This is a genomic window from Micromonospora sp. CPCC 205539 (assembly GCF_036906815.1).
In the GTDB taxonomy this organism is placed as follows: Bacteria; Actinomycetota; Actinomycetes; order Mycobacteriales; family Micromonosporaceae; genus Micromonospora.
In genome coordinates this window covers 1-42,514 of record NZ_JBAKHW010000048.1, presented here as the reverse complement: position 1 = coordinate 42,514, position 42,514 = coordinate 1, and the positions used below count along the sequence as shown (strand labels likewise).

Below are 42,514 nucleotides of genomic sequence, written 5' to 3'. Positions count from 1 at the left end.
CAGCAAATAAGACTAACGACTAAAGATCAACCAACCGAGGTGGTCCAGTTTCAGCCGGACCACGGTGGTCAGGGTTGGGGCGGCGTTGACAGCCGCCAGCTCCGAGGTCATGGCCGCAACCGCCCGATGCGGGTCAACGCCATGCGGCAGTTGCCGCACGGCGTCCCGGCAAGCCGCCATGGCCCACCATCCACCCGCCGCGCTCCCGTAGCGCCGACCACTCACATCCGTGGCGCCGTCAATGACAGCCGCATGCTCGGCGGTCACGACGATCGAGTCCTCGCAGACGTGCGGATCTCCGGACTTGCCCAGCACGAACTGCTCCACGATCTCCACGAATCTGATACTCGCCTACGGCGCTGGACCGCCTCGAGCCGGACGGTGCCTGGATGATCCATGGCGTCGGGTGCGCCGAAATGCTACGAAGAGTATGTGCATGACCTGACAAGCTCCCTTGATGCCACGTCCCTGGAGACTCGGCGGCTGCTCTTACGCCGCTGGCAACGCGATGATCTGGACGGCTTCGCCGCAGTCAACGCGCAGCCCGAGGTGATGCGCTACATCCATGATGGCCGCACTCTGGACCGGGCCGGGACCGCGGAGCGGCTGGCCAACTATCAGCGGCACTGGGACGAGCACGGCTTCGGCCTCTACGCGGTGGAGGTCAAAGAGACCGGCGAGCTGGCTGGTTTCACTGGGCTGGCGGTGCCGACCTTCCTGCCCGAGATCATGCCGGCTGTGGAGATTGGTTGGCGGCTCGGCCGCGCGTACTGGGGTCGGGGCCTAGCCACCGAGGCGGCCCAAGCGGTTGTCGCCCACGCTCGTGACGAGCTCGGCCTGCGGCGGCTGGTCAGCATCCACGTCGTCGGCAACGAGGCGTCCGCGCGGGTAATGGTCAAGCTGGGCATGTCGCTGGAGCGGGAAACCGTGCAGCCAGACACTGGCCGCCAGGTCCGGGTCTACGCGATGGAGCTGTAAGACAGATATTCGCAGCAGGACCGGGGCCGCCGACAAGCAGTGATCCATGCCAGCCGGTGCCGCACGCGCGGCGCGCTCACCTGACCCCGGACAGCGGATCAGCGACGACGGCGGGCCATCCACTGCCAGATGTGGGTGCCGTTGAGGCTCGGGTCGTTGCGGGCCACGTAGATCCAGGACCAGTGACCGGGGAACTGGTAGCCGTTCCAGACGACATGGTCGTACAGGGTGATCAGTGATCCCGGGATGAGGTCGTGGGCGTGGACCGTGTTGGTCTCGGGTGGCACGGTGTCGTCGTCGCGTGAGGTGACCAGCCAGGTCGGGGTGTGGATCCCCGCCAGCTCTGCGTCGGTGATCAGTGGCGGGCCCTCCCCGCCGAGCGGCTCGACGACGCCGCAGATCGGCACCGACGCCGCGAACAGGTCGGGATAGACGACGGTCATCTCCAGGGACATGTAGCCGCCGTTGCTGCAACCTGCCAGGTAGATCCGGTCAGGGTCGACACGCTTGCGGCGTACGAGGTCCAGGACGATCTCGCGGATCAGCGGCGCGAACCGGGGGCCGTCCTCCATCCAGTAGGAGGTGCTCTGCGGAGCGACGACGTACGCGCCGGAGAAGATCCGTTGAGCCTCCGGGGTGGCGAAGCCCAGTGCGCCGCGGTTGGCGCGCAGCGTGGTCTCGTTGTCGTAGTAGCCGTCGGTCAGTGAGGCACCCTCGCCGCCGCCGTGCAGCCAGAGGATCAGCGGCCGCCGACCGTGGCGGGGCGAACGCTCCGGGGAGTACAACCGGTACTTCATGCCCGAGCCCGAGACGTGGTGGCTGAAGGCGTCCACCTCGGGGTTCGACAGCCGCCCCTGCACGAATTGCGTGATGGTGACCGGCGGGCCGTGGCGCCGGGCGAGCGGGGTGTTCTGCCTGATGGTGTAGACGAGGTCCAGCCGGACGTTACGGCCCCTGCTCACGATGTAGCCCAGGGTGCCACCGCCAAGTTGACCTTCGGCGTGGCTCAGCTCCAGCACGATGTTTCCGTGCCGGTCCAGCCGGGCCGCCGTCACCGTGCGGTCCAGGTCGTACTCGCTGAAGATCAGATCGCCCGGAGCGATCGGGATCGGGCTGCTGGCCTTGGCATGCACGCCGAACGTGCCGGGGGAGAGCCCGGCGGGGTCGATCGGCCCGAGCCGGCTGGTGTCGAGGGTGACCGAGGTGACCTGCTCACCGCCGTCGAGCGTTTTCGCGTCGAGGGTGAAGCTCACGCTGGTGGGGTGGAGGCCACCGGCGTGGGCGGGGCCGGGCAGCGCCAAGCCGAGGGCGGCACCGGCGCTGCCGGCCAGGACGCTGCGGCGAGTGACAGACGTGGCCATGCGAGCCCCCGTACCTTGCGATGCAGATGTTCATCGACAAGTTTCAACCTAACGCCGCACAGATCCGCGGGCAACCGGTGCCGCCAGGGGTGACTACGTCCGACGTCGTCCTCCCAACCGGCGCGGCGTTACGGGTGGGGACAGGTCGGAGGGGTGACATCCGGATCTGTGGGGAGCGGCCGGCCGCCGGTACGCGGACAATGGGGAGATGAAGCGAGAGGGACGCCTGATGCGGTCGACCGGGACGCGCGTCAACGGCGCGGTGGCGACGGGCGCGGTGGCGACAGGTGCGCGGGCTGCGGGAGCGGCCTCGCTCGGCGCCCTTGCCGTAGGGGCGCTGGCCGTGGGGGCCGTGGCCGTCGGGGTGCTGGTCATCGGGCGTCTAGCTATCCGCCGGGCGGTCGTGCGGGAGCTGCGCGTCGGCAGGTTGGAGATCGATGAGCTCGTGGTGCACAACCGACCCACTGCCGAGGGATAAGCCGCGCCCGCGGCGGGCGAGGCTGCCGTTGGAGCTGCGCGGGTAACCGCAACGATCGCCTTGGTCGCGGCGGCACGGGCCAGTGCGCCGACGAAGTCAGCGGGTCGCCCGGCTACACGGCGTCCGGCAGCAGCGGAGTTCGACAGAACGGCTTCACTTCGTGGGGACCAGGCGACCTGTCTCCCCGCCTCGGGCGTCGAGGAGCACCAGGACCTGACCGTCGAGACCTGCTCGTCTGGCCGTTAGGAGCCATCCGCCGACCGGCACGCTGTCGGCGCAGAACATCGCCGTGACTCCTCTCGCGGTGGTGAGCAGCGTGCCACGGGCAGCGGTGATCCACCGACCGCTCTCGTCATTGCAGCCGTCGGATCCGCGCCACTCACCGTCGGGCGTGAACTCCACGTACGCGGCCTTGTGCCCGGTCAGGGGCACCCAGCGACCGGCCAGCCGATGTCGGTCCACCGGAACGAGCGTCGCCGGTAGGGCGACCGCTGGTGTCAGGGCCCGGCGGGCCTCGTCGGTGACCACCGGCGGTTCCAGTAGGTCGTCGGCCTTGTCGGGCTCGGGAGTCGGTGTCGCCCCGGGGATCAGCCGGGCGACCGGTTGCGCTCGCGCGTCCAGGAGTACTGGTAGCCCTGCGCTGTCGAACTGGTAGGCGGTGACGCGGCGCAGCCATTCGGGGGTTTCCTGACTGGCCTTCGCGCAGCCGGGGATGCCTTCGACCGCGGCACCGGAAGCCGTGAAGATATCCGCGAGGAACGTGCCGTCGCTGCTGGCCCGCCAGGATCCGCCCAGAGTGCCGCAACGGCTGCCGATCAGGTCCAGATCACGGTCTGCGAGGCGCAGGATCGTGCCCGCGCCGGGGTCGGCGACGTCGACGATCGTCCAGGAGCCGATCAATAACTCCGGTGCCAACGGCGCCACAGACCCTGTGGTCCCCGAGATCGGTCCCGGGTTCTTGGGCGCCGGGTAGCTCTGCCGGTTGCATCCGGCGAGGAGCACACCCATCACGACCAGCGTCGCGACGTAACCCTGTCGTACCACCTCGACTCCTCCGGCCAACCTCTGAGTCCTGCGTAGCGAGTTGCAGATCCACCTGTTCCTACCAACGGCTGGTAAGGACTCTGGGTGCGCAGAGAGTTCCCTTCGACGCGAGGACGCTGGCCCGCCGGTGCGGTGTACCTGGTCGGCCCCACGGCTGCTGCGAGGTAGGTCGACGCGGACGGGCCGTGTCCGTTGTGCAGGTCGTGGCAGGCGATCGGGGCTCTGCCGCGTTGAGGCGTTCGTAGCTGTCCCGGTGCGGTGTTGCCGAGGTGACCGGGGCGGCGACGCTGGATGCCCCAGTTGAAGTAACACGCTGTTTCCGTATTCGGGTTCTGACGGATGTATTGGCTTAACACTCTGGTTGTCGACGCGACGGCCGGTCCAAATCTAGGATTGCGCGGCGAGCCGACGGCTGGGCGGCTGGCTGAACGACTGTCGACTTCGGCAACGGCTCGCGATAATCAATTCACCGATCAATCGGCGCCGAGCGTTTTTGTGTTCGCGCATGATGTGCCAGCGTAGGAGCTACTGAATGCACCGAGTCCGTTCTCTCCGCCCCTTCGCGCTCGCTGGTATCAGCGCCCTGGCCGCCCTGTGTACGCAGATGGCGGCCGTCCCCGCCGCCCAGGCCGCCCTCAACGAGCCCGCTCGCAGCGCCTGCCATAACGCCGGCAAGGTGCCGGTCACGACCAGCGCCGTCTTCAACGACCCGGTCGCGGGCACTCCGACCGCCGTCGTGGAACGCATCTGCTCACTGATCAAGCAAGCCGCGGTCGGGTCCTCGATCGAGATCGCCGAGTTCGTCGTCTCGGGCGACGCCGGCGCCGACTACGCAGCGGTGCTGCTCGACGCTCACCACCGAGGCGTCGAGGTACGCATGGTCATGGACGGCTACCAGATCGACAACCCCGCCGCCGCAGAGCTGATCCGCACCCTCGGCACCGACGAATCGGCCACCTCGTGGGTGCACGTCTGCAGCCACCTGAGCCCGGAAGGCAACACCACGTCCTGCCAGGGCACCAAGGGGATGCACAACAAGTTCGCGCTCTTCGCCAGGACCGGCGGCAAGCGCGACGTTGTCGTGCAGGCCTCGAACAACATTACCGACGTCAACTCCACCAGCTACTGGAACAACCTCGTCGTGCTGCCCGGTAACAGCAAGCTCTTCGCCGGATACGGCAAGTACTTCGACGACCTTGCCGCCGAGGTCCAGAACCCCGACTACGACACCACCATCTCCACCGGAATGCGGGGCGGCCAGGTGACCGCCCAGTTCTATCCGGTTGCCGACCGGGACCCGATCGCCCAGCGGCTCCACCAGGTCAAGTGCAAGACCAAGGGCCGCACCAGGGTGGAAATTGGTCAGTCCGAATGGGATGGCACCCGGCTCGCCATCGTCGAAGAGCTCGCCAAGCTGAAGGCTGCGGGTTGCCAGGTGCGCGTCGTGCACGGTCTGGCCGAAGATACGGTCACCACCGCGCTCGACGCCGCCGGCATCGAACGCCGGGTGCTCGATGGGTCGACTCCCGCCGGCCGCATCCACTCCAAGTACATGGTCGTCAGCGACCCGACCGGCCCCGGCTCCGGCCGGGGCTGGGTGATGACCGGCAGCCACAACTTCAACGCCACCTCGCTGCGGCGCAACGACGAGGCGATGGTCGAGCTCTCCCAACGCAGCATCGTCGAGGCGTACGCCGCCAACTTCGCGCGGCTGTGGAAGGTCGGCGCGGTCGCCGGCGGCTGAGCCGGGGAGTACGGGACGAGGATGCAGGGCGGTGCCGACGCGATGCCGGCACCGCTCTGCACCGCGCGGCCCAGCACCGGCGTGCGGTCATGACAAGACAGCCAGCCGTACGTCCGCAGGCACGAGCACCCATACTCGGGTGCATGATTGAGGACCCCTCACCAGTCGGCGCGGTCCGACGTTTCGCTGCGGCACTGTGTGAGGTGCGCACACGGCTGCTCGCCGACCTCTCCCCGATCGAAGACATCGCCGACCTGCAAGCTGCGGTCCGCTCGCGGCGGGAGCTTCCCCGCCAAGATGTCACAAGCAGCGGAATTGAGTACACGGTCCACGGGGCGGGATGTTCGATGGTTGCATCTGATGGCCGAGAGGTCGACGTCGACGTGATACCCGATCCTGCGCTCGGCGATGGAGTGGAAGCATTCGACGCTTGGCGGATCCGCAGGTTTCTCGACAAGGCGGATCAGGCCGCGTGCAGCGATGAGGAAATCAATTCAGCGTGCGTTTCTCTCGCCAGGGACGGCTACCTGCGTGAGGTTGTCGACGGCCGCTGGTACGCGCTTGCTGACCACAGCCACCCGTCGGTCAGCTGAACCAGGTTTCGGCGGCACCAGCAGAGGTAGCCGTTGACCGCGTGGTCGTGCCGAGATGAGTAGGCGCCGGCCCCCTATGGTGGCGTCATGATCACCTGCGTCGTGCATTACACCATCAACCCCGCGCAGATCGAGGCGTTTGAACGCTTCGCTCGTGCGTGGATGCGACTAGTGGCCAAGCACGGTGGTGTGCACCACGGCTACTTCCTGCCCGCCGAGGGTGCCAGCGACCAAGCCGAGGCGCTGTTCAGTTTCGAGAGCCTGGCAGCGTACGAGCGTTACCGGGCGCGGTTCGGCAATGACCCGGAGTTCGTCGCGGCTGACAGCATCCGCGACGACTCGGGTTGTGTGGTGCGGTACGAGCGAACGTTCATGCGCCCGCTCCTGCCAACTGATTGAGCGCGTTCTCCCACCTGCCGCGACGATCGGCCACGCCCATCGCCTGCCTGAAAGCGGGTAGGCGACCTAGGTCACCCAGGCGTCCTGCCCAGCCCTCCGCGCCGCAAGGTCGCATCGGTTGCGAGGCGTCCCTTAGCCTCGGCGCGTGAATGACGCACTTCTTCGCCGGCTCCGGGTCGAACAGGCCCGCGCGCTGCTCGACGACGCCGACCCGCACCACGCGGTGATGCTGGCCTGCGACCTGCTGGTGGCCGGCGTCGACGGCGACGCCGTGGTGGCGCTCGCGGCCGAATCAGCTCGGACCCTGCAGGCGTATGACGCGAATCGGCGCCTGGCGGCGGTCACTGCCGAACTCGGGCTCCCGGAGCCGGACCTGCCGACGGCGGTGGTGCTGATCGCGGCCGACACATGCGAGCGGATCCTCGACCGCAGCATTTCCGTCGAGGTCGGAGCCCACCGCCTCTACGTGGTGGGACACGACGGGAGCCCGCTGGGCGACCTACTCCCGGCGGTCGCCGCCCTGGCCGCACATCTCGAAGACGACCTCGGTGGGCGGGCCGACGACGACCTGCACACCCGGCTCGCGGCGCTGGCCCGGACGATCCTGAGACGCCTGGAAGCTGGGAACCCGACTTGAGGCTGGGTTGCCCGGGGCTTGGGCGGTCGCCGACCCGCTGGCCCGGCTACCTCTTGAGCAGTTTGATCCGCTGGCGTGCCGGCCGACCACCCTCGTTCGGGTATCCGGAATGACATCGTCCTGCGGCGCGGCGCGATCACTGTCGAGGGGTGCGCTACCCGGCGGCTGGGGTCAGCCCGAATCGTCGACTGTGGGCGTATCAGTGGACGGTGGGGATGGTCAGTCGCTCGAGTTGGGTGGCGGCGAGTCGGCGCAGGGTCTCGTCGGGATCGTTGGCATACCGGCGAAGGATGGCCGGGGCAGCGTCGGGCGCGAGGAGCCGGGCCACGACCGCGACCCGCTGACGGACCATCGGGTCCGGGTCGTCCACCAACTCGACCAGGAGATGCTCCCGGTGCGAATGCCTGCCGCTGGCGCTGGCGAGTCCGCTGAGGGTGGCCGCCCGTACCGCGGCCTCACCGTCTCGCGCCAGCAACGTGAGTTGCGGCGCCACGCGGGGATCCGAGTCGGCCGCCTTCGGGAGCGCTTTGGCGGCTTGGACCCTCAGCTGCGGGTCTTGGTCGGCAGCCAGCACCAGCAGCGCGCCGACCGCCGCTGGCCCTCCGACCGAGCCGAGGGCTTCCGCAGCGTCCTCGCGGACGTGCCGGTCGGGGTCGTGAAGGAGTCGTTGCAGGGCCGGGGTCGCCTCGCGACTGCCGAGCCGCCCCAGTGCGTAGGCGACCATGGCCCGCACCCGCGGCGTCGGGTCGGCGGCGAGGGCGACGAGCGGTGCGACCGCGTCAACCCGGCCGGTGTAGCCGAGCCTGTTCGCGGCCGATACCCGGACCTGCTCGTTCAGGTCATGCAACGCCAGAACGAGCGCGTCGAATGCGCCGTCGTCGCCGGCTGGGTCAGGGATCGAGCCGACCGCCATGGACCTGATCTCCGGGTCGGCGTCGGTCGCGGCCGCGACCAGCAGCTCGACATCCTGCGCTTCGACCACGAACCCGAGCGCCCACAGCCCCACGCGACGCAGCTCCGGCGTATCACCCGTGGCGAAATCACGCACCACAGACCTGCTGGTTACCCGGTCTGTCTGCAGCAGCTCGACGATCTCGGCCTGCAAACTGTCCTGGTCGTCCCCGAGATTGCGGGCCGAGGCGCGCAGCAGCACCGGCAGCGCCGCTGGACCCTCGATGCCAGCCAGGACACCGGCAATCAGGTCCCGACCGTAGAAGTTCCCCTCGTCGAGGAACCGGTCCAGGACCTCCTGCAGCCGGGGTGCCAAGGTGGTGTCCCCGGATGCGGCCAGTGCCGTGACGGTCGGCGCGATGTCGTCGTAATCGTCCTCAAGCTCCACCGCATGCCGGACCACAGCCTCCAACGCCCCACGGCTGTCGATCATCCGATCACCATGCCACACCACCACCCGACGGTGGAACAAGACACCAAGCACCCATGATCAACGCGCTCTTGCCGCCGACCAGGAACCTGGCCCGAGCAGCGGGGCGTCGCCAGAGGGTCGCCTGGCGCCTGTGCTGACGATCGCCGCCGAGGTGGCATGGTCGGAGGCGGTGGCTGCCCTGCGGCACCACGTTCTTGATCAGCTATCTTGCCGGCGTGGATATCCAGGTGCTGGAAGGTGCGCTCGTCGAGGTGCCGACGGCCGACGTGACGGGCATGGCCCGGCGTGCGTTTGGCGAGTTCGTGGGGCCGGGTGGTGAGTTGGCCTCGTACGCGTTCGGCTGGAGTACCGGCTCGGATCCGCACGTCGCCCGCCTGTCCGTCGGGATCGGTGCCGGCAATCCTGGCGGTGGCACGTTCCACGCGGTCATCTTCGCGAACGAGGGTGGTCATGCCTTCTCGCTCGTCGACGAGCCGTTCGAGCGGGTTCCGCAGGGCGGTCCCGACCTGACCGCGCATCAGTCGCGCGCCCACGAGGACCTGCCATTTGTCTGGTGGGTCACCGACCGCGTGATGCGCCACGATCGGCGCGCCTGGTGGATGCGGCACTGGCTGCTGGGCACCACCTGCATCCAGACCGCTGAGACCTTCGCACGCCGCGAACCTGTTCTGCTGATCAGCCACGATGCGGACGACGGAATCTGGCAGCTGATCGGGGCCACCGCCGCGGACGGCAGCACGGGCAAAGTCAGACACCTGCACCATGCCGTCGACGAAGACGCCAGCCTGATCGACGTCCTTGACCTACCGCCCGGAAGCAGCGCGCTACGGGAGGACGTCGGAAGGCCCTGGACCAGCGCCGACTAACCCCGATTGAGCCCTCTCTTACCCGTCATCAGCATGGCTGTCGGCTGGCACGACTTGCTTCATCGTGCGGGGCGCGGCGGTGCCTTGTCTGCTGGGACAAGGCGGTATCGGTCGCGTGTGATGGGCGCCTGCTAGCGGTTACCTCGGCGCGCGGGGCCGCCGTAAAGGTGGACACGGTTGTCGACGTCGTGGTCCGGCTCGCCGCGCAGGAACCGGTCGTAGGCATGACCGCCGTTGCTGACGTGGAGCACCCAGTCCTCGTAGTACCAGCTGGGGTCGCATGCGCAGTCGGAGAATCGGAACCGGAAGTTGGCCCTGTATCGGCCGACCTGCTCGTGGGTGAGGGTGAACAGGCGAGCGGAGAGTCTCGCCCGAGGAAACGCCGCTCTGCCGGGCAGGCGCTCGACGGCTACCTCCGAGCCGTCGACGGTGAGCCTCAGATCGAGGTTGCGGGTGATGCCCACGCCGCCGGTCAGTACCTCGCTGCGGCGTGCGTAGCCAGTGGCCTCATCAGCGAGTACGTCATGGATGAAGACTTCACCGGTCGGCAGTGGCGCGGGCAGCATCACTGGGCGGTTGAGACCTCGACGGGCGTCGGCATGTGGAGCGCCGCGCCCCGCAGCGCTCCATCGCACACGGACCCGCTGGACGACAATCACGCCCAACCATGGCTCACAGACGGCAAGCATCGCCAGCCGATAATCGGCCCATGCCGCTACGAGGCGCGGCGCCCGTGAGGGTCGCCTTGGGTGAACTCGCGATGGCGAATCCCTTGGTCGGGTACGAGTGGGCCGCTCTCGCACGATCAGCACGGGGCGCTGAACGTGACCGAGGCTGGACAGATGTGGTTGCCCGTGGTGGTGATGCGGGCCGCGGCCCAATCACGCGGCCCGGTGATCGGGCCAGTGTGGTGCGCGACTGTGGCGGACCCGTCATCGACTGTTGCAGTGAGATCCATAGGGGACCGCTTCGGCTATCCTCGCGGACAATTTCCGCGATTCGATCAACGGGGTAAGTATGTCGCAGCAAGCGCCGCCGCCAGAATCCGTTCAATTGGCACCCGTGTCGACCGGGTCGCCGCCGCGCCGATCGGGCCTCGGCATGACGGCGCGGGTCCTGATTGGGCTCGCGCTGATGCTCCCGGCGGTGCTCGCCTGGCTGTGGTCGTACGTCCTGCCCACGGTGTCCACCGTGCTCGAAAGCTTTCAGCGGGACGATTTGATCCGCCCGGCTGAGTCCGTCGGCACCAAGAACTACGAGCACGTCTTCGACAGCGGCACCAGCAGCATCGTCGGGCAGGTGGGCTTCGCGCTGCTGCTCGGCCTGGTGCCGCTCGCGTTGGCGCTATTGGCTGCGCCGCTGCTCGCGGTCGTCGCCCATCGAGCGGGGCGGGTCGCCCGTCTGGTAACCCGTGGCGTGCTCGCTCTGCCGGTTGCCGGATATGCCCCGGTCGCAATTCTTATTGGCTTGCGCTTCGACTCCACCAGGTCCGACGATTTCGCCAAGAACATGGAAGCCCCTGGGGGATGGCTCACCTCGGTGGTGGCCCAGACGACGTTCGGGCTCGTCATCGCGGTCGCCGCGACGCTGTACCTGAGCGCGCTGCGCCGGCGGGAGCCTGGCCGCCGGTCGACGCCCGCCGTGCTGGCCGTTGGCGGGCTGCTCGTCCTGGGCATTCTCGCGGCGGCCCTCCAGATCTACACCACCCCGGCGATAATGACCGACGGTGGACCGCAGGGTGACACCACGACCCCGGTTCTCGGTGCGGTGCAAGCCGGGCTCCGCACGGCGCAGTTCGGAGTTGGGGCCGCCACCTCCACCCTGCTGCTTGCGCTCCTCGGACTGCTCGGGCTCGGCGCGGTCGGGCTCATCCTGGGCACCGGTCTCCGGATCGAGTTCGACGGCTGGCGGGACCGGCACGCGACAGAGCCCAAGCAGGCTCCCGCGGCCACGGGCACCAACGCCACCCAGCCACTCTTCATCGGACTCGCCGCGGTCGCGCTGGTCGCCTTCCTCGGCATTCTCGGCTGGGCGCTGGCACCCTGGCTGCGGGGCATGTTCTCCGGCGGCACGGACCTGCCCGCAGAGATCAGCACCTCGACTGTGCTCGCCAACACCTGGTTGCCGCCGCTCATCGCGGCGCTGGTCTCGATCGCGCTCGCGGCGCTCGCCGGCTTCGGGATCGGCGCGCTGCGCCCGCTCGGGCGGTGGAGCGAGCTGCTCCTGGTGCCGTTCGCGCCGTGGCTGTTCGTCGGCATCGGCCCGTTGGCCATCGCCGGCTTCAAACGAACCGTCGACGCCGGGCAGCTCAACACGTTCCTCGGCCTGATCCCGCCGGTCTGGCTGTCCGTACCGGCGTTGTTCGCCTTCACGCTGCTCTTCCGCGGCCAGCACGACAGGTGGCAGGCCGGCGGTGGGCTGAACCGTACGCTCATCCTGCCGGCGCTGCCGATGCTCGCCGTCACGTTCCTGGTGACCTGGCTGTTCACCGCACAGCAGCCGCTCTGGGCGAGTTTCGTGGCGCAGGACGTACGCCACATGCCGGCGCCGCTGTTGATTCGATTCCTCTCCGAGCAGACGGTCGCCTCGGGCAGTGGCCCCGGCCCACTGGGTCTGGCCCTTTCGCTGCCTCTCCTGGTGTTGTTCGTGCTGATATTCGCCGCACTCCAGATCGGCTACCTGGATCGGCTCGCCATTCGCGTCGGTAGGGGAACGTCGGCCGGTACCGAGGGCTGAAACTCTGCTCACGGCGAGCCCACCTCAGGAACCGGTCGTGCGGTTCCTGAGGTGGGCAGCACACGTGCGTGCCCTAAGGGACGTCTCGTGGCTCGACGATGGTGAGATGCCCATCGCTGCTGTGCTCGTCCGACCGACGGTGCTCAAGGTTGGCTGCCGCCGGGCGGCCGTGTCAGTACGGCCGCCGGATCCCTCGCTCCGAGAGCGTCGCTTCGTAGAAGCCGAGGAGGCGCTCTGCCTCTGCGACGACCTCGTCCAGCTCGTCGAGGGCTGCGCGGTCGCCGGGCTCATGGCGCAGTAGGCGAGCCGCGTCCGCCAGTTGCATCACCAGGGCAGCGATCGTATCGCCCTGCAGGTGGACGCCGGGAAACGCCCTACCTGGCAGCTGTACGACGGCACAGTTGGTGCCACGGGACAGCACCTGCGCTTGCTCCTGGCTCATCTGAGCAGAATCCCAGCACCATTCGAAGGTTGTCCGAGGGGGGTCTCCCAACCCCGGTGACCGTCGGGTAGAGACAGCCGGTCAGGCTGCCTGGTGCAGATGCTGATCTGGTGTGACTCGGCAGCCGGCAATGAGTGCATGACGTTTGCAAGCGCGTCACGTGACGATGGTCGGACCCACCGGCTAGTTGGCAGGAGTCGATACGTGCGAAAGATCCTCAGCGTGGTAGTGACCGCTCTGTCGGTCGTCATGTCCGCAGCGACCATCGCGCACGCCGACGACGGGCCCGTGACCAGGGTGACGCTGACCAGCGCGAACAGTTTCCATTCGCGGGTCGAGGAGCGTTTGCTGAGCAGGACCTTCACCGTCGCGGCCGGGGAATCCCGACATGTGCGCGGACGCCTCCAGGCGACCAGCAGCGTGCAGCAGATCGTGTCGATGAACAACACCCTGAAGTGTGTGAACTCAGCCGGCGTGGTCGTCGGCACCACATCGACGTCCTCGCGGAACCACGAGGGCTCGGACACCACCTACTACGCCAGGCCCGGGCACTTGCCGATCTACGCCGACCTGCTCTTCACCGCGCCCTCGGCGGGCACCTACACCTGCGGTATGTACGGGTACACGGCCTCGACCTCGCTTGACGACTACTACCTGACCGCCGTGGCGTCAGACACGTGGCTCGAGGTGAGCGACACCAACCAAGTGGGTGCACGCTGGTGGCAGAATCCGGCCTGCAGCAGCACCGGCACGTCGAGCACCTGCACGTACGTCGGCGCCGGCACGTCCACTGCCTGGGTGTTCTACAACGACGGCACTCCCGTCCACAAATGGAACGCCGCCGTCAACGCGACCTCGGCTCAGGCGCTGGCGACGCTGGAACTGACCACCTGCTACACGGGCACGGCGTCGTGCACGAGCGCCATCGACGCGTACGAGCAGCCGCGCGGAACGAACGCGGTGGTCGACGTGCGTTTCGAGTTCGTCCAACTTGATCCGACCGCCCACACGTGCCGGACCACGAGCACCGCGACCTCCCGCAAGACGATCCGCGACGACGCCCACCACTACGTCACGAATTTCGCCCTGACCGGCGTGCCGATCGATCCGACCTGCGGAACCCGGACCTTCATCATGCGGATCTTCGTGAAGCACGTTTCCGGCAACCCAATCAAGATCGACGGGGTGCAGAGCACGACCTCGTTGACGAACGGTATCGCCATGAACATCTTCTGAGCGCGATTCGGCTCCGCATGGGCGCTGCAAGCGTCTTGCAAGCGTGCGACGCAACGGTATTGACGTGACTCAACCGGTCGCATCCTCAACCAGGGAGCCCCATGCGCAGACGTACCGTGTTCGCAAGTTGCGTATTCGTAGTCGTCCTGGGAACCACGTCTGCCGCCCAAGCAGGCCCGTCCACACCGCAGGCGAAGGAACCCGACACCGTCGGCTTCGCCGCAGGCATCGACACCGAGGCGGTAAACCGGCAGTTCCACCGTCTCAAGGACATGGCCGCCGCTTACCCGGAGGGTTCGGGAAGCACGTTCTTCGACGAGGCCACCGGGCAGCTCGTCGTCAGATACGTCGAGAACCAGGAGGGCGCGCGGTGGCGGGCACACGGCAGTTCGCTGCGCGCCCTGGCCGGTGACGTGCCGATCCGGTACGAGGCGACCGGCACCTCCTTGGCTCGTTTGGAGGCGGCGACCAAGAGCTTGAACGACTCCCGTGGCTGGGCAGGGGATTTGGCCGGGATGGTGCATCAGGTGCGTCTCGACGAGCTCGCCGACCAGGTCGTCATCGAGGCTGCAGGCGAGGCGGACAAGCTTGCCGCGGCAGCGAACAGGGCCACCGGCATCAAGACCCGGGTCACCGTCTCGCGGACCGGCCCGGCCCCGCAGAGCCGCCGATCGGACACGGCACCTTTCTACGGCGGCCTCGCGATCTGGGCGGGCAGCACCGGCAGCCCGTCCACGGCGGACGCGACCTGCACAACCGGATTCCGGATGACTCGCGGCGGAACCAACAGCAACTGGGTGACCACCGCAGGGCACTGCGGCACCAACGGAGACGAGTTCTGGCACCCGGGTGGCTGGGCGGTCCGCGTCAGCTCGGACTACGAGAGCCTGGGCACGGACGTCGCGATGCTCGCACCTCTCGGCGGCAAATACTTCAGCCGCTACTCGTGGTTCGGTGAACGGAACACCTCGACCGCGAATCCGGTTTCCGGGAAGAACACCGATTGGCCTGCTGTCGGCTCGGCCGTCTACGTCTCCGGGGCAAACGGTGGACTGGTCTACGGCCGGGTGACGTCGATCAACGGCAACTGCGGCGGCGAACGAATGGTCGCCGTCGACACCGACACCGGCCACGCCCAGGACGGCGCCACCCTCGGCGGTGACTCCGGAGCCCCGGTGACCCGGTGGAACACCGGCACCTCGGCTACCAACGATCTCGTAGCGGTCGGCAGCCATTCCTGCGGTAATTCCGTCAACGCGTCATGGTTCGTACCGATCCACCGGGTCGAAGCGGCGACCGGCGCGGTCGTGGTGGTCGCCGGCACCTGACAGCTCCTGGCACGCGGGCGCCCACGGGCCGCCCGCGTGCCAGTGGCACCCCGTCTGCCGCCGTCTCGGTGACGGCAGCGACACCCAACCGGTTCGGCGCTTCGCGGGTGATCCGACGGTGCACCCGCGCGGACGGCTGCCGCGCATGCGCCGACCATGCGGACCGCCGGCATGATCCGTCGTTGCACCGACGCATGAGGGTACGGCCCCGCGCCCGGTGGGTCGGCCGCCTCCACTCATCGGCCGCGACCAAGAATTCAGGAGAGTAGGAATGAATCCGTCTGACGGTGTCCTTGGCGCTCTTGCCCGCCACGCCCGAGAACGGCCGGAGCAGATCGCCTACCGGTTCCTCGCGAACGGTGACGTGGACGGCCCGACCGTCGAGTGGACGTACGGCAGGCTGTTTGACGAGGTACGCGCGGTCGCCGCGACGCTCGGCGAACGACTGCCCGTAGGAGCACGGTGCCTGCTGCTGTATCCGCCGGGGCTCGACTTCGTCGCCGGGTTCCTGGGCTGCCTCTGGGCCGGCTTGGTCGCGGTGCCGGCGTACCTGCCGGAGACCGAGCGGCAGCGACCGCGGGCGCTGCGCCGCATGCTCGGCGTGCTGCGCGACTGCCGTGCCGCCGCCGTACTGACGGCTCCCGCCGAGACAGCGTTCGCGGTGACCGCTCGGGATCTGGATCCCGCGTTCGCCGAGCTCACCTGGCTGCACGGCGCGGAAGCGTCGGCGGGGCGGATGTCGGCCGCAGTCGACGCAGAGATCGCCTTCCTGCAATACACGTCAGGGTCGACGGGTGTGCCGAAGGGCGTGGTCGTCTCGCACGACAACCTCACGCAGAACCTGCGAGACCAGTACGCCGTCTGGCAGCACGACGAGGCGCAGATGGTGTCCTGGCTGCCGGCCTACCACGACATGGGTCTGGTCGGCGGTCTGCTCTATCCGTTGTTCGTCGGCGGTACCGCGACGCTGCTGCCACCGGCCGCGTTCATCGAGCGCCCCGTGCGATGGCTCAGCGCCCTGAGCAGGTTCGGCGGCACGATGAGCCTCGCGCCGAACTTCGGCTACCAGATGTGCGCCCGCAGGGTCTCGGCCGAGGACATCGCAGGCCTCGACTTGTCGTCGTGGAGGTTGGCCGGCAACGGCGCCGAACCCGTGCGCGCAGGCACCCTCCGGAGGTTCGTCGACACGTTCGCGCCTGCCGGTTTCGATCCGCGGGCGCTGACCCCCTGCTACGGCCTGGCCGAGGCGACCCTGTTCGTCACCTCCACCCAGCCGGGCGACTGGCTCGCCACCGACACCACCTCGTGCGGTCGGCCCGCGCCGGGAACACAGGTGCTCGTGGTCGACCCGGATAAGGCCGTGCCGGTACCCGAGGGCGAGTTGGGCGAGATCTGGATCCGCGGTCCGGGCAACGCCGTGGGCTACTGGGAGCGTTCGCGGGAGACGACCGAGACGTTCCGAGCCCGGTTGGCTGACGGCGACGGACCCTACCTGCGCACCGGTGACCTCGGCGTGCTGGACACCGCCGGGCTGCACATCCGTGGCCGGCGCAAGGACGTCATCATCATCGACGGCGTCAACCACTACCCGCAGGACATCGAACAGACCGTCGAGGAGAGCCATCCGGCGGTCCGCCCCGGCTGCGTCGCCGCGGTCGGCGTCGATATCGACGGGCAGGAGCGGGTCGTGGTGGTCGCCGAGACCGCCGAGCACACGCCGTCCGCGGTCACTGCCATCCAGGCCGCGGTGACACGCGAGCACCAGATCGTCGTCCACGAGGTCGTCCTCGTCCGGCCGCGAACTATTCCCAAGACCTCCAGCGGCAAGATCCAGCGACGCGCGACGGCGACCTCCTACGGCGCCGAGACCCTGCAGCGGCACGCGCCCGCCCCGGTCGCCGTACCAGCGGCATCGGCGGGGGAGGTTCGGGCCAGGCTGGTCGAGCATCTCGCTGCCGTCCTGGAGGTAGCGCCTCGTGAGGTCCGCACGACCGAACCCTTCGGCGACCTCGGCCTGGTGTCCCGCGACGTCGTGGCGCTCGCCGCGGAGCTGAGCACGTGGCTCGGCCGGCCGGTGGCCCCTGCGGACGTGTACGGCCACCCGACGGTCGACGCGCTCGTCGGCCTCCTGTCCGGCGGCGACGACGCCGGAGCCGGCCCGTACGGTGCGTCCGCGGTCGTGGTGTCGGCCGACGCGGTGGCCGTGGTCGGCATCGGGTGCCGCTTCCCCGGCGCCGATGGCCCCGCCGAGTACTGGTCCCTGCTCCGCGATGGCCTGGAGACCGTCGGGGACGTCCCGGCGAGCCGGTGGGACGTCGATGAGTACTACCAGTCCGGCGGCGCGGCACCAGGTCGCACGTACACCCGGCGGGGTGGCTTCCTCGACCACGACGTCGCCGCTTTCGACGCCACGTTCTTCGGGCTGTCCGGGACCGAGGCTCGCTACCTGGATCCCCAGCAGCGCCTGTTGCTGGAGATGGCCTGGTCCGCCATGGAAGATGCGGGCGTGCCGTCGGCCGACCTGGCCGGCACCGCCACCGGTGTCTACGTCGGCCTCACGACCAGTGACTACGCACAGCTCATGGCCGCGTCGGGCATCAACGCCGGCCCGTACGCCGCCACCGGCAACGTCGCCTGCATGGCCGCGAACCGGGTCTCGTACACCTTCGACCTGCGCGGCCCGAGCCTCACCATCGACACCGCATGCTCGTCCTCACTTGTGGCGATCCATCAGGCGTGCGCGGCGATCCGCGCTGGTGAGATCGACGCCGCACTCGCCGGCGGTGTCAACCTGATGCTCTCCCCGCTGACCACCGTGGCGCTCTGCCAGAGTGGCGCACTGTCGGCCGACGGGCACTGCTACACGTTCGACGCCCGAGCCAACGGCTACGTGCGCGGCGAGGGCGCCGGGCTGGTGCTGCTCAAGCCGCTGAGCCGCGCTCTGGCCGACGGCGATCGCGTCTACGCGGTGATCCGCGGCAGTGCCGTCAACCAGGACGGCCGCTCCAACGGACTCACCGCACCGAATCCCCAGGCACACGCCCGGGTGATCCGCCAGGCCCACCGCAACGCGGGCCTCGACCCTGGCCTGGTGCGCTACGTGGAGGCCCACGGCACCGGCACGGCACTCGGTGACCCCATCGAAGCCGGTGCCGTCGGTATGGCCCTCGAGGGCCTGCTGCCGGAGGGTGAGCGCTGCGCGATCGGCTCGGTCAAGACCAACATCGGCCACCTCGAGTCGGCGGCCGGCGTAGCGGGGCTCATCAAGGTGGCGTTGGCGCTGTACCACGGACAGATCCCGGCAAGCCTCCACCACGACGTCACCAACCCGCACATCGACCTGGACGCTCTCCGACTTCGGGTGCCCGACGCGCTGGAGCCATGGCCGCCGACGGGGGCACCGAGGGTCGGTGGGGTGAACAACTTCGGCGTCGGTGGAACAAATGCCCACGTCGTACTGCAGGAGGCGCCGGCACCGGCGCAGCCACACGACGACAGTGCTCCCCAGCTGCTCATGCTCACCGGCCGCACACCGGCGGCGGTGACTGAGCTCGCCCGCCGGTTCGCCAGCCACCTGTCCACCACGGACGCGTCCCTCGCCTCGATCTGTCACACCGCAGGCGTTCGACGCACCCAGCACGGGCACCGACTCGCGGTCGTCGCCTCGTCGACGAGCGAGATGGCGGGCCGGCTCGCACTGGGACCGGCGTCCGGCGCCACCGGCGTGGCACCAGCCGGCGCGGACCCCCGCGTCGTCTTCGTCTTCCCCGGCCAAGGCGCGCAACACGTCGGGATGGCCCGGACGCTGTACACACACGACAACGCCTTCCGGGTCGCGTTCGATGACTGTGCCGCGCACCTGCGACCACACCTGGACTGGTCCCCGCAGGCGCAGTTGCACGCCGACGCCCCAGAGGCCCGCCTCGACGAGGAAGAGGTGGTACAGCCGCTGCTGTTCGCGATCCAGGTCGCGCTCGCCGCCACCTGGCGCGCCCGCGGGGTACGCCCCGACGCCATCGTCGGCCACAGCATGGGGGAGGTCGCCGCGGCGTACGCCGCAGGGGTGCTCAACCTCGCCGACGCGGCCGAGCTGACCTGCGTACGCGCCAAGCTCCTGGCCACGGTCCGCGGCGAGGGCGCGATGGCGGTCGTGGGCCTGCACCACGCGGCCGTCCGTGCCGAGCTGGCTGCCTACGACGGCCGGTTGCACCTCGCCGCGGCCAACGGCCCGATGCTGTCGGTCGTGTCCGGCGACAGCGACGCGGTCGCCGAGTTCCGCGCCGCCACCGAGGCCCGCGGCGTCTTCGCGCGAGCGGTGCGCACCAGTGGCGCCGGGCACTCGCCGGTGGTCGACCGCGTCGCGGCCGCTGTCGCCGCCCGCTTCGCCGAGCTGCGCCCCAAACCCGCCGAGATCACCCTGTACTCGTCGGTCACCGGCGAGCCCGTCACGGGTGAGGAGATGACCGGCGACTACTGGGGCCGCAACCTTCGCGACACCGTGCTGTTCCACCCAGCGGTCGAACGGCTCGCCGCCGATGGCCACCGACTGTTCCTGGAACTGAGCCCCAACCCGACGCTCGTGGTGCCGATCCAGCAGGCGATCGACGAGTTCGGCAAGACCGGACGGGCCATCGGCTCGCTAAACCGTGGCCGGGACGATCTGGAGGCGCTACTCGAAGCGTTCGGCGCCCTCTACGCCAACGGCGCCGCGATCGACCTTCAGCAGGTCCTGCCGCCGCGCGCCCCGGTGGCCACGCTGCCGTCCGGGCCGTGGGAGCGCCGACGGCAATGGTTCATCGACGACGACACCGACCTCACGACCAGCGCGGACGTGGGCCGAACGGTCGCCGAGGCTTTCGCGGGTGTGCTGCGCGTCGTCGACGTCCCACGGGACGCGACCTTCTTCGAGCTGGGCGGCACGTCGCTCATGGCCGCGCAGATGATGTACGACCTGCGGAGCCGACTCGACCGGGACATTCCGCTGCGGATGCTCTTCGACCACCCGACCGTCGCCGGCCTCACTGCCGCGCTGGAGTCCGACCACCAGGCCGCTCCGGCGTTCGCGCCGCTCGCACGCGTCGACGGTCCGTTGTTTCCGTTGACGTTCAACCAGCAGCGACTGGTCGACGACGATCCGGAGGAGTCCACCCTCGTCATCGCCCAGCACCTTCGTCTCGACGGACCGGTCGACGTCGTCGCGCTCGAGGCGGCGCTGCGGCGGCTGACCGACATTCACGAAGGACTGCGCACCACGATCGTCGATGACGCTCAGCGCCTCACGGAGCTGCGCGGACCGGTGCTCACCGTGCTGGACAGCGACGAAGACGCCCTGCCGGACCTGCTGCGCCGCGTCGAGGACGAAGTGGCATCCGGCAGCGGTCCGATGTTCCGGTTCCGGCTGCACCGACTCGACATCGAGCGGCACGTGCTGAGCGTCGTGGTGCACCACCTCGCCACCGACGGCTGGTCGCAGGGCATCCTGTTCGCCGACCTGCACCAGGCGTACGAGGCGCGGCTGGCGGGCACGACCGACGACGGGTTGGCGGCGCAGCCACTGCGACTGGTGGACTTCGCCAGCTGGCAGCAGACGCAGTACGCCGGACCGAGGCTCGAGCAGGAGTTGACCGACTGGCGGGCCCGGCTCGCCGACGCACCGGCGCCGCAGTTGCCGTTCGTCGGGCGCGCCGAGGGCCCGCTGGTGCCAGGCATGGTGACCCGGGTCCTCGACGCCGGCCTCGCCGGCACGCTCGAACGACTGGCCAGCACCACGTCGACCACCATGCCGATGGTGATCCTGGCGGCACTGTTGGTGGCGCTGCACCGCGCTGGCGGGCAGCCACGGTTGAGCGTGCCGATGAGCGCCTCGGGTCGGGACCGGCCCGAGCTCAACCGGATGGTGGGCTTCCTGTCAACCTCTCACCTGGTCACCGTCGACGTCGCCGGCCTCCGAACCGGACGCGACGCCCTCACCGCCGTCCGCGACGCGTTACTGGTCGCCGACGAGGAGCAGGGCATCTCGTTGAGCCAGTACGCCCACCTCGACAAGGTGGCCCGCAACAGCCTGCCGTACCGCGTCTCCATGAACTACCTGCCGGAGGTCGAACCGCCCCGCACCCTCGGCCCGGCCCGGGTGGAGCTGCTGCCCCGGCAATCGCAGTTCAGCCTCTCGCGCGACATCGTCCTGTTCGCCCGTCGTGAGTCCGGGGCGCTGCGCCTGGTCCTCGCCTACGCCGTCGGCGTCGTTGCCGAGGACGGCATCGAGCAACTCGCCGCGGACCTCGCCGACGCGCTGGCCGGCTTCGCCGCCGACGTCGACGCGTCACTGCCCCCACTGCCAAGGAGTGAATCGTGATGGAAACGACCCAGGCGTGGATTCTGCCCGCTGGCCCTACCGACCGCCGGGAACACGGCTCGCTGCACCTCGGTACGGTCGCATTGAGCGAACCCGGTCCGGAGGACGCCCTCGTCGAGCCGGTGCTCGTCGGGTGGGAGGGCAACTGCTACCACGCGGTGCAGCGACGCCCGATCGACATCGCCCGAGCCCGGGGCGAGCAGCAGGTGGTGTTGGGCAACAGTGGCGTGGTCCGGGTGCTGCGTCCGCCGCTGTTCCAGACGAACGAGACCCTTCGCGAGGGAGACCTGTGCCTGGTCCAGGCCAACTGTAGGCCCGACCGGTTCGGTTACCCGGTCAACGGTGCGGCTTTCGGCTATGACGCACCGGGCACCGTCGGTCTGCTCGCCCGACGCACCGTCATCCCTGGCACCTGCCTCGTGCCGCTGCCGACAGACACGCTCTACAGCGCTGAACAGTGGGCGGCGTTCTCGATCCGCTACGTCACGGCGTGGGCGAACTGGCGGATCGCGTACGGCACGTGGCGTCTGCAGATGACCAAGGAGGACCAGCCCGTGCCGTTCGTCTGGGGTTGGGGCGGCGGCACCACCTTTGCCGAGCTGACGCTTGCCGCGTCACAGGGCGCGGAGGCCACCATCATCACCTCCCACGACGAGCGGATGAACCTCGCGAAGGGACAGGGCCTGGCGGCGGTGGACCGGCGCGCGTTCCCCGATATCGCCTTCGGCGAGCGCGATGCCGCAGACCCGGACCAGGTCGCCAGGTACCGCGCCTCCGAGGCGATCTTCCTCTCCGCCGTCCGGGACGCGACCGGTGGACTGGGCGTCTCCATCTTCGTCGACTACCTGGGCGGATCCCTGCTCCGCGCCACGCTGAAGGCGCTGGCACGGCAGGGCGTGGTCACCACCGCCGGTTGGCGCGAGGGCCTCAAGACCAGCCTTGTGCGGGCGAGCGAGTGCATCGAGCGTCATCAGCACGTGCACACCCACTACGCCCGGAGGTTCGAGGTCGTCGACGCGATGGCGTTCGGCGAACGGCGCGGCTGGATGCCACCGACGGGAGCCATCGGCGAGCCCTGGAACTACGACGATCTGCCGGGCCTCGTCGACGCCTACGCCGAGGACCAGGTGGTGGCGTACTTCCCGCTCGTCCGGGTGAATGACTGAGATCCGCGCCGGTGGAGCCTGCCCCGTGGGCGATCTGGCCGCTGGTAGGTCACTACCAGCGGCCAGAGCGCGTCGGACCAGCTGACAGGGCGGCCGGCCACGGGTCGTGCACCCGAGGGTCGGTGAAGACTTCCGGACGAGCCCCCGACTGGTACGCCACCCGGAGTGGCCGCTACCTGGAGCTGTTGAGCCCTGCCGCCAGCGCGTCGGCGAACGACGTGTCCGCGGCCGTTCCACTCACCCCGAGCCGCCAGGTCCCCCCGGGAAGGTCGCCGAGAGGCAGCGACCGTCCGCCGGGCTGCCACAGCGGTTGCCACGCGGTGGTTCCGCTGGGGCGGTTGAACCACCGGTTGTCCTCGTTCCAGGCCGAACCGGTGCGGTACGCGGCCACCAACGTGGTCGTGTCGTCGGTGGCGAGCGTCCACCGGGTGAAGCCCGCCGCGTCGCCGTCCCTGTCCTGCTGGCCTGGGTCGCCGAGTCGGGGCAGGGCCGAATCCAGGCTCCAGGCGGCCTCCCAGACCGGCGCGGTGGTCTGGCCGGCCACGTGCCAGACGAAGCTGAGATCCGTGGTGGCCGTGGCGAACCGGAACCGCCAGTCGACGGTCACCGGCTCGTCGCCGAGGGGAATGCCGTTGAGGCTCAGGTCGGTGCCGTCGGCGGAGACGGTCACCTCCCGCGCGGCGCCCGCCACATCCGTCGGCCCGAAGGCGCCGACCGCGAGGTAGGGCGCCGTGGAGCGGGACGACGAGTCCGTGACCGGTCGGTACTCGCCATGTCCGGCGGGATCGGCCTCGTAGGAGACCAGTCGCGCCCGAGGTGCTGTCTGGACGACGGCACGGTAGTAGGGGGTGGTGACGACGCGGCCCTTCGTCACCACCGGCGTCCGCCAGCGCAGCGGTGCCAGCCAGAGTCCGCCCTGGCCCCAGCCGGCACCGGTGACGTACCAGTCGCCCGTGCCGGAATCGTCCTTGACCACCTCGGCGGCGTGCGCGTTGATCTGCCCCGCCAACTGGTCGACCGTGAAGTGGAAGGGGTCGTCGCTGCGGTACACCCGGGTGTCCTGGTACCCGCTCTCACAGCACACGAAGAGGTACCACGATCCGCCGTGCCGCACCACGAACGGCGATTCGGTCGGTCCACCGAAGGTGCCGGTGGCCGGGTGTTCGAAGGCGGTGTGCCGGGCGCCCCAGTGCACCAGGTCCCGGCTGGTGCGGTAGGCGACGATGTGGTTTCCACCCGCCGGCGTGCTGTTGGCGGTGTAGTACATCACCCACTGGCTGCCGACGCGGGTGACCATCGGGTCCCGGCCGTCGAAGCCATCGGTGAACAGGGGGTTCGCCGGGTGGCGGGTCCAGGTCGTGAGGTCCTTCGACGTGGCCAACTGCATCCGGTAGGCGGTGTGGTCCGCGGTGCCGCCCGCGTAGTACATGTAGTAGGTGCCACCGTGGAACAGGACGTACGGCGCCCAGATGTGGCTCTCGCCCGCGGCGGGGTCGGCCTCCAGCGCGAACGGCTGCTTTGTCCAGGGCCCGCTCGGCGACGGCGCCGTGGCGTGGCCGAAGAACCGCTCGTCGAGCGGGTTGGCGGGCTCGGCGTGGGTGATCGCGAAGACGTGCCACAGGCCGGTCCGGCGGTCGCGCACCATCGTGTGGTCGTTGTAGTACCAGCGCTCGTTCTCGCCGACGCTGGGGTCGTAGACCGGCACGAAGTCACCGGCGCCGACTACGACCGACCGGTTCTCGTACGGTTGATTGTCGATCGCGGGCGGATCGGCCGCCCGGGCCGCGACCGGTGTCGCGATCAGGCTCAGGGCGACCGCGACCAGCGCGGACAGCCGGCCAATGCGGGACGGTAGGCAGGACATAGCTCTCCTCCAGGGCTCGATGCGGGTTGCGGTGGCGACTCCCGGTCGCTGGATCGGTGCGGACCCGCCAGCCTCGGCGGCGGGCCCGCACCCGGGGGAGCTGTTACTGCTTGCCGCCGAGCTGGGTGTAGACCTGCGCAGCGTTCTCCTTGGTGATCTGCATCGTGCCGAGAGTGGTCGACTTCGGCACGTCCTTGCTGCAGTCGACGAGGACCTTCTTGGCCAGGTCGATCGCCTCGCGGCCGCCGGTGGCGTACTGGAACGTCGCCTGCAGGCGCCCCTGCTCGACCGCCTTGATGCCACCGGACGCGACGGGCAGGGCGTCGATGCCGGTGAACTTGATCGCCGTCTCCTTGCCGGCGGTCTTCGCCGCGAGGTACGCGCCCTCCGCCATCGGATCGTTGTGCGCGTAGACGGCGTCGATGTCCGGTTGGGCCTTGAGCATCGCGTCCATCACGCTCTGCCCCTTCTCCCGCAGCCACTCAGCGGTCTGGGTGGCAACGATCTCGATCTTCGGGTTGCTCGCGATGCCCTCCCGGAAGCCCTGAGCGCGCTCGGCGGCCGGAGTGGAGCCGGGCAGACCGGCGATCTCGACGACCTTGCCGCCCTGCGGCAGCAGCGTCTTGGCGTAGTACTCGCCCGCCGCCTTGCCGATCGCCACGTTGTCGCCGCCGATGAACGCGGTGTACGCGTCCCCCTCGACCTTGCGGTCGAGCACGATGACCGGGATCCCTTGGTCGTACGCCTTCTTGACCACGGCGGTGAGCGGCTTCGCCTCGTTCGGCGAGATGATCAACAGGTTCACCTTCTGGGAGAGGAAGTTCTCCACGTCGGCGACCTGCTTGCTGTTGTCCTGGGCCGCGTCCGAGACAACGACCTTGAAGCCGGGCACGGCCTTCGCCGCGGTGGTCACGTCGTCGTTCATGACCTGCCGGTACGGCTCGGCGTTGTTGGCCTGTGACATGCCGATCAGGAAATCCTTGCCGCTGCCGCACGCGGCCGAGGCGTCGCTACCACTGCCGCCGCCGCCCTTCTCGACGCTGCATCCCGTGGTGACCGCGAGCGCGGTCAGCGCCAGGACTGTGATGGCTCTGCGGGCGTAACGCATGTTTCCTCCAGGGTGGTGGTGGGTCAGGCGATGCGGGGGCGAAGCTTCTGCAACGCGGCGGCAGCAACGATGACCAGACCTTTGACGACCAGCTGCACGTTCGCGTCGATGTTGTTGAGGGCGAGGATGTTGTTCAGGATCCCGAGCAGCAGGGCGCCGGCGATCGTGCCGCCCATGGATCCACTGCCACCGGCGAGACTCGTCCCGCCGATGACCACGGCCGCGATCGCGTCCAGTTCGTAGCCGGCGCCGTCGTTCGGACTGCCCTGGTTGAGCTGACCGGCGTGGATGATTCCGGCCAGTGCGGCGAGCAGGCCGGAGATCGCGAAGACGGCGACCCGGACGCGCTGTACGGGCACGCCGGAGAGCCGGGCGGCCTTCTCGTTGCCGCCGATCGCGTAGACGTGCCGCGCGAAGGCGGTGCTGCGCAGCACCAGGAGCGCGCCGACGCCGATGGCCAGGAAGATCAGTGCCGGCACCGGCAGCACTCCGTTGATGGAGCCACTCAGCAGCGAGAAAGCCTCGGGGGCCTCCTGCGGCCCCTCGCCGTAGGCGATCGGGATGCCCAGCCCGCCAGACCACATCCGGGCGATGCCCCGAGCCGCTTGCAGACCGGCCAGGGTGACGATGAAGGACTGGATTCCGAGTCGGGCGACGATCGCGCCCTGGGTGGCCCCGAAGGCGGTGCCGATGAAGAGCACGATCAGGACCGTCGGCACGATGCCCAGGCCGCTGTCGACCATCAACGTGGCCGACCCGACCGCGGCGAGCCCGAGCACCGCCCCGACCGAGAGGTCGATGCCGCCGATCAGGATCACGAACGTCATCCCGACCGCGATGATGCCGATCTCCGATACCGCCCGGACGATGTTGGCCAGGTTCCCGGAGCTGAGGAACACGTTCTCGCCATTGCGCGCTGGCGAGACGGCGATCGCGATCAGGAAGACGGCGACGAGCCCGAACAGGCTCTGGAACCGGAAGAAGTTGTCGACGATCGCGTGCCGGTCCCTCGGCAGTCGGAACGATCGGCGGCGGGGCGGTGTCTCCGGCGGCGATGCGGCGACGGTGGCGGGGTTGGGCGCATTCATCGAGACTCCTTGACATCGTCCCCGTTGGCCGCGGCGAGGATGGCTTGTTGGGTGGCGGAGGCACGGGGCAGCACGGCCGCGGTGCGACCACGGTGCAGGACGACCACGCGGTCGCAGAGACTCAGCAGCTCCGGCAGCTCCGACGAGGCGAGCAGGATCGCCATGCCGGAGTCGGCGAGCCGGTGCAGCAGGTGGTAGATCTCGGCCTTGGCGCCGATGTCCACCCCCCGGGTCGGCTCGTCGAGCAGGAGTAGTCGTGGTCGCATCAGCAGTTGCTTGGCGAACACGACCTTCTGCTGGTTCCCGCCGGACAGCGTCGCCACGGGTATCGACGGTGACGCCGCCTTCACCGACAGGGTGGTGAGCTGTTCGGCCACCGTCCGGCGCACCCGCGAGCGGCGCACCAGCCCGAGCGTGGTCAGCGACGACAGTGCGGAGAGCACGACGTTGTCCGCGACGGAGTGCTCCAGCATCAGCCCCGCGCCGCGCCGGTCCTCGGGGACGAAGGCCACCCCGCGCGCCAGCGCCGCCCGGGGGCCACCCGGGCGGTACCGCTGGTCGCCGATCGTCACCTCGCCGGTGCGTCGGCCGGAGCCGCCCGCGCCGAACAACGTCTCCAAGAGTTCGGTACGGCCGGCGCCCATCAACCCGGCGAGGCCGACGATCTCCCCGGACCGCACGGTGAGGTCCACGCCGGCCGGTTCGGTCCGGCCGGGCACCGGCCGGCGCGGCGTCACGGCGAGTCCGCGTACGTCGAGGAGCACGTCACCGGGCTCGTTGCGCCCCTCGCCGAAGAGCGCGTCGACCGACCGGCCGACCATGAGCTGGATGATGTCGTCCCGGGAGGCGACCCGCGGGTCGACGGTGCCGGCGACGGTGCCGTTGCGCAGCACGGTCACCCGGTCGGCGATGAGCTCGATCTCCGCCATCCGGTGCGAGATGTAGACGATGCCGACTCCGGCTCGGCGCAGCTCGTCGATCGTCGCGAAGAGCCGTTCGACCTCGGCGTCGGCCAGTGCCGCGGTCGGTTCGTCCATGATCAGGACTCGGGCGCGCAGCGACAGGGCCCGGCCGATCTCGACCAACTGCTGCTCGCCGACGCGCAGCGAGCCCACGAGCCGGCGCGGATCGAGGTCCGCGCCGAGCGCCCGCAGGTGCGTCTCGGCCTGCCGACGCATCCTGCGGATGTCGACGGTGCCGAAACGGGTACGCGGCTCGCGCCCGAGGAACATGTTCTCCGCGATGGACAGGCCGGCCACCAGGTCCAGCTCCTGGTGGATGGTGGCGATGCCAGCGCGTTGGGCGTCGGCCGGGCCGGCGAAGTTCACCGGTTCCCCGTCCACCTCGATCGTGCCGTCGTGCTCGGTGATCACTCCGGAGAGCACGTTGATCAGCGTGGACTTGCCGGCCCCGTTCTCGCCGAGCAGCGCGTGCACCTCACCGGCGGTCACGGTGAGGTCGATGTCGCGGCAGGCGTGTACGCCGCCGAACCGCTTGCCGATGCCGGTCATCCGGACCAGCGGCCGATCTGTCATACGGCACCTCGTGGCTCGTCTGCGGGATCTGGGGGTGGGGCGGAGTCGGAGGCCGCGGGTCCGGCCTCCGACTCCGTCCGTGTCACGACGTGAGACGCGCCTCGATGTAATCGAGGCCGGCCAGGTATCCACTGGAGGCGGCGGCCTTGCCGGTCACCGTGAGGGTGAGCGTGTGCCGGCCCGCCGACAGCTCCCGCTGGCCGTAGTCCAGCGGGTCGCTGACGACGACGTCCGGCGAGTGGTACGCGTCGAACGCGGCACCGATGCCGGTGCCGTCGATCGCCACCGTGTTGGTGCCGTAGTCCCGGGCCAGCGTCTGCACCAGGCTGAGCTGGTAGGTGCCGGTCGTCGGCACCTCGAACGCCACGGTCACGCTCCGGTTCGGCGCGTCCGGCCGGAACCACAACTGCGCGCCGCGGGACCACTGGACGCCGCAGCAGTCGCCCTGCACGTCGGCAGGAGCATCGGCGACCACCGCGGGCAGCAGGGACTCGGCTTCGATCCGCAGGGTGGTGCCGGTGGTGGCCGACGCCGGTGCCGAGTAGGCACCGAGGTTGCCCGCGGCGTCGACCGCGCGGACCCGGTAGTACCAGGTTTCGCGCAGGCCCAGCCCGCTGTGCTCGAAGCTCGGCCGGGTCGTGACGCCCACCCGGTTGCCCGCACCGGGCGTGAACCCGGCCTGCCGCGAGGCGAACACCTCGTAGCTCGGCGCGTAGACGTCGTCGGCGGCCGGCCGCCACGTCAACGCCACCGAGTTCGTCGCGCCGCTGGTGGCGGTGAGCCCGACAGCCTGCGTCGGTCGGGTCCGGTCGACGAAGGGGGTGACCTCGCTGAGCACCGCGTACCGGGCCGCGGACCAGGCCGGGGAGCCGGCGGTCGGGGTCAACGTGACGGTCACCGTCGACCTGCCCTTGGTGAGCGCGGGCGGAAGCCGGAACTCGTCCTCCAGCCAGCGGTGCGAGCTGTTGGCCAGCGGCTGCGACCAGGTGCCGGCGCTGTGGCCGTCCACCCGGACGTCGACCGACTGGTGCCCGGCGGTCTGGTCGCCCACCCGGCGCAGCACCGCGCCGGTGTTGCCCGGGGCGAGGGCCACCCGGAACCGGACCGGCGTGGTCGAGGCGCGGGTGTCGTCGGTGACCGGTCGGGGCGCACCGTCGTCGCCCTCGTACGTGGCGGTGAGCACCTGACGCTCGCCGCCGGAGGTGTAGCCGTGCGCCGACTCGCTGGCCCGGTCGCCGACGTCGACGGTGTCCGTCCAGCGCTGCCCGACGGTGTCCTGCCCGTACCAGTAGGCGGTCGAGCCGTACCGGGCCGGATCCTGGTCACCCGGGCCGTGCTCGATGCCGAAGCGCAGGTCGGTGGAGAACGGCACCGCCTCGGCGAGCAGGAGCCGGTAGGCGCCGGTGCAGTCGTACTGGCAGCCGTAGTCGCTGACCTCGTGGGCCGGGTTGCCGTTGGTGGGCGCCGAGAACGTGCCGTGGTTGAAGTACCAGCCGCTCTCGTAGAAGTCCTCGGTTCCGGTGCCGTGGATGCTCGGGCTCTGCGCGCCGTCCACGTAGACGCGTTCGTCGCCCTCCAGGTAGTTGCGTTGGTTGCCCGCCGGGATGTGCCCCTCCATCGTGTGCGTGGCCCCGACGAACTTGCCGCGTCCGGCGACGTCGAGGAAGAGGTGATCGTCGCCGGGGGTGGTGTCGGCGGCCGTCGCGGTCGCCCGGAAGTAGCCGGCGGTGCCGGTCGAACGCAGCGCCGGTGCCCAGCGGGCCGAGCGTGCGGTGGTCACGGAGGCCGTCGACGAGGTGATCGGCACGGAGGAGCCGTTGCGCAGCTCGATGCTGAACCGTGACCGGTAGGGCATCGGCCACCAGGCGGACAGCGTCGAGGTCTCGGGGTCCACGCCGAACATCAGCGACCGCACCGGGTGTAGTCCGAGGCCGGTGCCGAAGAACTCGCCGAGCGGCGCGTCGACGGTGGTCTCGCCGTCGAAGGTGATGCGCAGTCGGCTGTCGCGCAGCACCGCGTCGGACGCCGCGATGGCAGCCTTGCGGTCCGGGTCGGCCGGGTAGCTCATGGTGTTGCTGCCCTGCCACGTCTGCGCGGTGATCCGGTAGCCGTGGGCGGTCTCGACGTCGGTGTGGGTCGGGCCGAGGTCGAGGGTGTCGGTCCGCTTGGCGACGCCGCCGACCAGGCTGTCGGCCCAGTAGGTGAACTCGTTGACGTCCACGTCCGAGGAGACGAACTGGTTCCGTACCGTGATCGTGGATTTGCCGGCCGTGGCGGTCGCCGGCAGCTCGACCGTCTGGTCGAGCCAGGTGCCGAAGGGCACCGGGTCGTTGGCCGGCCACTCGGCGACCGGTACGCCGTCGATGAGGACCTGCGCCCGCTGGTGCCCGATGTGCGGGTCCATTCGTCGGGTCAGCCGTACCCCGGTGTTGGCCGGGTCGACGGCCATCCGGAACTCGCTGCCGCCACCGGGACCGTAGGCGCGACCGTCGTCGGCGACCGGCGTCGGCGGGCCGACGAGCTGCGGGATCCGCAGGTGAAGTGCGCTGACAGCGCCGGGGCCGACGCCGCTGGCGAGGGTCACCGCGCCCTTGGCGGGGACGCTGAACGCCCGGTCGGCGGTGGTCGCGCCCGCTTCCGGGCGCTTCGGGTCGCGGGTGCCGGCGGCCTTGAGCTGGTCGATGACGTCCAACGCGCGGTCCGACGGGTCGAAGGTGCGCACTCCGTCGGCGGTGGTGAACTTGCGGTAGGTGACGTGGTAGAAGATCGGGTTCTTCTCGGTGGTCACCCGCATCGAGCTGCGGTAGGTCATGGGCGCCTTGATGTAGACGCCGCCGGAGCTCTGCGCCGCGTTGGCGACGACCGGGTAGACGAAGGGTGCGCCGAGCTTGCCGTCCACCACGTCCTGCAGGGGCGCGTCGAGCACGGTGACGCCGTCGAGGACCACCTTGATGGTGCCGGTGGCGGAGACGTTGCCCTCGTCGCGGGTGAACCAGATCGAGTCGATCTCACCTGCTCCGCTGGCCTCGGCGAGGACGCAGCCGTCGGCGCCGGTGCTCAGGCACGAGTACTGGCCGGAGAAGCCGTCGTCGTTGCCGCCGGCGCGGTCGAAGCTGGAGAACTGGTAGGCGCGCGGGCCGTCGGGGAGTTCGGCGAGGCGGTCGAGCCTGCGGTAGACGTCCCATCCGGTGGGTCCGTTGTCGGAGGGGGTGGGGGCGGCGGAGGCCGGCCCGGCTGGGCTGGCGAGGACGGTTCCGGCCAGCAGGGCCGCGGTGATCGCGGCGCGCAGCAGCCGGCGGGTGGGGGTTCGTGCGGGGGTGGTGGGTGTGGGGGTCATGAGCGCCTTCCACGTCGGTGGGTGGGGCGGGTTGCGGATCGCCGTCAGGGAATCGATTTCTCGCTGCAACAGCGACAGGGTAGGCACGCCTCCGCGCGGCGGTCAATCCTCGATCGCGACCGATGGGCGCCGCTGTTGACAGCGACCGCGCCGGCTTTTATCGTCCTCGATCAGAGCCGAGCAAACGATTTCTCCGCAGCGCGGGCAGCACCACCACCGCGGCGCTGGCGCGCGGCCGGGACGCTACGCCGGGGCGACCGTGCGCAGCCGGTCCGTAACTGCTCGTGCCGGAGAGGCGTATTCTCGTGAGGTTGAACGCCGAGGCGGTGGCAGGTCGCCCGCCGCCCATGGTCGACCGCGGCAGACCCGGCCGGCGACCGCATCCGTGCGGGCCGCCGGCACGAAACGCCGGTCACGGCTTCGTCACTACCCACCCGTAGGATGCCCGTCTCCGGCACCGGAGCGGGCTGGGTGGCCACGGCGCAGCGCAGCACCAGAGAAGTCGAGCGGATGGAGGCGAATGGCCACGATCTATGACGTGGCGCGGCAGGCTCAGGTCTCGCCCGCCACGGTGTCGCGGGTGCTCAACGGGCGGACCACCGTCGACCCGGTAATGGCCGCGCGGGTGCAGCAGGCCATGCAGGATCTCGACTACCGCCCCAACGCCGTCGCCCGCAACCTGCGCCTGAGTCAGACCAGCCTCTGGGCGGTCATCATCTCCGACATCGGAAACCCCTTCTTCACCTCGATGGTGCGCGGCGTCGAGGACGTCGCGCAGGGCGCCGGCTACTCGGTGGTCCTGTGCAACAGCGACGAGGACCCGGAGAAGGAGTCCCGGTACATCGCCGCGGCGCTGGCCGAGCGGATGGCGGGCGTCATCATCTCCACGTCGGGCCGACCGACCGTCATCAACCGGCTCGTCGAGGCGCGCATCCCGGTGGTGGCCATCGACCGTCAACTGCGCGGGGTCAACCTCGACACCGTGCTCGTCGACAACATGCACGGGGCCGAGCTGGCGACCACCCACCTGCTCGACAACGGCTACCAGCGGGTCGCCTGCATCACCGGGCCGCGCCGGATCTCCACCGCCGCCCAGCGGCTCCGCGGTTACCAGCGCGCGCTGCGCTCGCACGACCGGGAAGCGACCGACAATCTGGTGCGGTACGCGGACTTCCGCGAAGAAGGTGGCTACCGGGCCATGGCCTCGCTGCTGGACAGCGACACCCCACCGGACAGCGTCTTCGCGACGAACAACCTGATGACCGTCGGCGCCCTCGAATGCCTCGTCGACCGCGGGATCAAGGTGCCGGCCCAGTTCGGAGTGGTCGGGTTCGACGACATCCCCTGGGCCCACCTGGTCAGGCCATCGCTGAGCACCGTCTCCCAGCCGACGTACGACCTGGGGCGGGCGGCGGCGGTGCTGCTCACCGAACGGATCGCCAACCCGTCGCGGCCGCCGTCGACCGTCACCCTCAGCACGGGTCTCCAGGTGCGCGAGAGCTCCAGCCGCCCGAGCTGAACCTCCCCGCCGGCCCCGGTCCGCAGGGGCCGGCGGTCTCGTCGTCACTCACGTGCACCACCCGCGAACGTGCGGGCGCGACCGGTCCCCGCCGTCAGAGGTTGACGTCACCGCACAGGTGCACCCGGACACCGAGTTCGGCGAACATGGCCGCCTTCACCCGCAGCGCCTTGTCGGCGGTCGCCGCGTCCGGCGCGTAGGCGACGTTGACGTGGTTGGCCTTGTGCCGCGCCATGAGCTGGTCCCGGTCCACCCCGTGCAGGACGGCGTGCATGATCGGCCACTGCGGGTTGGTGGCGTCCAGCCGGCGCTGGGTCTCCTCGGCCGGCAGTTCGACGACGGTGGCGCGGCCCAGGTCCACGTGCAGGACGCCATCCATGATGAACACCCGGGACCAGACGATCTCCCCTGGCTTCGACACCCCGCTCAGGGTGCCCCCGCCCAGCGGGAAGAACATCGGCGGCTGGCGCATGCTGTACGACTTGTCGTAGCCACCGTTGTGCGACGCCGGCACCGAGCCGGAGATCTCGAACACCCAGACGAAGTCGTCGCCGTACTGCTCGCCCCACCGGATGTCGTGCAGCGTCGTCGCCGGGTCCAGGCCCATCGCCGTCCAGATCCGGTTGGTGACGAGCGAGTCGACCGCCACCCCCTCGTCGACCTCGTTGAAGTGCGGCAACGGCGCGCCCTCGTACAGCTCGCGGCTGCCGTCGCGGCTGAGCACCGGCGGCCGCTGGACGTTGTTCAGCAGACCCTCGGCGAGGTCACTGGCCGGGACGGTGTCCTTCAATCCCTGCTGGTACTGGATGCCCACGGCGTCCAAGCCGTAGTCGTCGGAGATGCGCAGGGCGGCGACGTACATCTTGAACTGGCTGAGCAGCTGCGCCTCGGTCAGCTCGCTGGCCTCGTCGGTGCCCAGGTGGAAGGTCATGCCGGCGTCGTCGAGCCACCGGCGGACCGCTCGGGCCTCCTCGTCGGGGACGCGTGCCATCTCGGCGACCAGCGCGCTCTGCGACAGCCGCTCCTTGTAGATGCCGAGCGGATTGATCAACTCGTCGTCGAAGATCGCGTTGTACATCCCCATGCAGCCCTCGTCGAAGACGCCGATGATGGCCTTCTCCGTCGCGAGCTGGCCGGCCAGGGACCGGCCCAGCGTCACCTCCGGGTCGTCGGGCAGGGCCGGCAGGTCACGGACGTGGCTGGTGTCGTGGGACAGTTCGCCGGTTTCGAGCCAGGTCCGCAGCCCGCCGATGGCCCACTCGTCGGTGAAGTTCCGGCTCCACAACGCGGAGTGCGGGATGCCCGCCTTGGTGAGGCTCGCGGTGAGGTTGAGCAGGCCGACCAGGCCGGGGAACTCGCCGCTCCAGTTCGCCACGATGAGGATCGGCCCCCGGTGGCTGCGCAGCCCGGCCAGGACGTGGTGGCTGTACTGCCAGACGGCCTCGACCACGATCAGGGGCGCGTCGGCGGGGATCTGCTTGAAGACCTCGATGCCCGCTCGCTGGCTGTCGATGAAGCCGTGTCCCTTGACGGCATCGACGCCGTGCCCGCGCTCGACCTTCCAGCCGAGCGCGTTGACCGCCACGGTGAGGTCGGCCTCCAGTTGCTGCTGGGTGGGCCAGCACGTGACGTTCGCGCTGGGTCGGAGATCGCCGCTGGCAACCGTGTAGACGGTGCCGGGTGCCGCCGACGGCGGATTGGCGAGCACGGGCAGCGTGTAGGTGGTCATGGGGCGACTCCTTCGGTGCGTTGCTCTTCGCTGGCGTCCGCTCGGGCGGCGGCCAGGAAACGGACCTGACGTGCAGCGAGCGCGTGAGCGACCCGCTTGGAACTCGTGTACAGCTCGCGGTACAGCCCGTACAGCTCGTCGTAGTCGGCGGTGAACTCGGGCCGTGGCTCGCAGACCTCGATGACCGGGTTCCACGCCTCGATCGAGACGGTCCACCGTGTCTGCGCGGCCAGGAACGCCGCGCCGTAGCTGGCGCCGATGGTCTGCGCGGGGATCACCTGGGCGCGGCCGGTGACGTCGGAGACGATCTGCGTCCAGAGCCCGCCCCGGGTGCCTCCGCCGACCGCGACGATGCGCCGGATGTCACCGCCGCTCGCCTCGATGGTCTCGATGTTGTGGCGTACGCCGAGGCCTGTCGCCTCGAGCGCGGCCCGGTAGAGGTCGCCGCGGTCGTGCGAGATGGTGAGGCCGGCGAGGATGCCCCGGGCCTGCGGATCCAGGATCGGCGTCCGTTCACCGGCGAAGTACGGCAGCATGAGCAGCCCTCGGGCCCCCGGGCCCGAGGCCTCGGCGAGGCCGAGCAGCTCGGGATAGTCCGGCGAGCCGAACAGCTCGCGCAGCCACGCCGTGATCGCTCCGGACGTCGCCAGGCCACCTGCGAGGTTGCGGGTCCCGGGCAGGGCGCCAACGGTCCCCCAGAGCGCCGGATCGGTGGCCCGGGCCGCGACCGTGTGGACCAGGAACATCGTCGTGCCGTACATCAGCATGAGGTCACCGACACCCTGGGCGCCGACGCTGATCGCCTCCGACCAGGCGTCGATGGTCCCGGTGATCACGGGTACGCCCGGCGGGAGTCCGGTCGCCGCTGCCGCCTCCGCCGTCACCCGGCCCGCCACGTCACCGGGCCAACGCAGCGGAGGCAGGACCAGCCCGGGGGCGATCTCGGCGGCCCACGGGTGGTACCAGTCGTGGCGGTCGGTGTCGTACAGCGGCGTGCACTGGCTCGCCGAGTGGTGGTCCAGCACGTACTCGCCGGTGAGCTGGACGGCAAGCCACGAACTGGGCATGAACAGTCGACGGGCGCGCTGGTAGAGGGCCGGCTCGTGCTCGGCGACCCAGGCCACCTTCGCGCCGGCCGCCTGAGTGGACAGGGCCGAGCCGCACCGACGCAGGATCTCGTCCGCGCCGAACCGCTCGGTGAGCCGGGCGATCTGATCGGTCGAGCGGGTGTCGACGCCGTACAGGATGGCCGGGCGGAGCGGGACGTTCGCGGCGTCGGTGAGCAGGACGCAGGGGCCCATGCCGCTCACGCCGACCGCGACGACCTCGGTGTCGCCGGGTGCCAGCAGCTCGCGGGTGAGCGCGACGAACTCCTGCCACCAGACGTCGGCGTCCATCTCGACCCAGCCAGGCCGTGGCCTGCTCACCTCGTGCGCCCGGGTGGACGACCGCAGGACGCGGCCGTCGATGTCGACGAGCACGCCCTTGCTGCTCGATGTGCCGATGTCCACGCCGAGGACAGCCGCGACCTTCATGGCGCCACTGTTCCAGCAATCGATTTCCGAATCAAGGCCGAGCGCTCACGTTTCTCTGTCCCGGCCCCGGACCGGTGCCCGATGACCGGGCTGGTGGACGCCGTCGCCACCGTTGCGGCAGGATTCGCGAGGTGCTCGCACCGATTCCGCGCCGAGCTGGCGCTGCCGCGACGCTGACCGTCGTCCTGCTGGCCGGTTGTGGCACCCCGCCGCAGCCCGACACCGCCGCACCCGCCGCCAGCGCCTCCGTCTCCGGCACGCCGACGTCACACAGCGCCCTGCCGCCCGAGGCGTCGCCCACCCCGTCCGCGCAGACCGCCATCGGCGCCCGCCCCCGCCCGTCCGCGGCCGGCTGCGCCGTGTTCCCGGCCAACAACGTGTGGCACGCCGATGTCTCCCGGCTCCCCGTGCACCCGCGCTCCGCGGCCATCATCGCCAACATCGGGCCAACCGCCGCCGTGCACGCCGACTTCGGAGCCGGCACGTGGCAGGGCGCGCCGATCGGCATCCCGATCACCGTCGTCGGGTCCGGGCAGCGGCGGGTGCCGATCACCTTCTCCTACGGCGACGAGAGCGACCCCGGGCCCTATCCGATCCCGCCGGACGCAGCGGTCGAGGGCGGTCCGCGCGGCGACGGTGACCGGCACGTCATCGTCTGGGACCGTGACGCGTGCCGCGCGTACGAACTCTTCGACGCCCATCCCGCAGGCGCAGGCTGGCGAGCGGGCTCCGGGGCGGTCTTCGACCTGCGCTCCAACCGCATGCGGCAGGCCGGATGGACCTCCGCCGACGCTGCCGGGCTCTCGATCCTCGGTGGTCTGGTCCGCTACGACGAGGTGGCCGCCGGGCGCGTCGACCACGCGATCCGGGTCACCGTTCCGCGTACCCGCAGTGGTTGGACCTGGCCTGCGTCGCACTCCGCATCCGGCAACAGCGAGCCGTCGTTGCCGCAATTGGGTCAGCGACTGCGCCTCAAGCGCACAGTCGACGTCGCGCGGCTGCCTCGACAGGCCAGGGTCGTGGCCGAAGCGATGCAGCGGTACGGCGTCATCGTCGCCGACCACGGCTCGGCGTGGTTCGTCTCGGGCGCGCCGGACAAGCGCTGGGACAACGACGCCCTGCACTCGCTGGGCGGTCTGCGCGGCACCGACTTCGAGGTGGTCGACTCTGCCGGGCTGATGGTGAGCCGCACCTCCGCCGCGACCCGCTGACCGCGCTGATCGCCGGGCGCACGCCCGCCGGAAAACCGGCTGACGGTACGCCCGGCGCCATCACCCGTCAGCGGCCCTGCAGGCGCTTCACGTTGTCGCCGAAGGTCCACCCCTTCGACCCGTCCCAGTTCGCCGACCAGGTCATCAGGCCCTTGAGGCCGGGCACCGAGTTCCATGCCTGCGTGACCAGCGACGTCGACATGTAGCCGCCGCCCGCCCCGTTCTGCGCGGGCAGGCCCGGAACCTGCTTGTCGTACGGCACGCGGATCGTGGTGCCCTGGATGGTGAGGCCGTTGTTCAGGCACTGCGTCTGCACCGTGAAACCTTGCACGGTGCCCGCCGGGTACGAGTCGCCGGCGCAGCCGTACATGCTGCCGTTGTAGTACTGCATGTTCAGCCACCAGAGCCGGCCGTTGTCCACGTACTTCTTGATGATCGGCAGGTACGAGCCCCAGATCGAGCCGTAGACCACGCTGCCGCCGGTGACGTAGGCCGTCTCCGGTGCCATGGTCAGGCCGAAGTTCGACGGCATCCGAGCCAGCACGCCGTCGATGATCCGGATCAGGTTGGCCTGCGACGTCGACAGGGTGTTGATGTTTCCGCTGCCGGTCAGGCCGGTCTCGATGTCGATGTCGATGCCGTCGAAGTGGTAGGCCGTCAGGATCGGCACGATCGTCGCGACGAACCGGTCGGCGACCGCGGCGGAGCTCAGGTCGATGCCCGCGGCGGCCCCGCCGATCGACATCAGGATGGTGGCACCGGCCGCTTTGGCCTGGCACATCTCGGCCGGGGTGGCCACCTTCACGCCAGCGTCCATGCCGTTCTCCCAGAGGACCGTGCCGTCCGAGCGGATCACCGGGAACGCCGCGTTGATCACGTTGTAGCCGTGCTGGTTGAGCCGGCTGTCGGTGATCGGGATCCAGCCGAGTCCGGGGTGTACGCCGTTGGATGCGCCGTCCCAGTTCTCCCAGTAGCCCTGCAAGACCTTGCCGGCGGGCCGCGACTTCACCGCGCAGGTCTCACCGGTGGGCGGCGGCGTGGTCGGGGGAGGTATGGTCGGTGGCGGCGGGGTCGTCGGTGGTGGCGTGGTGGGCGGCGGAGTGCTTCCCGAGCACGCGCCCAGGTCACGCCACAGCGATGGGGTCGCTGCGGGGTTCCAGCCGGCGCCGGGGTGCGCGGTGTGGGTGACCAGAGCCTGGTAGAGCCGGCCGCCGTAGGTGACCTGGGCACCCGCCTGGTAGGTGGTGCCCTCGGCCCAGGCTGGGGCGGTGCAGGCGACCATCGCAACGGCGTCCGCCGAGGACACGGCCGCCATGCTGCTGGGGACGAAGGCGACGGCGGCCGTGACGGTCATCGCCGCCCCCGCTACCACTGCGAAAATCCGACGGCTTCTCATGGCTCACTCCCCAGGCATCGACGACCCGCGACCTCCACATATTGACGTTCATCAAGTTTAATATCAAGGGTTGTTTACAGATTCCAGGAAGTTGGGGGATCGCAGCGCCACGACCAGCAGGAACACCACACCGAACCCCGGGCCCCTCGTGGAGCGGTAGGTGCCTGGTGCACCCCTGCCGTAATCTCACCCTGGTCGAGGTTGTTGTTCAGCGCGTGAACGGTACTGGCCCGGTGTGGCGAGGCCGACGCCGTCGCACCCGCCGAATCGGTCCGCGGATGGTCGGCCCACACCACCCGGGACTGGACCGTCCTGCGGCTCCCCGGCGGTCACTTCTTTCCCCGGTCACTTCTCTCTCCGTGAGCGGGTCGAGCGGGTCGGTGCGGTCGTGCTCCACGGGCTGGATCCCGGCTGACGCCCTGCCCTTTCCAGCCCCTTCCCGACAGGAGGATCCGTGCACGAGGACTCACTACCGAAGCCGAGCACCGAGGCGGTCGCCGAGTGGCAGCCTCCCACCCTGTTGCCCTTCCACTGGCACGTCTACGACGTCGGCTCGGTGCTGCCCGCAGGCTGGGATACCGAGCTGCTGGACCTGGCGCACCGCAAGGCGACCCGACACCGCTTCCGTCCCACCATGAGCACCGCCCGGGAGGCGCCGGACGTCGAGATCCCGCTGGAGACGGTGAGCGGCGAGGTGCTGCGCCGGGAGGCGCCCTGGCTCCACGAGCTGTATGGCGGGTGGTTCCGTGATCTGGCCGGCCGGATGACCGACGAGGAACTGCACACCACCAGCACGCTCAACCGGGCGCTGAGCTTGAACATCTTGCGCGGTGACGGCGAGCGATATCCGTGCCACGTGGACAGCAACCCGATGCAGGGCCTGCTCTACCTGACCGACATGTCTGAGGAGACCGGCGGCGGCCTGGTGGTGGCCCGAGACCGCGCCGCGCGCGATGTCGACGACGTGAACGCCGACTGCGGCGTCATCTACCCCAGACGCGGGCAGCTCTACTTCTTCGACGCCCGGGCGCACGCCCACTACGTGGAACCGATGCGGCGCGACGACGCCCTGCGCGCTGTCGTGACCATGAACTACTACTCCCCGTCCTGCCCGGAGACAGTCCGGCCGGCCGGCCTGGACGAGCAGCTCTTCAGCATGTGATCCCGAAGTGTCGTCCCACACGACGTCGCCAGCCCGTTCGCGCCTCCACCGATGAGCGGATGGCAGGGAGCGCCGCGAGTATCGACGGTCTCGTCGCACGCAATGAACTGCCCGGGCGACCTCCTGTCGTAACAGCGCCTAAACGCCTGAGTCGCCCGATCACGACGGGACGCCGCCGCGCCGGCCGGCTACGCCGTCCAGTCGCGCCGCAGCAGACCGTAGATCACCATGTCTACGAAGTCGTCGCCGTCGTACTCGCGTTCCCGCTGAGTGCCTTCGTGCCTGAAGCCGCAGTTCTCCGCAGTCCGCCGCATGGCCATGTTGCTGGCCGACGTTTCCAACTCCAGACGGCGTAGGTTGCGGTTGCGGAAGCCGTACCGGCAGAGCAGCCGGATCACCTCGGTCCCGTACCCCTGGCCACGCGCCTCGGGTAGCAGCGAGATACCGAGGTGGGCGTACTGATTGAAGACGTTGATCCCCCAGAGTGCGCCGCCACCGAGGAAAGTGCCGTCGGCCACGGTTTCGGCCAGCAGCGACACCATGGTCTGGCCGTCGGGCGGCTCGGTGACCTGTTTCTCGAGCCGGGCCCTGACTTGGCCGACGTGGCGTGGCACGAACGGCTCTCCGTCTGTGATCAGGTGCAACTCGGGATCACCGTGCACACGGAACATGTTCGGCGCGTCGTCGGGCGTGGGTGGACGCAGTCGGACCCGATCGGTGGCGAACATGCCGCGACGCTAGCACCGACGGCGGCGCGAGGGCGGACAGCTCGACGGTACGCGCGCCTCGCTTGCTGGGGGGCTGGGCCCGCGGCTCGGTTTCCAGATCGACAACGCGTGTTGTTAGAGACCCTACGAAGCACCAGCGGCCGGCGTCTGCCTGACCGAGCACCTCGCGGCACAACGGCTCGCTCCGTCGTCTTGACGTCGCGGGGGCCTGAGCGCCGGGTAGGGATGGTCTGCGGTGCGGGTTTCGCGGAGGGTGTAGCGGTGCCGGGCGGCGCGTAGCGCCGCCCGGCCCTCGGGCTCAGGCAAACGAGGACTGCGGCCAGTCGTTACTTGAGGATCTCCAGTAGCCGCTTTCCCAGGACTGCGGCGGAGTGCGGATTCTGTCCGGTGACGAGGTTGCGGTCCTCGACCATGTACGGCTCCCAGATCGGGCCGCGGCTGAACTGCACGCCGACTTTCTCCTTCAGGTCCGTCTCGAGCAGCCATGTCGCCCTGGGGGCCAGCCCGACGGCCTCCTCCTCCTCATTGGTGAAGCCGGTGACCTTGTAGCCCTTGAAGGGTGAAACGCCGTGGATCCTGGTGGCGAGCATGGCTGCGGGCGCGTGGCAGACGATCGCCAGCGGGTTGCCCGATTCGAGCTGGGCGGTCAGCAGCCGGCCCGCGTCGGCATCGAACGCAAGGTCGGACATCGGGCCGTGGCCGCCGGGCAGGTAGACCGCGTCGTAGTCCTCCAGGCGGACGTCGGACAGCTTGAGCGGCCGCCGCATGACCTCCGCATCCCGGATGATCGCTTCCAGATCCAGGGCTTCCTGCTCACCGCCCACCATCGCCGGGCGCAGGCTCATCATGTCGACGTTCGGGGTGGTGCCTCCCGGCGTCGCAACCACGACCTCATGGCCGGCATCGGTAAGCAACTTGTACGGGTTCGCGAACTCCTCGGCCCAATATCCGGTCGGGTACCTGCTGCCGTCCTTGAGCACCCAGTACGTCGCTCCGCTCACTATGAACAGGACTTTCGCCATCGCTCAATCGCCTCCCCATCCCATTTGGCGTGATTGATGGGAGTAGCCATTTTCAGCCTAGATACGCGTCCTGGAACTCTTCTTCGAGCTGGCCTTCGTTGTGGCCCTCACCCGGGTCTCGCACCGATTCACCGACCTGACCGATGACACTGGCTGGGCGCACGTCGCAGGGTTCGGTCGTACCCTGCTGCTCTTCCTGGCGCTCCGGCTGATCTGGTCGCACACGACCCGGATTACCAGTCGCTACCGCCCCGCCGGTGGGGGAGGGCCTCTCCTTGCGGTCAGTGCTGTGCCGCGAACATGTCTTCGATCGCCTTGATGACGAGGTCGGGGCGATCTGTCGGGATCTCGTGGGAGGTGCCCTTGGCGGTGACGAGCTTGCGGTTGGGGGCTTCCTTGACGAACGGTGCGGGACATGAGGATCGATCCTTCGACGGAAGAGGGTGGTGGGCTCAACCGGTGGTTGCAACACCCTTCCATGATCTTCGTTGGGGTGGTTGTGGCGTCGAGGTTGAGCCCGCTGGAGCGGGAGCAGA

General features: G+C 69.6%; 32 protein-coding genes. 16 read left to right on the top strand and 16 right to left on the bottom strand.

Translation table 11 applies throughout. The features are described from left to right. Nucleotides 1-12: 12 nt before the first annotated feature. Nucleotides 13-336: a hypothetical protein gene (locus V6V47_RS28590; protein WP_334631498.1), complete on the bottom strand. Its 324-nt coding sequence runs from the start codon at nucleotides 334-336 to the stop codon at nucleotides 13-15. Between the two features lie 96 nt (nucleotides 337-432). Between V6V47_RS28590 and V6V47_RS28585 the strand changes: the two genes are divergently transcribed. After that, on the top strand, nucleotides 433-978 hold the full coding sequence (locus tag V6V47_RS28585) for a GNAT family N-acetyltransferase (protein ID WP_334631497.1): 546 nt from the start codon (nucleotides 433-435) through the stop codon (nucleotides 976-978). A gap of 98 nt (nucleotides 979-1,076) precedes the next feature. Here V6V47_RS28585 and V6V47_RS28580 read toward each other — a convergent pair whose 3' ends face one another. Beyond that, nucleotides 1,077-2,339 (bottom strand): prolyl oligopeptidase family serine peptidase, encoded by a 1,263-nt coding sequence (locus V6V47_RS28580; protein WP_334631496.1) that lies wholly within the window; start codon nucleotides 2,337-2,339, stop codon nucleotides 1,077-1,079. Between the two features lie 208 nt (nucleotides 2,340-2,547). Between V6V47_RS28580 and V6V47_RS28575 the strand changes: the two genes are divergently transcribed. Next, nucleotides 2,548-2,817: a hypothetical protein gene (locus tag V6V47_RS28575; RefSeq protein WP_334631495.1), complete on the top strand. Its 270-nt coding sequence runs from the start codon at nucleotides 2,548-2,550 to the stop codon at nucleotides 2,815-2,817. A gap of 153 nt (nucleotides 2,818-2,970) precedes the next feature. Here the strand turns inward: V6V47_RS28575 and V6V47_RS28570 are convergent, their stop codons facing one another. Then, the gene (locus tag V6V47_RS28570) at nucleotides 2,971-3,861 is read right to left on the bottom strand and encodes a hypothetical protein (protein WP_334631494.1); all 891 of its coding nucleotides are present in this window, start codon (nucleotides 3,859-3,861) and stop codon (nucleotides 2,971-2,973) included. A gap of 532 nt (nucleotides 3,862-4,393) precedes the next feature. Between V6V47_RS28570 and V6V47_RS28565 the strand changes: the two genes are divergently transcribed. The 4 genes from V6V47_RS28565 (at nucleotide 4,394) to V6V47_RS28550 (ending at nucleotide 7,234) form a co-directional block, all read left to right on the top strand. Beyond that, nucleotides 4,394-5,605: a phospholipase D-like domain-containing protein gene (locus V6V47_RS28565; protein ID WP_334631492.1), complete on the top strand. Its 1,212-nt coding sequence runs from the start codon at nucleotides 4,394-4,396 to the stop codon at nucleotides 5,603-5,605. Nucleotides 5,606-5,748: 143 nt separating this feature from the next. Further along, nucleotides 5,749-6,198, top strand: a complete 450-nt coding sequence (locus V6V47_RS28560; protein ID WP_334631491.1) for a DUF6896 domain-containing protein — start codon at nucleotides 5,749-5,751, stop codon at nucleotides 6,196-6,198. 87 nt (nucleotides 6,199-6,285) lie between these two features. Next, complete coding sequence (locus V6V47_RS28555; RefSeq protein WP_154936452.1) at nucleotides 6,286-6,597, top strand: NIPSNAP family protein; 312 nt, start codon at nucleotides 6,286-6,288, stop codon at nucleotides 6,595-6,597. A gap of 145 nt (nucleotides 6,598-6,742) precedes the next feature. After that, a complete protein-coding gene (locus V6V47_RS28550) occupies nucleotides 6,743-7,234 on the top strand; it encodes a hypothetical protein (protein WP_334631490.1) in 492 nt (163 codons plus the stop codon). A gap of 199 nt (nucleotides 7,235-7,433) precedes the next feature. Here the strand turns inward: V6V47_RS28550 and V6V47_RS28545 are convergent, their stop codons facing one another. Continuing rightward, nucleotides 7,434-8,618, bottom strand: a complete 1,185-nt coding sequence (locus tag V6V47_RS28545; protein ID WP_334631488.1) for a HEAT repeat domain-containing protein — start codon at nucleotides 8,616-8,618, stop codon at nucleotides 7,434-7,436. A 215-nt stretch (nucleotides 8,619-8,833) separates the two neighbouring features. Here V6V47_RS28545 and V6V47_RS28540 point away from each other — a divergent pair, with 215 nt between their 5' ends. Continuing rightward, the gene (locus tag V6V47_RS28540) at nucleotides 8,834-9,484 is read left to right on the top strand and encodes a hypothetical protein (protein ID WP_334631487.1); all 651 of its coding nucleotides are present in this window, start codon (nucleotides 8,834-8,836) and stop codon (nucleotides 9,482-9,484) included. A 131-nt stretch (nucleotides 9,485-9,615) separates the two neighbouring features. Here the strand turns inward: V6V47_RS28540 and V6V47_RS28535 are convergent, their stop codons facing one another. Beyond that, nucleotides 9,616-10,050 (bottom strand): hypothetical protein, encoded by a 435-nt coding sequence (locus V6V47_RS28535; RefSeq protein ID WP_334631501.1) that lies wholly within the window; start codon nucleotides 10,048-10,050, stop codon nucleotides 9,616-9,618. 535 nt (nucleotides 10,051-10,585) lie between these two features. Here V6V47_RS28535 and V6V47_RS28530 point away from each other — a divergent pair. Next, complete coding sequence (locus V6V47_RS28530) at nucleotides 10,586-12,220, top strand: sugar ABC transporter permease (protein WP_334631485.1); 1,635 nt, start codon at nucleotides 10,586-10,588, stop codon at nucleotides 12,218-12,220. Nucleotides 12,221-12,392: 172 nt separating this feature from the next. On the opposite strand, the gene V6V47_RS28525 is transcribed toward V6V47_RS28530, so the two are convergent. Beyond that, complete coding sequence (locus V6V47_RS28525) at nucleotides 12,393-12,662, bottom strand: DUF6959 family protein (RefSeq protein WP_334631484.1); 270 nt, start codon at nucleotides 12,660-12,662, stop codon at nucleotides 12,393-12,395. Nucleotides 12,663-12,755: 93 nt separating this feature from the next. Here V6V47_RS28525 and V6V47_RS28520 point away from each other — a divergent pair, with 93 nt between their 5' ends. The 4 genes from V6V47_RS28520 to V6V47_RS28505 all read left to right on the top strand — a co-directional run bounded on the left by V6V47_RS28520 (nucleotide 12,756) and on the right by V6V47_RS28505 (nucleotide 22,744). Further along, the gene (locus V6V47_RS28520; protein ID WP_334631483.1) at nucleotides 12,756-13,898 is read left to right on the top strand and encodes a hypothetical protein; all 1,143 of its coding nucleotides are present in this window, start codon (nucleotides 12,756-12,758) and stop codon (nucleotides 13,896-13,898) included. A gap of 101 nt (nucleotides 13,899-13,999) precedes the next feature. After that, entirely contained in the window at nucleotides 14,000-15,226 is a 1,227-nt protein-coding gene (locus V6V47_RS28515) for a hypothetical protein (RefSeq protein WP_334631482.1), read from the top strand. Between the two features lie 271 nt (nucleotides 15,227-15,497). Continuing rightward, nucleotides 15,498-21,578: a beta-ketoacyl synthase N-terminal-like domain-containing protein gene (locus tag V6V47_RS28510; protein WP_334631480.1), complete on the top strand. Its 6,081-nt coding sequence runs from the start codon at nucleotides 15,498-15,500 to the stop codon at nucleotides 21,576-21,578. Then, complete coding sequence (locus tag V6V47_RS28505) at nucleotides 21,575-22,744, top strand: hypothetical protein (RefSeq protein ID WP_334631478.1); 1,170 nt, start codon at nucleotides 21,575-21,577, stop codon at nucleotides 22,742-22,744. Before V6V47_RS28510 ends, V6V47_RS28505 begins: the two co-directional genes overlap by 4 nt. Nucleotides 22,745-22,916: 172 nt before the next feature. Here the strand turns inward: V6V47_RS28505 and V6V47_RS28500 are convergent, their stop codons facing one another. The 5 genes from V6V47_RS28500 to V6V47_RS28480 all read right to left on the bottom strand — a co-directional run bounded on the left by V6V47_RS28500 (nucleotide 22,917) and on the right by V6V47_RS28480 (nucleotide 31,676). Then, nucleotides 22,917-24,608, bottom strand: coding sequence for a family 43 glycosylhydrolase (locus V6V47_RS28500; RefSeq protein ID WP_334631476.1), 1,692 nt, complete (start codon nucleotides 24,606-24,608; stop codon nucleotides 22,917-22,919). Between the two features lie 103 nt (nucleotides 24,609-24,711). Continuing rightward, the gene (locus V6V47_RS28495; RefSeq protein ID WP_334631475.1) at nucleotides 24,712-25,716 is read right to left on the bottom strand and encodes a substrate-binding domain-containing protein; all 1,005 of its coding nucleotides are present in this window, start codon (nucleotides 25,714-25,716) and stop codon (nucleotides 24,712-24,714) included. Nucleotides 25,717-25,739: 23 nt separating this feature from the next. Further along, on the bottom strand, nucleotides 25,740-26,804 hold the full coding sequence (locus V6V47_RS28490; protein WP_334631473.1) for an ABC transporter permease: 1,065 nt from the start codon (nucleotides 26,802-26,804) through the stop codon (nucleotides 25,740-25,742). Continuing rightward, complete coding sequence (locus V6V47_RS28485; protein WP_334631472.1) at nucleotides 26,801-28,339, bottom strand: sugar ABC transporter ATP-binding protein; 1,539 nt, start codon at nucleotides 28,337-28,339, stop codon at nucleotides 26,801-26,803. The genes V6V47_RS28490 and V6V47_RS28485 overlap by 4 nt, the downstream gene beginning before the upstream one ends. An 82-nt stretch (nucleotides 28,340-28,421) precedes the next feature. Next, the gene (locus V6V47_RS28480) at nucleotides 28,422-31,676 is read right to left on the bottom strand and encodes a DUF2961 domain-containing protein (RefSeq protein WP_334631470.1); all 3,255 of its coding nucleotides are present in this window, start codon (nucleotides 31,674-31,676) and stop codon (nucleotides 28,422-28,424) included. A 520-nt stretch (nucleotides 31,677-32,196) separates the two neighbouring features. Here V6V47_RS28480 and V6V47_RS28475 point away from each other — a divergent pair. Further along, a complete protein-coding gene (locus tag V6V47_RS28475) occupies nucleotides 32,197-33,195 on the top strand; it encodes a LacI family DNA-binding transcriptional regulator (protein WP_334631468.1) in 999 nt (332 codons plus the stop codon). A gap of 94 nt (nucleotides 33,196-33,289) precedes the next feature. Here V6V47_RS28475 and V6V47_RS28470 read toward each other — a convergent pair whose 3' ends face one another. Then, on the bottom strand, nucleotides 33,290-34,924 hold the full coding sequence (locus V6V47_RS28470; protein ID WP_334631466.1) for a fucose isomerase: 1,635 nt from the start codon (nucleotides 34,922-34,924) through the stop codon (nucleotides 33,290-33,292). Beyond that, on the bottom strand, nucleotides 34,921-36,459 hold the full coding sequence (locus V6V47_RS28465; protein WP_334631464.1) for an FGGY-family carbohydrate kinase: 1,539 nt from the start codon (nucleotides 36,457-36,459) through the stop codon (nucleotides 34,921-34,923). The genes V6V47_RS28470 and V6V47_RS28465 overlap by 4 nt, the downstream gene beginning before the upstream one ends. A 131-nt stretch (nucleotides 36,460-36,590) precedes the next feature. Here V6V47_RS28465 and V6V47_RS28460 point away from each other — a divergent pair, with 131 nt between their 5' ends. Then, nucleotides 36,591-37,670 (top strand): hypothetical protein, encoded by a 1,080-nt coding sequence (locus V6V47_RS28460; RefSeq protein WP_334631463.1) that lies wholly within the window; start codon nucleotides 36,591-36,593, stop codon nucleotides 37,668-37,670. Between the two features lie 67 nt (nucleotides 37,671-37,737). On the opposite strand, the gene V6V47_RS28455 is transcribed toward V6V47_RS28460, so the two are convergent. Beyond that, nucleotides 37,738-38,985: a carbohydrate-binding protein gene (locus V6V47_RS28455; protein ID WP_442934318.1), complete on the bottom strand. Its 1,248-nt coding sequence runs from the start codon at nucleotides 38,983-38,985 to the stop codon at nucleotides 37,738-37,740. Nucleotides 38,986-39,520: 535 nt separating this feature from the next. Here V6V47_RS28455 and V6V47_RS28450 point away from each other — a divergent pair. Next, nucleotides 39,521-40,228 (top strand): 2OG-Fe(II) oxygenase, encoded by a 708-nt coding sequence (locus tag V6V47_RS28450; protein ID WP_334631459.1) that lies wholly within the window; start codon nucleotides 39,521-39,523, stop codon nucleotides 40,226-40,228. Between the two features lie 188 nt (nucleotides 40,229-40,416). Here the strand turns inward: V6V47_RS28450 and V6V47_RS28445 are convergent, their stop codons facing one another. Both V6V47_RS28445 and V6V47_RS28440 read right to left on the bottom strand, forming a co-directional pair. Beyond that, nucleotides 40,417-40,956, bottom strand: a complete 540-nt coding sequence (locus tag V6V47_RS28445) for a GNAT family N-acetyltransferase (RefSeq protein WP_334631457.1) — start codon at nucleotides 40,954-40,956, stop codon at nucleotides 40,417-40,419. Nucleotides 40,957-41,282: 326 nt separating this feature from the next. Continuing rightward, nucleotides 41,283-41,978, bottom strand: a complete 696-nt coding sequence (locus V6V47_RS28440; protein ID WP_334631455.1) for a type 1 glutamine amidotransferase domain-containing protein — start codon at nucleotides 41,976-41,978, stop codon at nucleotides 41,283-41,285. Nucleotides 41,979-42,039: 61 nt separating this feature from the next. On the opposite strand from V6V47_RS28440, the gene V6V47_RS28435 reads away from it, so the two are divergent. Then, nucleotides 42,040-42,297 (top strand): low temperature requirement protein A, encoded by a 258-nt coding sequence (locus tag V6V47_RS28435; protein WP_334631500.1) that lies wholly within the window; start codon nucleotides 42,040-42,042, stop codon nucleotides 42,295-42,297. Nucleotides 42,298-42,514 lie beyond the last annotated feature (217 nt).

Coding starts and splice junctions, on each gene's coding strand:
- V6V47_RS28495 (WP_334631475.1), bottom strand. CDS start 25,716: ATGCGTTACGCCCGCAGAGCCATCACAGTCCTGGCGCTGACCGCGCTC.
- V6V47_RS28515 (WP_334631482.1), top strand. CDS start 14,000: ATGCGCAGACGTACCGTGTTCGCAAGTTGCGTATTCGTAGTCGTCCTG.
- V6V47_RS28555 (WP_154936452.1), top strand. CDS start 6,286: ATGATCACCTGCGTCGTGCATTACACCATCAACCCCGCGCAGATCGAG.
- V6V47_RS28530 (WP_334631485.1), top strand. CDS start 10,586: ATGACGGCGCGGGTCCTGATTGGGCTCGCGCTGATGCTCCCGGCGGTG.
- V6V47_RS28525 (WP_334631484.1), bottom strand. CDS start 12,662: ATGAGCCAGGAGCAAGCGCAGGTGCTGTCCCGTGGCACCAACTGTGCC.
- V6V47_RS28455 (WP_442934318.1), bottom strand. CDS start 38,985: ATGGCGGCCGTGTCCTCGGCGGACGCCGTTGCGATGGTCGCCTGCACC.
- V6V47_RS28535 (WP_334631501.1), bottom strand. CDS start 10,050: ATGCTGCCCGCGCCACTGCCGACCGGTGAAGTCTTCATCCATGACGTA.
- V6V47_RS28580 (WP_334631496.1), bottom strand. CDS start 2,339: ATGGCCACGTCTGTCACTCGCCGCAGCGTCCTGGCCGGCAGCGCCGGT.
- V6V47_RS28510 (WP_334631480.1), top strand. CDS start 15,498: ATGAATCCGTCTGACGGTGTCCTTGGCGCTCTTGCCCGCCACGCCCGA.
- V6V47_RS28465 (WP_334631464.1), bottom strand. CDS start 36,459: ATGAAGGTCGCGGCTGTCCTCGGCGTGGACATCGGCACATCGAGCAGC.
- V6V47_RS28475 (WP_334631468.1), top strand. CDS start 32,197: ATGGCCACGATCTATGACGTGGCGCGGCAGGCTCAGGTCTCGCCCGCC.
- V6V47_RS28500 (WP_334631476.1), bottom strand. CDS start 24,608: ATGTCCTGCCTACCGTCCCGCATTGGCCGGCTGTCCGCGCTGGTCGCG.
- V6V47_RS28560 (WP_334631491.1), top strand. CDS start 5,749: ATGATTGAGGACCCCTCACCAGTCGGCGCGGTCCGACGTTTCGCTGCG.
- V6V47_RS28565 (WP_334631492.1), top strand. CDS start 4,394: ATGCACCGAGTCCGTTCTCTCCGCCCCTTCGCGCTCGCTGGTATCAGC.
- V6V47_RS28485 (WP_334631472.1), bottom strand. CDS start 28,339: ATGACAGATCGGCCGCTGGTCCGGATGACCGGCATCGGCAAGCGGTTC.
- V6V47_RS28545 (WP_334631488.1), bottom strand. CDS start 8,618: ATGATCGACAGCCGTGGGGCGTTGGAGGCTGTGGTCCGGCATGCGGTG.
- V6V47_RS28490 (WP_334631473.1), bottom strand. CDS start 26,804: ATGAATGCGCCCAACCCCGCCACCGTCGCCGCATCGCCGCCGGAGACA.
- V6V47_RS28470 (WP_334631466.1), bottom strand. CDS start 34,924: ATGACCACCTACACGCTGCCCGTGCTCGCCAATCCGCCGTCGGCGGCA.
- V6V47_RS28480 (WP_334631470.1), bottom strand. CDS start 31,676: ATGACCCCCACACCCACCACCCCCGCACGAACCCCCACCCGCCGGCTG.
- V6V47_RS28575 (WP_334631495.1), top strand. CDS start 2,548: ATGAAGCGAGAGGGACGCCTGATGCGGTCGACCGGGACGCGCGTCAAC.
- V6V47_RS28440 (WP_334631455.1), bottom strand. CDS start 41,978: ATGGCGAAAGTCCTGTTCATAGTGAGCGGAGCGACGTACTGGGTGCTC.
- V6V47_RS28445 (WP_334631457.1), bottom strand. CDS start 40,956: ATGTTCGCCACCGATCGGGTCCGACTGCGTCCACCCACGCCCGACGAC.